Below are 57,038 nucleotides of genomic sequence, written 5' to 3'. Positions count from 1 at the left end.
GGTCTACGCCGCTGCCGGATTTCTCGAACGCAGTTGGCCGGACTGGCGCGCGTATCAATACATGGGGTTGGCCCGACTGGCGTTTGCCAGTGGCCATCCGTACTGGGGCTACCGTTTTCTCGGCTGGGGCCTGCACCACATTCAGGATCTGACCCAGCCTTATCACGCCAAGCCATTGCCCGGCGTCGATCTTGCCAGTCTTTTGCTGTTGGAAGGCAAAGCCATCGCCGGTTTCGCTGAGGATAAGCAGGCCTCCATCGAACGCGTCGCCACCCGGCACATGGAGGTGGAGAAGTACCAATCGACCTGGCTGCGCCGTTTGCTGCGTGCCGGTCAGCCGCATCCGATGCTCGACGCTTACGCCGACGTTGCCCGAGACGAAACGTATCCACCGTACTCCGTCGACTACCTGCGCGAAGTGGTCAGCGCCGAGTCTGTCGATGCTTCCGCCGCCTTCGACGAGGCCATCGGTCAGTGGCTGGAAACGACTCCGGCGACCAGTGATTTCAGCGGCGGTAATCGACTGCATCGTGAAGATTTCGACCACCCGGTACTCAACCAACAGTTGTTCAGATTGCTCGGTCATTTCGGCTCGCACAGCCGGATTTATGTCAGTGCGGGATTGGTCCCTTAACGATCGCGACGCGACACGAAAAACAACAAAAACAAGGAGGATCAGATGATCAGTACTCGATTGCGCCGGTCTGGCGCGGCGCTTCCCGGTGTCGGTTTGGCAGGGTTGCTGCAACTGTGCGCAGTCGATAGCGCGCAGGCTGTGGAGTTCAGCCTGATGGACAAGCAGGTCACCGGTTCCCTCGACACGACCTTATCGTACGGGCGCCTGTGGCGGGTGCAGGGTCGCGACAAGACTAACGATGACGTCAACACCAACGACGGCAATCGCAACTTCGACACCGGGCTGGTTTCCGAGGTGTACAAGATCACGTCCGAGCTTGAGGCCAACTATCAGAACTATGGTTTGTTCATGCGCGGCACCGCGTTTTACGACACCCAGTTGATGGACAAGCGCAACGACTACTACGACAACAACAACCCGTCGCAACCCAGCCAGAGTTACCCGCAGGACAACCACTTCACCAGCCAGACCCGCGACATCGCCGGCAGCCGCATCGAGATGCTCGACGCCTACGTGCATGGCAGTTGGGACGTTGCGCAGATGCCGGTCACCGCGCGGGTCGGCCGCCAGGTTTTCAACTGGGGCGAGGGGATTTTCTATCGCGGCGGGATCAACACCACCAACCCGGTGGACGCTGCCAAGTACCGCTTGCCCGGCGCCGAGGTCAAGGAAGTGCTGGTGCCGGTGGAGGCGCTGAGCTTCAACATCGGCCTGACCGACAGCCTGACCATGGAGAGTTTCTACCAGACCAACTGGAAGGAAACCCGCATCGATCCGGTCGGCACCTTCTACTCGCAAACTGACCTGTTCGCTGACGGAGGCAACACCGGTTACAACGACTTCAGCGGCACCGCGCTCGATACGCCGGTGCCCGGTTTTGGCAATGTCATCGGCTTGTACAGCGCGTTGGGCAATAACCCGTTGCTGAGCCAGGCCCTGCAAACCACCGGACTGTACGCCAACGGCGTGACCCCGGCGTATGGCAATACCCTCAAAGTGGCCTCGGTCGGCAAGGACTACAACGCGCGCAACGACGGCCAGTTCGGCTTTGCCTTTCGCTATATCGCCGAGCAACTCAACAGCACCGAGTTCGGCTTGTACATGGTCAATTACCACGCCAAGGAGCCGACCATTGCCGCTGACCTTGGCGGGTACAAAGGCATCGACATGGATGCCCTGACCAACCTGTTGTCCGGTGTCGCCGGCAGTCAGGCCGGGGCACTCGCCAACGGTCTGGCCACCGCTGATGTCATGGGAAACATCCAGGCGCATCGACGTTACGCCGAAGACATTCGCATGTACGGTTTCAGCTTCAACACCACGCTGGGTACGGCATCGGTGTTCGGCGAAATCGCTTATCGACCGAACCTGCCGATTGGCGTCGCGGCCACCAACGATTTGATCGGCGACCTGGCCAACGGTGCCGCCGTGGCGGTGACGGGCAAGTCGATCAATGTCGGCGGGCAGATGGTCAACCTCAACAGTGAGATCAACAACGCCGAGCGTGTGGAAGCCTTCAACACTTCGTTGGGCACTATCTACAACTTCGGTCCGACGGCCTCGTTCGACTCGCTGTTCGGCATCTTCGAACTGGCCTCCGAGCACCTGCGCGGCAGCAGCCTGCAATACACCGCTTATGACGGCAGCACCCGTTACTACGCCGGCACCGGTAATTATTCCTATGTGTCGGGCGGTGATCGTGACGATCAGGTCAACCGTGATTCCTACAGCTACACGGCAATGCTCAACGGCACGTGGAACGACGTGTACGCCGGGGTCAACGTCTCGCCTTATGTCGTCTACAAGGACGACTTCAAAGGCAACAGCTATCAGGCCGGCAACACCATCGAGGGTCGCAAGGCTTACACGCTGGGAATCAAGGCCAACTACCAGAACAAGCTCGAAGCCGAACTGCAATACACCGAGTTCTACGGCGGCGGACAGAACAACGGCATCCGCGACCGCGACAACGTCGGGTTCAACCTCAAGTATTTCCTGTGAATTCCAACTCATTCCCCCTGTGGGAGCGAGCCTGCTCGCGAAAAGGCCAGCACATTCAACATTGATGTCGACTGACACACCGCTTTCGCGAGCAGGCTCGCTCCCACAGGTTTTTGTATTTTGGAGAAGATCATGTTTCACACTTCACGACTGACAAGAACATCGTTGGCGCTCGTGCTGGGTCTGGCCGCAGGCACCGCCCTTGCCGCCATCACCCCACAGCAAGCCGAACAACTGAAAACCACCCTGACCCCCATGGGCGCCGAGCGTGCCGGCAACGCGGCGGGCACCATTCCCGCGTGGACTGGCGGCATCACCCAGGCGCCGGCCGGCTACAAACCCGGCCAGCATCACCCCGATCCGTATGCGGCGGACAAACCGCTGTTCACCATCACCAAGGCTAACCTCGATCAGTACAAGGCCCATCTCAGCCCGGGCCAGATCGCGATGTTCAACAGCTACCCCGACACCTTTCAGATGCCGATCTATCCTTCCCGTCGATCAGGTTCGGCACCGCAATGGCTGTACGACAACACTCTGAAAAATGCCACCTCGGCCAAGCTGCTCGAGGGCGGCAGCGGTTTCTCCGATGCCTATGGCGGCGTGCCGTTCCCGGTACCGAAGGACGGCATTGAAGTGTTGTGGAACCACATTACCCGCTATCGCGGTATCTACGTGGTGCGCCGCGCTTCCGAAGCGCCGGTCCAGCGCAACGGCAGCTTTGCCCTGGTGACCTCGCAGCAGGAGGCACTCTTCAACTATTACCGTCCCGGCGGCCAGTTCGCCGACCTGAAAAACATCCTGTTTTACTACCTCGCTTTTGTGAAAAGTCCGGCGCGGCTGGCCGGTGGTGCAGCGTTGGTGCATGAGATGCTCGATCAACTGAAAGACCCGCGCCAGGCTTGGGTCTACGACGCCGGCCAACGCCGCGTGCGCCGCGCACCGAACCTCGCCTATGACACGCCGATTGCATCATCCGATGGCCTGCGCACGGCCGACGACACCGACCTGTTCAACGGCTCGCCGGATCGCTATGAGTGGAAGCTCAAGGGCAAACAGGAAATCTACATTCCGTACAACAACTACAAAGTCGGCAGCCCCGACGTGAAATACGCGCAACTGCTCACGCCGGGCCACCTCAATCCGCAATTCACGCGTTATGAACTGCACCGGGTGTGGGTGGTTGAAGGCAACCTGAAACCGGGCGCGCGACACATCTATTCCAAGCGCGTGCTGTTTCTCGATGAAGACAGCTGGGGCGCGGCGCTGGTCGATCAATACGACGGGCGAGGGGAGTTGTGGCGCGTGTCGATGGCCTACCTGAAAAACTTCTACGACCTGCCAACGACGTGGAGTGCGCTGGACGTTTTCCATGACTTGCAGGCCCGCCGTTACTACGTGCAGAACCTCGATAACGAAGAAGCGGAGACCGTGGATTTTGCGCAACCGGTGCCGGAAGATGCGTATTTTATGCCGTCGGCATTGCGTCAGCGTGGCACGCGATAGAAAGGGGCGGGCAGTTTCGAGGCATGACCAGAATTCAGTGTGCTAGTCATGACGCAATCGCGGGCAAGCCCGCTCCCACAGGTATCGAGTCGGACACAAACTCTGTGAACGACCGAAAACCTGTGGGAGCGGGCTTGCCCGCGATTGGATCCAGGCTATGACTCTGACTGAAGGTCAAACGCGGAAGTGGCTGACCATCTGCTGCAACTGACCACCCAAACGCGCCAGCTCAACGCTGGACGCTGCGGTCTCATCACTGGCCGCCGCTGTCTGCTCGGACACGTCACGCACGTTGATGATGCTGCGGCTGATCTCTTCAGCCACTGCACTTTGCTGTTCAGCCGCCGCAGCGATCTGTTGGTTCATCGACTGGATGTTCGACACCGTGCGGGTGATGCTTTCCAGCGACAGGCCAGCCTTGCGGGTCAGGGCGACGCTGCTGTCAGTCAGCGCGCGGCTGTTGCTCATCACTGCCGAGACTTGCTGGGTGCCATTCTGCAAACCGGCGACCAGACCTTCGATTTCTTCGGTGGACTTCTGTGTGCGCTGGGCCAGGCCACGGACTTCGTCGGCGACCACGGCAAAACCACGGCCGGCTTCACCGGCACGCGCCGCCTCGATTGCAGCGTTGAGCGCGAGCAGGTTGGTCTGTTCAGCCACGGCTTTGATCACGTCCATGACGCTGCCGATCTTGTCGCTTTCCTGTTGCAGCACGCTCATGGCTTCGGTGGAACGCACCACTTCGCTGGCCAGACGTTCGATCTGGGCGATGGCTTCGTTGACCACTTTGTCGCCTTCACGGGCTTCGCCGTCAGCAGCGGCAGCCGCTTGCGAGGCCTCTTCGGCGTTGCGCGCGACTTCCTGCACGGTGGCAGTCATCTCGTGCATCGCGGTGGCGACCTGATCGGTCTCGACTTTCTGGCTGTTCACACCGGCGCTGGTCTGCTCGGTGACGGCCGAGAGTTCTTCAGCGGCGCTGGCGATCTGGGTGACGCCATCGCGGATGCCGCTGATCAAGTCGCGCAGGGTCACGCCCATGCGCGCGATGCCTTGTTGCAGCACACCCAGTTCGTCACGGCGGGTGACGGTGACGTTCTGGGTCAGGTCGCCGCTGGCGATACGCTCGACCACGGCCAGGGTGTCTTGCAGCGGACGGGTGATCTGACGGGTGATGATCACGGCGGCAATCACGCCAACCAGCAGGGCCAGCAGGGTGCTGATCAACTGGAAGGTGCGCGCCTGGGCGCTTTCGATGTCGCGACGGTCGAGCTGAATCTGATACAGCTGCTCGCTCAGGGCGACGATGGTGGTGCCTTGATCAGTCATTTCCTTGCGGGCCTGTACGGCTTCGCTGTTGGCGTTTTTAAACGCCATCAAGGCGCTGCGGTAATTGACCAGCGCGGTTTCCAGCTGACGCAAGGCGTCTTGCTGGCTGTCGGCAAAATGCACCTGCAATTGCTTGAGGCTGGCGATCGCCACGTCCAGTTGGCCGACGGCTTTTTGTTCGGTTTCGGCGTTGCTGGAGGCGGTGTAGCCGCGTACTTCGTAGCGCGCGAGGATGAACGCTTCCTTGGCCGTGGTGATGGCCTGGAACTGTTCGAAACGCTGCTCGCTCATGGCCATTTGCTGGACGCGGTTGCTGATCGATTCGATCAGGTTGTAAGCGGTCTCGGCGTTGGTGCTCATGGTGTCGCGGGCGCTGCTGCCGGTGCGGTAGGCATTGCGCATTTTGTTCAGCGACGTCTGGTATTCAGCGATGGTTGCTGCCTGTTCCTTGAGCAGTTTGACGTTTTCCGGGCTCTTGAAACTGTTGATCAGCTTCTGTTGTTGCGCGGCGAAACCTTCAAGGGTGGTCTGCACGTTCTGCGCGGCGGTTTCATCGCCATTGGTCAGCATGTATTGCAGGCGCACCACACGCAGTTTGGTCAGACCGGCGTTGAGCTGGGTGATGTCGCTCATCCAGTTGCTGCGGTCGATCAGACCGCCGAGGCTGGTCCAGCCAGTCAGGGCCAGCACGCAGGTCAGGGCCAGCACGAGGCCGAAGCCCAGGCCCAGTTTCATGTTCACGCTGATGTTGCCGAACCAGCTATTCATCACAATTCCTCCAGAAACATAGGGTTTCTTGATCGTCAGTTAGGCTGGAAGATTGTTGTTTTTTTCGAGCCAGCAAGGGTGTTAGCAGGTGTTTATCGGCCGCAAATGCTAGAGCTGAAAGGTTTTTGTCGGACAGAATTTGTAACAGACGATCCCAAGACTTTTTTCACATGGGTTTCACCCGCTGCCCACGCGAGCCTCTGTAGTTTCGTCGCATCGAATGACAAGTGATGCTGGCTGGCGAGGCGGTTTTTTGTGGAATTGAGACTGAGTCTGTTCGGCGTCAAACGCTCGATCGATCTGAGCGGTTTGGCGCGTTTTCGCAACACCTGGGTGGTGTTGGCCGCGTCGGTGTTAGTGATTCCGCTGACGTTGTGGCTGCTCGCCCCGGCAGCGGTGCCAGACCTGGCCCACGGCAACGTGGCTGGCGCGCAGGCGTTGGCGGCGGGTTGGGCCAAGGGCGACATGATCGTGCTGGTGCGCCATGTCGAGCGTTGCGACCACTCCAAAGCGGCGTGCCTGAGTGGCAATGACGGCATCACGGATCGCTCACGCAGTGTCGCGGTTGCCGTCGGCGCGCAGTTCGAGCAACTCGGGCTGAGCAACGCCGACATCTATAACAGCCCGATGGTGCGCACCGTGCAGACCGCCGGTTACATGTTCAACCGCGCTGCCAGCGGCGAAGACTGGTTGATCAGTTGCAAGGGCCGCATGTTGCAGGACGCGCTCGCGCACAAGGTGCCGGGCCGCAATCTGATTCTGGTGACCCACAGCGAATGCATGGGGCAAATTGAAAAAGACCTGAAAGTCCCGGCGTCCGATCCCGGTTATGGGTCTTCGCTGTTTGTCTCCGCTGCCAGCCCGGCGGCCCCCAAAATGCTCGGCTTTATTGAAGCCTCCGACTGGCGCACGGTAACGACTCAATGAATTCACGTTTTTACGCTTACAACTTCGGCATCCCGCTGATCTGCGCGGCGCTGGTGTTTTTCATGTTCGACATGACTCACATCGACATCGCTTTCAGTAATCTGCTGTTTGACCCGCTGACCCACACGTTCCCGCTCGACAAGATTCATTTCTTCGAAAAGCTCACCCACAAATGGGCCCGGATCATTCCGAACTGGACGGCGGAAATCGCTCTGATCGGGGCGATGCTGTCGGTGGTCTGGCCGTTGGTCAATCCGCAGAAGCGTCCGCGGCTTGGGGCATTTCTACAGCGCTGCAAAGTCGCTCCGCTGCTGCGCTTTACCGCCGATCACCGTAGGGATTTTCTGTTTGTGGTGGTGGCTTTCGCGGTGTGCACCGGCGTGATCCACTTTCTCAAAGCGCACACCAGCGTTTATTGCCCGATCGAGACCACGTTATACGGCGGCAAAATGGCTCATATCGAGTGGTACAACAATTTCCAGTTGTTCCATGAGGCGGGTGAGGGGCGTTGCTGGCCGGGTGGGCATGCGTCGGGTGGCTTCACCATGCTCGCGTTGTACTTTGTTGCGCGGCGCTATCAGTGGCGGTTTTCCAGTGCCATTTTGTGGGGCTCGTTGTTGCTGGGTTTCGTTTACGGCACGACGCGGGTTCTGCAAGGGTGGCACTACATGTCCCACACATTCTGGGCAGGGATTTTTGTCTGGCTGGCGTGTTTGCTGACGGCGCTGGCGTTTTATGGCCGGGCGCGGCTGCAGAGGCCGGTGTTGCACAAGCATCAACAGCGAGTGCCTGCCAGCATCCTGGCAACTCCCTTGAGCAACGAATAACCCTGTGGCGAGGGGATTTATCCCCGATGGACTGTGCAGCGGTCCTTTCTTTTGAATCAAAAGAGAGGGCCGCTACGCGCCCCATCGGGGATAAATCCCCTCGCCACAGGTAGGTTTCGGACAGGCGTCAGTCGCTGACGAAGTAGTACGCCTGCCGTCCGACCATCATGGTTTTCAGCACTTTCAGTGGCGCGGCGGGTTCAGTGTCCGCCGAGATCACCGCCACGTTCGTTGATGCAGCGCTGAGGAAGTCCTGCAACTGCGCCTCTGTATCCAGTCCCTTCAGCACACTCTGCGTATAGAACACGCTGGCGCCACCGACCCGCTCGTTTGCCTGAAACAGCGCGACTTGATGACCGTCGGCTTGCAGCGATTGGATGTGGTCAGTCAATGGCAGGAACGATAGATGCTTATCGGCGTTTGGCAGTGCCCACTGTGCGGCGCCCAGATAGCCAGCAATCACCACCGTCAGTACGGTTGCCGCCAGCGCCTGACGATGACGAGCGATTCTGCCTGGAAAAGAGTTGGCCGATTCGTACGTTTTCAACTTCTCGAGCAACACCCACGCATATTCAGCGGCGATCACCGCTGCCGCTGGTGTCATCGACATCAGGTACACCGTGCGCTTGCTCGACGCCAGGGTCAGCATGATGAACTGCGCAATTATCCACAGGCTGAAAAACAGTAGATAACGATTGGCCTTCAGTTCTTTACGGAAATGCCACAGCCCCAGGTACACCAGAATGTTCCACGGCAGAAACGCTTCCGGCAGCTTGGCGAGGTAGTAATAGAACGGCTCATAGTGTCCGGCTTCGACGAACGATCCGCTGAAGCGTCCGACGCTGTTGGTCAGTAACACTTCTTTGACCGCTTGCGCGCCGCCATGCTGATAAAGCACGGCAAGCCAGATCAGCAACGGGATCAGCCCGACGGCCGTCAATAAACCAGGGCGCAGCCAGGCGCCGATCTTCAGGCGTTTGTCCAGCAGGTTATCGGCCAGCAGGTAAGCAAAAATCACCACACCCGGCATCGCCAGCCCGAGCACGCCTTTACTCAAGGTTGCGATGGCGATCCCGATGACAAATAGCAGCGAATTGCCGACACTCGATGCTCTTTGCGCCTGAAAAAAAGCCAACAATGCCGCTGTCACGCCGAGCGCCAGCAGCGCATCCTCGCCGACCCCGCGCACGTTGCTCCAGTAACTGGCCATGGTTGCCAGCAGCATCCCCGCCGTCCATGCGACGATTTTTGGCCGCCCGAAACGTCGCAACATGCCGTACAGCAGCATCACGCTCAGTAATCCGGCCACCGCCGAAGCCAATCGCACCGCCCAAGGCGAAACACCGAACACGCGCATGGCGCCGGCGTCGAGCCACAAACTCAGCGGTGGTTTTTCCAGAAACGGTTCGCCGAACAGGCGCGGCGTCACCCAGTCATTGTCCAGGTGCATCTCCATGGCGATCCCGGCGACGCGGGCCTCGGTGGAGCCTTGTAATTGATGGTTACCCAGCGCAAAGAAAAACAGCAGGGCGGCAAGCAGAAACAGCGAAGTGACGGCACGCGACATGGCTTTCAGGCAACCGAAAGGGGCGGGAGGCCTGAGCATACTGCGCCAATGCTTAACAAATTGTGAAACTCACGCCAACCGTCGCGACCAGCGCTTGTCGGGTGTTTCGAACGTTGAGTTGACCAATGCCGTCAGCACATGATCCTGCCAGCGCCCGGCGATGTTCAGATACGCCTTGGCGTAGCCTTCACGCTCGAAACCCAAGCGCTCCAGCAGTCGCGCACTGCGGTCGTTACCGGGAATGTAATTGGCCATGATTCGGTGCAGGTTCTGGCTGTCGAACATGTAATCGATGCCCGCTTTCAGGGCTTCTTGCATCAAGCCTTGGCCCTGATGGCCCTCATCGATGTGATAACCCAGATAACACGCCTGAAATGCCCCGCGAATAATCCCGCTGAAATTACACGCGCCGATCATCTGCTGGCCGTCCGGAGTGAGCAGGGCGAAATGCATCGCCAGTCCGGCCTCGAAGGCGCTGGCCTGGATGTCCAGGCGTCGGCGGATTTGCTCAGTGGAAAAGTAGTCGGTGGTGCGGATTGGTGACCACGGTGCAAGGTGGCGCAGGTTACGCCGGTAGAAATCGCTTTCCAGTTCGGCCTGATCCGGGGCGAGTATGTCGAGCGTCAGGCGCTCGCAGGATAGGGTCAACAGCGACATCGGACGCTCCGGTCAGTGGTATCAAAGGACAGAATTGCCCGCTGCGGCAGAAAATACAAACCGCTCTATAAATTCTGGCCACTCATTGCACATTCAGATAACGATGATGCTTTGTAGGAGTTGCCGAAGGCTGCGATCTTTTGATCCTGCTTTTAATTGAAAGAGCAACGTCAAAGGATCGCAGCCTGCGGCAGCTCCTGCATTGGCGGTGTAATGTCAGGGAGAGGGTGATGGAGTTTGCGTTTACCGTCGGCACTGAGTCGCTGACATTGAGGTCTCCGGATCCGGCATTGTGCAAAGCGTTCCAGCAAGCGCTGAACGTCAGCTATCCACAGCACGCGGAGTTCCTCGCCTGGGCCCGACCGCACACCACCGAGGTGCAGGCGCTGGAATCTTTGCTACAGGCCCGTGACGACTTCAGCAGTGAAACCGCTGAGCGCCGGTTGTTCATCATCAGTGCCGACGGGCAAGCCATCATTGGCTGCATCGGCCTGAAACCGCGCCAGCGTGATCGCTTTGTTGTCGGCTACTGGGCCAACACGGAGCATTCCGGCAATGGCTACATGCGCGCCGCTCTTGCGCGTTTGGTGAGAAGTTTGCCTGACTCAAGGTTTTACCTGACCACTTCGTCGGCCAATACGCGCAGCCAACGCTTGGCTCAATCGGCGGGATTTGCGCTGATCAGAATTCATCCACAGGCCCGCCATTCTTCACGCCACGGCGTGCAGGACACTTATGTGTATCGCTTCGACGGCAAACGGCAGGCAAAAAAAAGCCCGCAGGAGCGCGGGCGAACCGTAGTTTCTTGAATGAGCGAGTGGACTGTACAGGTTTGAATGTGAAGGGGCAGTGAAGAAAAATTCATCTCGTTCACGACCGCTCCCGCCCTGCCTAAGGCGTGTGATCCGCGGCAAAATCAGCCTCTGATCGCGCCTGCAACCGTCCTTTACGGCAGGCCATCTGGAAGCGCTCAAAGTCGCGCTCATTCTGCGCGGTGTAATGTTGCGCGTACTTCAAAACGGCATCGGCCAGCGCATCGCCCTTGCCGATGTAACCGCTGATTTGCGCGGCGAGGCCGGAGGCTTTGGCATGCGCGCGGGCCAGTGCGCGACCGCAAATGCGTCCATAGGCGGCAAACGTTTCAGCATCGAAGGTTTCCAGTTCGGCGGAGATTTTCATATCGCGTAATTGCCGCACGTAAAAGAACCGCCCGCTGGGCCCGGTGGTCCAGCCGAGAAACAGGTCGCTGGCCGCTTGCATCAAACGCTGGCCCTCGACCACACGCTGCCCCTCATGGCGCACCCGCGACTTGGCTTTGACGTAATCCGCCAGCACCGAGCGCCGCGCCTCCTTGAATTGCAGGAACAGCGGAAACGCTTGATCGTCGGTTAGCAGCGCCACCAGGCAACGCGTGCCGACACTGCCGACACCGACCACTTTGAACGCCAGATCCTGAACGTGAAACCGTGACAGCAATTCACGCCGGTCAGGTTGCAGCGTGGCTCGATAGTCACGCATGAACGTGTCATACAGCGGTCGCCAGTCCGACAACCGCAGCCAGTCATCCTCGGCGTCGAGCAGCGTGGTGTTTTTGTGCAGATGGAAAATTTCCGGCAAGTCATCACGAATAATCAGACGTCCATGGGCATCGCGCTCACTGATTTTCGGTAGCAATTGGGCATGGGTGCGCCGCTCGGCCTTGGCGATCGCACGCTCCACATGCTCAAGGGTGCTTTTGCGTGCCTGCTGGAGCAGATCGTTGTAGCTGATGGACTCGTACCAGTTCTCCAGCGAACTTTGCTCGGCACACTCGAGCAAGGTCGTCTGGTAGGCGCCGACCACGTCGCGGCACACGGTCTCCTCAACCGATTCGCCGTGGCGCAAGTCACGCGCGGCCACCACGAAACTCGCGGCAAGGCGTTTCAGATCCCATTCCCACGGCCCGGGATGCGCTTCATCGAAATCGTTGACGCTGAACAGCAGATTGCGTTCGGGCGTGGCAAAACCACCGAAATTCATCAAATGACAATCGCCACAGATCGGCAACGTCAGCCCCATGTTTGGCGTACTCGACAGATCATGAGCATGCAATAACGCATTGCCGCGAAAGAACGTGAACGGCGAAACCAGCATGCGCCCGTACCGCAATTCGACCAGCGAGGCGACGCGGCCCTGGCTGGATGCCTTGATCAGCGGAATCGGGTCGCGGTTCATCTTGCCCGTACTCGCCTGAGAGCTGCGCGAACAATTCTTGCGGGCGTCCTTGCCTTGTTGCATGCGATCTTGAAGGCTGGTCATGGGGGCTCGTTCTGACGGGGGCGGCGCTGTGAGTGTAGAAGCGCTTCTGCGGTTTATCCGTCTGTCTGCAACGAGCGGTTGCCGTTCAATACTCCGTGACCTTGTCCTCACGCAAAATCCACCCGGCCTCGCCAGCCATCAATTTGTACTGAACCTGCCGCATCTTTCCCGTCCGGCCCGCATTGGCACCCGCGCTGTCATACACCGGGAAGCGTCGCACCAGCCTGTTCTCGACTACCGCAAACGCGTCCTCCCCCTGATACCCCTCGGCCGTTTTCGGATTGTCGCTGACCGGGGGCAGATAGATTTCGCTGAGGGATTTTTTGTTGTTGGCCGAATAGGCGACCAACCCTCCCGGCATACCGCGACCTGGCGCGCGCGTAGCGATGTAGATCTCGGGTGAGCCGTCATTGTTGAGGTCGGCAACTTCGGCACGGACGATGTTGCCCGTGAGTGGCTGGGTCAGCAGCGAATTGTCGATTTCCAACCCCTTGGGCTCGATGCGCAAAGTGGGTTTGCCATCGACCCGATCCTCTTTCAGGTGAAAGTTGATGCCCTGCAACGCCAGGTTCTGCTCGAATGGCGAGTTGTTATCCGCTGCGTCGCCGTTGGAGAGGATCAGGGTGATCCCGTAGTTCGCGACTTCATTACGCCGTGCAGCATTGCGCATGAGATAAACCTGCACCGTGTACTCACCGTCGGCGGGCAACGAGCCGATGAAGTGATTGCCCTTGACCGAGCCGTTGAACAGCGCGGAGTCAGAACCCCTGGCGGCGATATTGAAATAGGCGGAGGTGTTGGAGGGCTTGAAGTCCACCGTCAGCACCTGCCCGGCCTTGGCGTTGAGTTTGTACTCTGCGGTTTTATAGCCCTTGATCGACTGTTTGAACTGCACGCTGCCATAACCGCTTTTGTAATTGACCTGCTGAATCCTCGGCGGAATGTCGGCGGTGGCTGCGTGGGCCGAAAGAGAAACGAGGGCAGCCAGTATGGCGCCGAGCCAGATGTTCATGAGCGTCCTTCGGGTAAATGGTGGCGGGGAGAATGATCACCAGAGTTGGGTGCATGGGCTTTGCAGCTTTTCCCACGGATCACAAAGTTCGGTTGTTGGATCACACGCCGTAGCGTTTGTTACCTCCAGAAGTGATGCAATACCGACCACCACGCGGGCCGATACACACGTTTCCTGACGAGCATGAACAAGATGAACCGTAACTGGGTGATGCCTGCCGATACTGTTTGGGCGGGGAGGCGAGCGGTGCAGATGGTGCTTTGGAGACCGTAAAACAGGTGGCCCCCGTGCATAACTTGCTGGACGACAACCACCTTGCGGGCTGTCCGTCAGCGCTTACGCGAACCCATTCATTTTGCCGTTCATATATTTGAACCTGAGTTCCCCGTTTCAGGCTGGAGACGACTTTACCAGCGGGTCGGTCGCGTTGATTGAGCTTGTCTGCGTTTACGTATTGATCGCTAACGGGCTGGGGTGCCGGCGCCTCGGGATTACTCACGAGCGGAGCCGGTGTCGATATCAGATTCTGAGAGGGCGTCACGACGGCAGCAGGCTTGGTCGCTGTAGGCGTTTTCTCGCCGAACAGCCAGAAAATGCCCACCAGTATGATGAGGGGAACCAGCCACGGCTGAGATTTCTTGCGCATATCCATTGCTCTCCAGTGATGGCACCACAGCCATTGCCTGTCTTCAAGGTAGGCGATTCTCGCCCACCTCGCCTGATGCTTATTCATTGGACAGCGCTATGCATCATCGTCCTGGGCACAGAGGTTTTGGCTTGCGTGATGTTCATTGGGTCGGCCGCCGGAAGCGGTTAGCAGAGCTGGGCGCCTGACGGCGAGAGGGTGTAACCGGCATTTTTTGCCGAATTTCAGGTACAAAAAAAGACGTCCTTGGACGTCTTTTTTTGTTGAGTTGGTGGAGCCGGGGGGATTTGAACCCCCGTCCGCCAGTACTCCGCTGTCGGTACTACATGCGTAGCCGTTTCTATTAAGTTAACCCTCAGCGACCCGAAGGGCAGGGTGCTTTGGGCGAGTTGTGTAAGTTTTAGCCGATTCGTCCACAACGTACTGCACGGCGATTCTGTTCTATATGACAATCACTTTGGGTTTACAGACATCCCCTGGTGATTGCTGGACCCGAAGGTACCAGAAGCTCAGGGCTAAGGCTGCTTACGCAGCGAGAGCGAATTCCTGGCCGTAGTTTTCGTCATTGGCAACTATAAGTAGTTGCAACAGTGGATTTACGACTTCTGTTACCAAGTCGGCATGCACCTAAAGTTTCGCAACCGGCGTCGAATCCTAAACGGCCCCGAACTCATTGCTCAGTACATCTGTTTGAGCAACAAGCCTGCGCAGTGTACGTCAAACCGTGGTGGAAGGCCAACCCGAAGGTTGGCTTCCTGGTGTGTCAGTTGCGTGTTGGATTGCGGATCTGCATTTTTGTGATCAGGCCATTGGTGACTTCAACGCATTCCTTGTCGTTCCCGGAAGCCTGTGCCGACTGTGCTTTTTCCTGAGCCTCTTTGACGTTGTTCATCGAGGTTTCCGGAATGGAAGGCTGGCTGGTCACAAAGTCTTTAATGGTTTGAAGATTCCCGGCACACAGGTCTTTGTCTGCCGCAAACACCGGCGACGCCAGAAGTGCACCAGCGATGAACAATCCAGCAATTGCAGAATGCTTCATGGGTATCTCCTTGAACGATGGGGGCTCGGTGCTGCCGGACGGTCTGGCGGCGATGCCGAGGTCATGACAGGCCACGTTAGTGTAGTGCCTGTTTAATCGACCGCCACGGCACGCAGGAATTCGGTTTTTTTTACATTTGGTAAGAAAAGGCCATCGCACCAAATCCCAGGCCGATGACGCTGAACCCAAGGTTGGTCAGCCCATGCATCATTTTTTGGTGTCACCAGTGGTTTTCTGGATTTCCAGAATGGTTTGCTGGGTTTCCGCCAGGCAGTCGTCGATCTTGCCTTGAGCTTTGAGGGCCTGGGCTTTACTCACGCTGGCCGAGACGCGTGCATTCAGTTCAGGCGACGATTGGTATTGCGCCTTGGCGTTGTTGATCGTCTGCAAATTCGCTTCGCAGAGGCTGGTTGGCTTGTCAGCGGCAAACGAAGTGGAAGCCATCATCGAGGCAGTGACGAACAGGCCTAACAGTACAGAACGCTTCATGAGTATCTCCTTGCACTGAGGAATCCACACTTCGCTGACCATGAGGGCCGGTCACCGAAAGAAGGAACGGCCCCGAGTGTTCGGGGCCTGTTCTGTGGACTGCGGCCTTGCTCAAGGGTTCTACTTTTCTTCAGCGGGCCTTTACTTGAGTGACCCGGTCGACCAGATAAACCAGGCCGTGATAGTCGATCCCGCCATGTTGCGTCAGACCGATTTCGCAAGTGCGGCTGGTGGAAATCCCCTCGCTGCAATGCTGTACCGCGTCCTTGAGTGTGCGCAGTGAATGGCTGTTCAGCTCCGGCGTGGTGAAACCTTTGTCACCGGCAAATCCACAGCAGTGAATACCTTCCGGGATCACCACGGTTTTGCTGCACTTGCGCGCCAGATCGATCAGCGCCTGAGCTTCGCCCAGATGCTGAGTGCTGCACGTCACATGCACGGCAATCGGTGCGTCCTGCGGGGTAAAGTCCAGTCGATCGAGAAGATGCGTACGAATGAATCGCACCGGGTCGTACAGATCCAGGCGAACATCTCCGACATCCTGCACCAACCGCAACGTGCATGGGCTGGTGTCGCAATAGATCGGATCGAGCCCGCCGCGACTGGCGTGGAGCAGAGCGCTGATCAGTTCCTGACGCTTGTGTTCCGCTTGCTCTGCATACCCCTTGGACGCGAACGGCTGACCGCAGCAGAGGTTGTCCTGATTGTCCGGGAACACCACTTGGTAACCTGCCTTTTCCAGCAGCCCACGGGTTTTGTCGTACAACGACATCTGCTCTTTGTCGCCCGCCGCCGGGCCCATAACCCGCGATACGCAAGCCGCCAGATACACCACGCGGGGGCGCTCGTCCGACACGCTCGGGCTGAAGCGAATGGCCTTCTCCGGTTGCGGCATCGCATTGGTCCACAGCGGCACCTGGCCTTTGGACAGGCGCGTCAGCGTTGCCGAAAGCTTCGCCAGACGCGGCGCGCCGAGCATCATCCGCGCACCGTTGGCCACGTGTAGGGTGAAGCGTGCACCTTGCAGCGTTTTGGCGAAGTTTCCTTCAATCCAGTCAGCGGTTTTCTGATGCGTGGCGTGTCGGCCTCGAAGCTTTTTCACCAGCTCGCCGGTGTTGATGCCTACAGGGCAACGTTGCGCGCACAAGCCTGTTGCGGCGCAGGTCTCGATGCCTTGGTATTCGTAAGCTTTTTCCAGTTCAGTGGTGTCGACCCCAGCGCGTTTTTTCGCCTGAATATCCCGCCAGATCACGATGCGCTGACGCGGACTCAGGGTCAGCCCTTTCGACGGGCAAACCGGTTCGCAGAAGCCGCACTCGATGCACTTGTCGACAATCTCGTCGGCCGCTGGCAACGGTTTCAGGTGCTTGAGATGGATCTGTGGATCTTCGCTGAGCACTACGTCCGGATTGAGGATGCCGTTCGGGTCGAGCAGGCGTTTGAGCTGCCACATCAGTTGGTAGGCGTCGCTGCCCCATTCCAGCTCCACGAACGGCGCCATGTTGCGCCCGGTGCCGTGTTCGGCTTTCAGTGAACCGCCGAACTCCACCGCTACCAATTGCGCGACGTCGTCCATGAACGCCTGATAGCGTGCGACTTCTTCCGGGCTGTTGAAGCCTTGGGTGAAGACGAAGTGCAGATTGCCTTCCAGCGCGTGTCCGAAAAGGATCGCTTCGTCGTAGGAGTGTTTGTCGAACAGCTCGATCAAGCGGTTCACCCCGATGGCCAACTGTTCGACCGGGAAGGTCACATCTTCGATGATCACCGTGGTGCCGGTTTTGCGCACCGCGCCGACGGCGGGGAAGGTGTCCTTGCGGATTGCCCAGAGCTTGGCGTTCTCGGTTGGGTCTTCGGTGAAATCGACCTGTTTTTCAACCGGGAATCCACTGAGCGACGCCATGATCTGCGCCAGTTGCTCCTGCAGCAAAGTGGAAGAAGCCGCGCGGGATTCGATCAGCAGCGCGCAGGAATTATCCGACAGCTGTTGTACGAAAGCGGGCATGCCCGGTTTGTCCTGTACCGAACGCAGGCTGCGTCGATCAAGCAGCTCCAGCGCGGATACCGGTTGGCTTTTCAGCACGGTCACCGCGTTGCAGCAGGTTTCCACATCCGGGAACACGATCAGCGCCGAGGCCTTGTTCGGGTGATCGATGACGGTGTCGTAAGTCACTGCACTGATGAAACCGAGAGTGCCTTCTGAACCGACCAGCAAGTGGCTCAAGATATCCACAGGCTCATCAAAATCCACCAAGGCGTTGAGCGACAGGCCGGTGGTATTTTTCAGACGATATTTGTGGCGGATTCGAGCAGCGAGTTCGGCATTGGCGCGGGTCTCGCGACCCAATGTCGCCAAGCGCTCGAGCAGTTCGCCGTGGCTTGCGTGGAATGCCGCAACACTGTCAGCGTCTTCAGTGTCCAGTCGCGTGCCGTCAGCCAGTACCAAGCGAATCCCGGCGAGTGTGTGATAGGTATTTTGCGCAGTGCCGCAGCACATGCCACTGGCGTTATTGGCGACGATGCCGCCGATTTTGCAGGCGTTGATCGACGCCGGGTCCGGGCCGATCTTGCGCCCGAACGGCGCCAGCCATGCGTTGGCCTGTGCGCCGATCACGCCCGGTTGCAAACGGATTTGCATGCCTTGGCCGCGGATTTCGCGAGCGTTCCAGTTATCCCCAAGCACGATCAACACAGAATCGCTGATTGCCTGCCCGGAAAGACTGGTGCCGGCGGCGCGGAAGGTCACCGGAACGTGATCGCGCTGGGCCAGTTTCAGCAGCGCCACGACTTCATCTTCCGATTCAACGCGGATCACCAGTTTGGGGATCAGCCGATAAAAACTGGCGTCGGTGCCGAAGGCCAGAGTCGACAGCGCATCATCGAAGCGGCGATCCGCTGGAATCAGTTGCTGCGCGTCACGCAGGAAATTAACCGGAAGCGTCATTGGTCCTCCAGGATCAAGACCACGAGATCTTTCGGGCCGTGTGCGCCGTAAGCCAGCACTTGTTCAATGTCAGCAGTTTTCGACGGGCCGGACACCAGCAACGCGTTGGTCGGCATGCCCTGAGCCCAGTTGAATTCCTGTTGCACCTGATAAAAGTTGTCGCGTATTTCGCTGGCCTTGAGCAGGGCGAAATGCACCGGCGGCACCAGGCTCATCAAGCGCGGTTCTTCGCGTGTTGGCCAGAGAATCAGGCTGCCGGTGGCGGCGATGGCGCCAAGCGTGCCGGTGAGGCTGGCCGGGGTGTCGTCGAACAACTCGGCTTTCCATTCTTCCATCGGGCGGTCGTAGGATTTCAGCGTCGGCAGATCAGGATTGTTCGCCCAGTGCTGAGTGATTTTTTCACCATGTGGCGTAGTGGGTGCGATCAGCAGGCTTGGCAACTGACGGTCGTGCAGCAATTGGACAAGCAGCGCCGGCCACTCAGTACCCGAGGTCATATGGATTTCGGTGTGCACCGCTTCCATCAGTTTGCGCAATTGCGGGATGCGTTGTTCGGCGCTGTAGGTGTAAGGCTGGGTCACCAGATCGACATCGAAGTTGTCAGCGATCGGTGTGGCGCCCGTCAGACTTTTGCGCAGTTTGCCGAGGATATTTTGCTTGGCACTCATCAGCGATCTCCCTGTTTGGCCAGATGCTCGCGGGCCATGTCGTGCAGTGAGCGGGCGGCGGGTTTCGGCGCGCTGTGGTTTTGCGTCCAAGGACCGATTTTGCTCGGGGTCAAGGCACGCAAGCGTGTAGCGAAGAAGCCGAACAATCGATACAGCGTCGGTGAGCTGTTGAGTGTCGCCCAGGCGTTCCAGATCAAACGTTCCTTGCGCGAATATTTGCTGCCCTGGCCGCGCATCACTTGATGGGGGCTGTCCGGTGCTTTGACGTTTTCTTCGCGCAGGCGTCGCAGGATGGCCGGTATAGGAATTTTTACCGGGCACACTTCACCGCAGGCGCCGCACAATGACGAGGCACTCGGATGGTCGGGGACTTTCGCCAGGCCGACCATGTGCGGTGTGATGATTTTGCCGATCGGCCCCGGATACACCTCGCCATAGGCGTGGCCTCCGACGCGGGTATACACCGGGCAATGATTCATGCACGCGCCGCAGCGGATGCAGTTCAGGGTCTGGCGCAATTCACTGTCGGCAAACGCCTGGCTGCGGCCGTTGTCGAGCAGCACCAGATGCACTTCCTGCGGGCCGTCGAGCTCGTGTTCCTTGCGCGGGCCGGAGATCATGTTGACGTAGGTAGTGATCGGCTGACCGAGCGCCGAACGGGTCAGCAGCGACAATAACGGCACCACGTCACGCAGGTTTTCCACAACCTTTTCGATACCGGTGACGGCAATGTGCACCGGCGGGACGGTGGTGGTCATGCGGCCGTTGCCTTCGTTTTCCACCAGCAGCAGCGTGCCGGTTTCGGCCACGGCGAAGTTGACGCCGGAGACGCCGATGTCCGCTTCAAAGAATTTCTGCCGCAAAACCTTGCGACCGATTTGAATGAGTTGGTCAACGTCCTTGGTGTATTCCACGCCAAGTTTGTCGTGGAACAAGGACGCGACCTGACCGGCATTCTTGTGGATCGCCGGCATAATGATGTGTGAAGGCTTCTCGTGGTCGAGCTGGACGATGTATTCCCCCATGTCGGACTCAAGACATTCAATGTCCCGAGCCTCGAGGAAATGGTTCATCTCCATCTCTTCGCTGACCATCGATTTGCCCTTGATCACTTGCCGCGCCTCGTGAGCGCGGATGATCGATAAGACGATGCCATTGGCCTCGTCCACCGTTTCCGCCCAGTGCACTGTCACACCGTTGCGGGTCAGGTTCTGTTCAAGTTGCTCGAGCAGGTCGGGCAACCTGGAAAGCGCACGGGCCCTGACCGAGTTGCCCAGGGCACGCAAATGTTCTCTTTCGTGGGCATCGCTGAACGACGCTGCCCGCTTGGTCATCAGTGAATCCATGGCAGTGCGGAAGTTATTCCGTAGCTGCTGATCACCCAGAGCGTTGTGGGCCCGAGTGTGGAAATCTTCTTCTACGGCGACCGTAGGAATAATCGTCGAGGTGCTCATTTCGCACCTCCGGTTCGCTGCCACAAGAAGCTGGCGAGATGTTGCCCGCGTAGCGCTTCTTTTTGTTTCTCCAATGCGCCGTTGATGTTCATCAAACAGCCGCAGTCGGCACTCAGTACCTTGTGTGCGCCGGATTCCTTCAGCGCCAGGGTCTTGTCAGCCACCATCGCGCCGGAAATGTCTGGCATACGGACGCTGAATGTCCCACCAAAGCCACAGCATTCGCTTTCGTGGTCGTGATTAACCCGCTCAACGTTGCTCAACTGGGCCAACAACTCGCGGCCGTGCAGGTGGGTATTCATTTCGCGGCGCGCTGAGCACGAAGTATGCAGCGCGACTTTGACCGGTTCGCCACTGTCCTTGAGCTGCACCTTGCAGACGAACAGCAGAAATTCGGCCAATTCGTAGGTACGGGCCGCGAGGGCCTGAACCTCTTTCAACGTCTGCGGCTCGTCCTTGAACAAGTCGGCGTAATGTTCGCGCAGCATGCCCGCGCAGGAACCCGACGGCACCACCACCGGATAATCCCCGGCAAACAGCGCCAGTTGCGAGCGCGCTACCGTCCGCGCCTGCTCGGTGTAACCCGAGGTGTAGGCCGGTTGCCCGCAGCAGCTTTGCCCTTGCGGGTATTCGACCTGAATCCCTTCGCGCTCCAGCAGGTGGATCGCGTCCATCCCTGCTTCGGGGTAGAACAGGTCGACCACACACGTCCCGAACAGGTAGACCCGCGACGGTTTCTCGCTGGGGTATTGCCGAGGTTCGGGCAGTGGCGGTGCAACGCGGGTCGCGTTCGGCACAGCGTTGTAAAAAAGCTCGCTCATCAGGCGTGTCTCCGGGTGGGCCCGGTTATCCGTCCGTTGAGGCTGCTGAATATAGAGAACGTTGCTTTCAGCAGCCTTACAGACCGGGTTGTGAATTGCTGACGCCGGAATCACGAACCAGCGTCGGTTTTATCCGTGTTGCGTGAAGGTTTAGTGCACCAGCATGCCGGTGAACCAGTAGGCCTGAGCCAAGGTGATCAGGCCGACAATCGTTGCAAAGAATAGGCTGTGCTTGAGGGTGAAGCGGAACAGATCGGATTCCTTGCCGACCAGACCGGTTGCTGCGCAGGCCACAGCGATCGATTGTGGCGAAATCATTTTGCCGGTCACGCCGCCACTGGTATTCGCCGCCACCAGCAGAGTGTCGTTGACGCCAATCTGGTGCGCAGTGGTCGCTTGCAGCGAACTGAACAGGGCGTTGGACGAGGTATCGGAACCGGTGAGGAACACGCCGAGCCAGCCGAGGAATGGCGAGAAGAACGGGAACGCTGCGCCGGTTCCGGCCAGCACCAGTGCCAGGGTTGATGACATGCCGGAATAGTTGGTGACGAAGGCGAAGGCCAACACCATGCCGATCGACAGAATAGGCCAGCGCAGTTCGTAGAAGGTTTCTTTCAAAGTGGTAAGACCAATTTTGAAATTGATCTTCAGCACCAGCATCGAGATCAGCGCGGAGAAGAAAATCGCTGTACCGGTCGCGGAAATCGGGTCGAGCTTGAACACGGCTGGAATCGCAGTCGGAGCGGCGACGATCGGTGCCGTCTTGATGACCAATTGATCAAGGTGCGGGATCGCGAAGTTGAACACCCAGCTGTACATCGAGCCGCCAGCGGCGAACATTGCCTTGAATGGCTTCAGGGTCCAGATGGTGACTAGCACGGTGAGGATCAGGAACGGCGACCAGGCTTTGAAAATTTCCCCGAGGCTGTAAGGCGAAGCCACGGTGCTGCGCTTCTGGCCGAAACCACCGACGCTGGCGGTGATCGCTGCGCTCGACGTGGCACCTGCGATTTGCGCGCCTGCGGTGCGTTTCGGCTGCCAGATTTTCAGGAACAAGGTCAGCGAAATCAGGCTGGCCAGTGCCGAGGTGATGTCCGGCAGTTCCGGGCCGATGAAGTTCGAGGTGAAGTATTGAGTGATGGCGAAGCTCAGGCCTGCGACCAGTGCGGCCGGCCAGGTTTCACGAACGCCGCGCAGGCCGTCCATCATGAATATCAGCCAGAACGGCACGAACAGCGACAGCAGTGGCAGTTGGCGACCGGTCATGGCGCCGATCTTGAACGCGTCGATGCCGGTGACTTGGCCGGCGACGATAATCGGAATCCCCAAAGCGCCGAACGCCACCGGTGCGGTGTTGGCAATCAGGCACAGGCCGGCGGCGTATAGCGGGTTGAAGCCCAGTCCGACGAGGAGAGCAGCAGTAATTGCCACTGGCGCGCCGAACCCGGCAGCACCTTCCAGGAACGCACCGAAGCAGAAACCGATCAGCAGCACTTGCAGGCGCTGGTCGTCAGTAATCGATAACACCGAACTGCGGATGACCTCGAATTGACCACTTTTGACCGTCAGTTTGTAGAGGAATACCGCTGCGACAATGATCCATGCAATCGGCCACAGACCGTAGGCGAAGCCGTAACCGGCCGCGGCGAAGGCCATGTCTACCGGCATATGGAACGCGAAGATCGCCACGGCAATCGACAGGGCGAGGGTGATGCTGCCGGCCACATGGCCTTTGAGGCGGAACACCGCCAGCGCGAGAAAAAAGAACACGATGGGAATGACGGCCGCGAGTGCGGAGACGCCGAGACTGCCGAGCGGGCTGTAGAGCTGTTGCCAGGTTTGCATATGGGGTGGCCCCTAATTGTTGTTGGTCAGGCACTGTCAGCGTTCTTGGATAATTGGTAATACCAATTTACAATCGCTGTTGGCTAGGGTAAAAGCCTTGATGTCGGTGTGTCAATTTGTCGCTCTGAAACTTTTGTCGAATCAGCGGTGCAGAAGGCAACTGATCCGGTTTTGCGAAGTGGTGTCTGATAGGTGTCGGCAGGGCGCCGATAGGCCAGAATAGAGAGCCCGGCGAGCGGTCGGGCTCGTGGAGAAATGAGTTATGGGGTTTGATCAGATACGTCAGCGCCGTTTGTCTGACGATATTGTCGAGCGACTCGAGGGGATGATCCTTGAGGGCACGCTGAAGTCCGGTGAGCGGCTTCCGGCGGAGCGCGCGCTGGCCGAGCAGTTCGGCGTATCACGCCCGTCGTTGCGCGAGGCAATTCAGAAACTGGCAGCCAAAGGCTTGCTGGTCAGTCGTCAGGGCGGTGGCAACTACGTGGTGGAAAGCCTGGGCTCGACGTTCAGCGATCCATTGCTGCAATTGCTTGAAAGCAACCCTGAGGCGCAACGGGACTTGTTGGAGTTTCGGCACACTTTGGAGGCATCGTGCGCCTATTACGCGGCATTACGCGCAACAGACGTAGATCGCGAGCGGCTCACCGCCGCGTTCGAAGAGCTGCAGGATTGCTATTCGCGGCATGATGAAGTGAGTCGAGTGGAGGAGGGCGCGGCGGACGCGAAATTCCATCTGGCGATTGCCGAGGCCAGTCATAACGCGGTGTTGCTGCACACCATTCGCGGGCTGTTCGATCTGCTCAAGCGCAATGTCGTGACCAACATCGGTGGCATGTACAAACAGCGCACGGAAACCCGCGACATGCTGATCACACAGCACCGGGAATTGTACCTGGCGATTATCGAGGGGCGCACTGAGCAGGCAAGGGAAGTCTCCAGCAGACACATTCTGTATGTGCAGGAAGTGCTGGAAGAAGTGCGGCAGGAAGTTCAGCGCATGGCTCGGGCGGAGCGGCGCAAGGGGATGTGATCAGTTGTTTCTGTGCTGATGCTGCAATAGCTTTCGCGAGCAGAGTCGCTCCCACATTTGAAATGCATTCCAGAATGTGGGAACGAGCCTGCTCGCGAATACGGCCTAAAGGCAGAAGAAATTAATCTTCCTTGCCCTTGTTGCGCACAGCGCGTTGCAGCTCACGTCCGGCATCGCGTTCACGCTCGGTGTCACGCTTGTCGTATTCCTTCTTGCCCTTGCCCAGAGCGATCTCGCACTTGACCATGTGCTTGCTCCAGTACCAGGACAAGCAGACGCAGGCGTAACCCTTTTGCTGCACCATCGCTGCAAGCTTTTCCAGCTCGCGGCGGTTGAGCAGCAATTTACGGGTACGCACCGGGTCGGCAATGACGTGGGTGCTTGCGGTCATCAGAGGCGTGATATGGCTACCCAGTAGCCATGCTTCGCCATCCTTGAGCAGTACGTAGCTGTCAACCAGCTGTAGCTTGCTTGCCCGCAGACTTTTTACTTCCCAGCCGGCCAGGACCAGACCAGCCTCGAACTTATGCTCGATGAAGTAATCGTGTCGCGCCTTTTTATTCTGCGCGATGGTCCCTGTTGGGTGTTTCTTCTGTTTAGCCATAGGGGCGGCATTATATGGAGTTGTTCCGCTGTCGGCTACGGTGATGCTGCGTGCTTGAGCAGGTTGAGTGAATCCCGGACAATGCGGCCTCTTTTTCTAACGCTTGGGCGTGATAAACGATGTCGACAGACAAGGTTTCTGTCCACGGCAGTTGGGCTAGCCGCTGGGTTTTCATATTCGCCGCGACCGGTTCGGCCGTGGGGCTGGGTAGTATCTGGAAGTTCCCCTACATGGTCGGGGTCTACGGCGGCGGTGCGTTTGTACTGATGTTTCTGGCATGTATCGCACTGATCGGCATTCCGGTCATGCTGGCTGAAACCCTGATAGGCCGGCGCGCCCGGCAGAGTCCGGCCAACGCTTTGAAGGTGCTGGCGATCGAGGCGGGGCACTCGGCCAAGTGGTCGTGGGGTGCGTTTGCCGGGATGATCACGGCATTGCTGATTCTGTCTTTCTATAGTGTGGTCGGCGGTTGGTCGCTGGATTACATCATTGATATGGGGCGTGGTGATTTTCAGGGCGTCACGGCCGATCAGGTCGGTGCCTATTTCGGTAATGTCATCTCCAATCCGTGGCGTCTGACACTTTGGCACACGATTTTTATGCTGTTGTCGGCGTTTGTGATCGCCAAAGGCGTGGTTGCCGGCCTTGAACGCAGCCTGCGCATCATGATGCCGTTGCTGTTCGTGATGATTCTGGTGCTGCTGGGTTACAGCATGACCACCGGGCATTTCATGGAAGGCGTGCATTTCATGTTCGACTTCCATCCGGAAAAGGTGCTCGATGGTTTGCTGCCCGCCATGGGTCACGCGTTCTTCTCGCTCAGCGTGGGTGTGGGCTCGATCATGATCTACGGCGCTTACATGCCGAAGAACGCGTCGCTGTCCGGCACGGTTGTCGGTGTGGCGCTGCTGGATACGTTTGTTTCACTGGTCGCCGGTCTGGCCTTGTTTCCGATTGTTTTCGCTGCCGGCCTGAACCCGAGTGAGGGCCCGGGCCTGATGTTCGTCAGCCTGCCATTTGCCTTTGGTAACGTGGCGTTTGGTCAATTGATGGGCGTTGTATTCTTCGTGCTGGTTGCCGTTGCGGCATGGAGTTCGGCAATTTCCCTGCTTGAGCCGATGGTCGCTTACCTGGTTGAACGCACCAAAGTCAGTCGCGCCTGGGTGACGTTCTGGTTGGCGTTCACTTGCTGGTTCGTCGGTTTGGGGACCGTGTTTTCCTTCAATATCTGGAAGGAAGCCAAATTTTTCGTGAACGAAGGCGGGATGTTCCACCTCTACCAATGGGGAGCGAAGAGCGGTCTGGACTTCTTTGGCGTGATCGATTTCTTCACTTCGCGGATCATGTTGCCGCTCGGTGGCCTGTGTTTCGTGCTGTTTGCCGGATGGGTGATGGGGCGTGAAGCGGTGCGTGACGAGTTGTCGATTCGTAATCCGGCACTGTTTGCCTTGTCTTTGTTCTTGATGCGCTATGTGGCGCCCATCGGCATTCTTGTAGTGTTTGCCACCCAGCTCTGGAAGTGACGCTTACATGACGACACATATTCAACGATCAGCGCTGCTGCCTTATCCGGCGCAATTCCTTTACGACCTGGTCAACGACGTGGCGCGGTACCCGGAGTTTTTGCCGTGGTGCTCCGCCGCTGAGGTTCTGGAGAGCTCACCAGAGCACATGCGCGCCAGTGTTGGCGTGGCCAAGGGTGGTCTGAGTCAGCATTTTGTCACGCGGAATACGCTGGTGCCGGGGCAGTCGATTGAAATGAACCTTGAAGAAGGTCCGTTCAATCAGTTGCACGGCGTATGGGTGTTCAAGGTGTTGAATGAGAAGGCCTGCAAAATCAGCCTAGATCTGTCGTTCGATTACGCCGGCCCGCTGGTGCGCGCCACGCTGGGGCCGTTGTTCAATCAGGCGGCGAATACGCTGGTGGATGCGTTCTGTCAGCGTGCCAAGCAGATGCATGGTTGAGTCGATGATCGAGATAGAGGTCGTGTACGCGGCCGTTGATCGTCAGGTCTTGCGTTCTGCCAGTGTGGCGCAGGGAATGACGGTTCGAGCTGCAGTGCTCGCATCGGGTATCGGTGCCGAGTTTCCCGAACTGAATCTGTCTGAGTGCCCGCTGGGTATCTTCGGCAAAGTAGTTGCCGACCCGGACGCTCGAGTCATTCAGCCGGGGGATCGCATTGAGATTTACCGACCATTGCTTGCCGATCCGAAAGAGGTGCGACGCTTGCGTGCGGCCAAGGCTGCCGAGGCTAAAGCAAAAAATCTTTGAGAAGGCCAAACGGCAGGCAATAAAAAACCCGGTATTTCCGGGTTTTTTATTGCGTCGCAAATTATTGCGGCGAGGTATCCAGCGGCTCTGGCGTTGGAACCGGAACGGTTTCCACACCATCGACATCCTTCTGGATCTGATCCAGCAAGGAACCTGGCTTGACCGGTTTTTCCGGTTTTGGCTTCTCGGCGTTTTCAGCAGGAGCGGTCACGCTAGTGCCACTGTCCTTACCGAGAATGGCTTCGTCACGGCTTACGCCCGGCATGAAGTCACCGGACAGGCTGACAAGCTGGTCGTTTGAGTTGAAATTAACGCTGACGCGTTCCTGTTGGCGTTCACCGCCACCCGGTTGCAGGCTGTACAGATAATCCCAGCGATCGGCATGGAACGTGTCGACAAGCAGAGGGTTGCCCATGATAAACCGTACTTGCGGCCGGGTCATTCCCGGGCGTAACTGGTCTATCATGTCCTGCGTGACGACATTGCCCTGCTGGATGTCGATTTTGTAAACCCCGGGGAATGAACAACCGGCGAGTGCGAGCAGTCCCACAAAGGTGAAACTGGTTAGCAAGAGCTTGGTGTTTTGCATCGGTGGGCGACTTCCACTATCTTGGCTGGGACAACGTAAACGCCGATCATACCCGCATTAAGAGAAGCTGCGAAGCAGCATCGCGAGAAAGCTAACCATGGTTGAAAATAGCGAACTACGCAAAGCCGGCCTCAAAGTGACCCTGCCACGGGTCAAGATCCTGCAAATGCTCGACTCTACCGAGCAGCGTCACATGAGTGCCGAGGACGTCTACAAGGCGTTGATGGAAGCTGGTGAGGACGTCGGTCTGGCCACGGTCTACCGTGTTCTGACCCAGTTCGAAGCGGCTGGCCTGGTGGTCCGTCACAACTTCGACGGCGGCCACGCGGTATTCGAACTGGCCGACGGTGGCCACCACGACCATATGGTCAACGTGGAAACCGGTGAAGTCGTCGAATTCGTCAGCATCGAAATCGAAAAACTCCAGAAGGCAATTGCCGAGGAGCACGGTGTCGAGTTGGTAGATCACAACCTGGTGCTGTACGTACGCAAGAAAAAGTAAGCATGTCGCGCGAATTTCAGGTTCGCGAAACGAACGAAGGCGACCCAAGGGTCGCCTTCGTGCTTTCTGTCGCATGTGAATCTTAAACTTTGGCGGTAACGACCATTTTTTTCGCGTGAGCCAAGGATTCCTTGGTCAGATCGATGCCGCCGAGCATCCGCGCCACTTCTTCTATGCGATCGTTCTTGCTCAGTTTGGACACGGCGGTGTGCGTTGCTTGCTCGCCACGTACCTTGTGTACGAACAAATGCTGGTGACCCTGTGCCGCCACTTGCGGCAAGTGAGTCACGGTCAGTACCTGGCCGCGTTCGCCGAGCCGGCGCAACAATTGACCGACAATTTCGGCTGTCGGGCCACCAATGCCGACGTCCACTTCGTCGAATACCAGAGTCGGTACGCGGGATGTTTGGGCGGTGATGACCTGAATCGCGAGGCTGATCCGTGACAGTTCACCACCCGATGCCACTTTCGCCAGCGCTTTGAGTGGTTGGCCGGGGTTGGCGCTGACCAGCAACTCGACCTGCTCAAGACCGTTGGGCAGCAGTTCGTCACTGCTGTTGGCGCGCAGCTCAATGGTGAAACGACCACCGGGCATGCCCAGGCGCTGGATCTCCTGTTCCACCGCGCTGGCAAGGCTGCCCGCCGCCTGATGGCGCAGATCACTCAGTTCCCGAGCCTTTTCCTGATAGTGACGGGCAAAGGATGCCAGCTCTTCACCCAGCCGCTCGATGGATTCATCATTGGCATTGAGGGTTTCGATTTCATCCAGCAGTTTCTGCTGCATTTCCCCGACCTCGGTCGGTTGGATCCGGTGTTTGCGCGCCAGCGTATATATGGCGTCGAGGCGCTCCTCCAGATATTGCAGGCGCGCCGGATCGGCATCGAAGTTGTCGAGGAAACGATTGAGTTCACCGACGGCTTCCTCTACCTGAATCTGTGCGCTGGTCAGCAAGCTGCTGGCTTCGCCCAGGGCGCCGACGGAGTTGTTTACGCTCGACAGGCGATTAAGACTGGCGGTCAGGGCGTTCAGCACATTGCCTGAGTCGCTTTCGCTGCACTGCTCAACCACTTGCCGGCAGATACCCAGCAAGGTTTCGGCGTTGGTCAGGTTTTTGTGTTCCTGCTCCAGCTGTTCGAGCTCGTTATCGCCGAGGCCGAGATTTTCCAGTTCTTCGAGTTGGTAGCTGAGCAATTGATGACGAGCACGTTGCTCATCGCCCGAATTGGAGAGGCGTTCCAGTTCCTGGCGAGTCTGGCGCCAGCGCTGGGCAGCCAGGTGAACCTGGCGGGCCAGATCCGTGGCGCCCGCGTATTCGTCCAGCAAGCGGCGATGGGTATCGGTTTTAAGTAGCGATTGGTGTTCGTGCTGGCTGTGGATATCGATCAGCAATTCGCCGAGGGACTTGAGATCGCCAAGCGGGCAGGGCGTGCCATTGATATAGCCGCGCGAGCGTCCTTCCGAAGTGATGACCCGGCGCAGGATGCAGGGGCCGTCGATGTCCAGATCGCGCTCGGCTAGCCAGGCGTGGGCTTCGGGAATGTCGACCAGGTCGAAGGTCGCCAGAATATCGGCCTTGTCGGCCCCAGGGCGAACCACGCCGCTGTCGGCGCGATCGCCGAGGGCCAGGCCCAGTGCGTCAAGCATGATCGACTTGCCGGCGCCGGTTTCCCCTGTGATCACGCTCATCCCGCGATCGAGTTCAAGATCGAGATGTTCAACGATGGCGTAGTTGTGTACGGACAGGTGCACCAGCATAAAGGCCGCTCCCAAGCTTTAGGTCTGGTTATTTATACAGTGTTTTGTTTCGAGCTGACAATGCCCTCGCTTAGCTCGATTTGCTTGATTGATCTGAATGCTTAGCGCATCGAGGAATGAAAAATCAGCACTTTTTTGTAGGGTTAAATGCGTGAAGGCCCTTGAAGCCTGATTTTGCGGCCCCATATATCGGGGCAGAAGCGTGAGTCGAACTCGCGGACGATATTGAAAGGAGAATTCTATGGCTGACGAACAGACAGTAGATAAGCAAAACCCAGAAGCCAATCAGGCGCCCGAGGGTTCGGGTGACGACCTGGCGACCCGTGTACAAGTGCTCGAAGAGCAATTGGCCGCAGCGCAGGATCAGTCTCTGCGTGTAGCTGCCGATCTGCAGAACGTCCGCCGCCGTGCCGAACAGGACGTCGAAAAGGCGCACAAATTTGCGCTGGAGAAATTCGCCAGCGATCTGTTGCCGATCGTCGACAGCCTGGAGCGCGGCCTCGAGCTGTCGAACCCGGACGACGAAAGCATCCGTCCGATGCGTGAAGGCATCGAGCTGACGCTGAAAATGTTCCACGACACCCTCAAGCGTTATCAGCTTGAAGCCATCGATCCGCATGGCGAACCGTTCAACGCCGTTCACCATCAGGCGATGGCCATGCAGGAAAGCGCCGACGTGGAACCGAACAGCGTTCTGAAGGTGTTTCAGAAGGGCTACCAGCTCAACGGTCGCCTGTTGCGCCCGGCCATGGTTGTGGTCAGTAAGGCGCCAGCGCCAATTTCGCCTTCGATTGACGAGAAGGCTTGAAATTAGTCGCAAGGCCCCCATTTAGAAGTCAAGCGTTTAAGTGCTACCGCAGTCAGCCACCACTGCTGCGGCATCCAAATCCAAAGTTTCGGGAGAGTTAACATGGGCAAAATTATCGGTATCGACCTGGGGACTACCAACTCCTGCGTCTCCGTGCTGGAAAACGGCAAAGCAAAAGTTATTGAAAACGCTGAAGGCGCGCGTACCACGCCGTCGATCATCGCTTACGCCAACGACGGCGAAATCCTGGTAGGTCAGTCGGCCAAGCGTCAGGCTGTAACCAACCCGCACAACACTCTGTACGCAGTAAAGCGTCTGATCGGTCGTCGTTTCGACGAAGAAGTTGTGCAAAAAGACATTCAGATGGTGCCTTACAAGATCGCCAAGGCCGACAACGGCGACGCTTGGGTTGAAGTGAACGGCCAGAAGATGGCACCGCCACAAATCTCGGCCGAAATTCTGAAGAAAATGAAGAAGACCGCCGAAGACTACCTTGGCGAGCCAGTGACCGAAGCGGTGATCACCGTTCCGGCCTACTTCAACGACAGCCAGCGTCAGGCGACCAAAGATGCCGGTCGCATCGCCGGTCTGGACGTAAAACGTATCATCAACGAACCAACCGCAGCCGCTCTGGCTTACGGTATGGACAAGGCCAAGGGCGATCACACCGTGATCGTTTATGACTTGGGTGGCGGTACTTTCGACGTCTCCGTGATCGAGATCGCTGAAGTTGACGGCGAGCACCAGTTCGAAGTGTTGGCCACCAACGGTGACACGTTCCTGGGCGGTGAAGACTTTGACATTCGTCTGATCGACTACCTCGTCGACGAATTCAAGAAAGAAAGCGGCATGAACCTTAAAGGTGACCCGCTGGCCATGCAGCGCCTGAAAGAAGCCGCTGAGAAAGCCAAGATCGAGCTGTCGTCCGCTCAGTCGACCGACGTCAACCTGCCGTACATCACTGCAGATGCGACCGGTCCTAAGCACCTGAACGTGAAGATTTCGCGTGCCAAGCTCGAAGCACTGGTTGAAGACCTGGTTCAGCGCACCATCGAACCTTGCCGCATCGCCATGAAAGACGCGGGTCTGGACGTTGGCGCGATCAACGACGTAATCCTGGTCGGTGGTCAGACGCGTATGCCGCTGGTGCAGAAGCTGGTGACCGATTTCTTCGGTAAAGAAGCGCGTAAGGACGTTAACCCGGACGAAGCTGTTGCCATGGGTGCTGCGATTCAGGGCGCTGTTCTGGCCGGTGACGTGAAAGACGTGCTGCTGCTCGACGTCAGCCCGCTGACCCTGGGTATCGAAACCATGGGTGGCGTGATGACCGCGCTGATCGAGAAAAACACCACGATTCCTACCAAGAAATCGCAAGTGTTCTCGACTGCCGATGACAACCAGGGCGCTGTGACCATTCACGTTCTGCAGGGCGAGCGTAAGCAAGCCACACAGAACAAGTCCCTGGGCAAGTTCGACCTGGCCGACATTCCACCTGCTCCACGTGGTGTGCCACAGATCGAAGTGACTTTCGACATCGACGCCAACGGCATCCTGCACGTTGGTGCGAAGGACAAGGCTACCGGCAAGACTCAGTCGATCGTGATCAAGGCCAACTCCGGTCTGTCCGACGAAGAAATTCAGCAAATGGTTCGTGATGCTGAAGTGAACGCTGAAGAAGACCGCAAGTTCGAAGAACTGGCCGGCGCTCGCAATCAGGGTGACGCACTGGTTCACTCGACTCGCAAGATGATCGCTGATGCTGGCGACAAAGTGACCGCTGAAGAGAAGGTCGCAATCGAAGCTGCCGTGGTTGCCCTGGAAGCCGCTGTCAAAGGCGACGACAAGGCTGCCATCGAAGCCAAGGTTGAAGAGCTGTCGAAAGTCTCTGCTCCGGTTGCTCAGAAGATGTACGCCGAACAGGCTCAGCCTGCTGAAGGCGCGGCACCGCACGACGAGAAAGCTGAAAAGGCTGACGATGTTGTCGATGCCGAGTTCGAAGAAGTTAAAGACCACAAGTAAGTTGTTGGTCGGCCGGTTGACTGCCTTTGGGCGGTGACTGGTAGGATGTCGCCGCGCGGGAGCTAGCTCCCGCGTTGGCGTATCTGGAATACGCGAATTTTTACAGCATGCGACAACGCTCGGATGCTGGTGGTATGGCCGAAAATGCTCCTGCTTTTCGCGCCGCAAGTACCGCATGAATCAAAGACCAGGATCGTTGAATTGACGTGAGTTGGGTCCGGGCCTGTATTGGGGCTCAGCGAGTTTGGCGATCCTCAGGAGGGGTTTGCCCGACGTCCTCAAGAGTGCAGAAGACTTATGGCAAAGCGTGACTATTACGAAGTGTTGGGTGTTGAGCGTGGCTCAAGCGATGCGGACCTGAAAAAGGCCTATCGCCGTCTGGCGATGAAGCACCACCCGGACCGTAATCCCGATGACAAAGCGTCGGAAGAGCTGTTCAAAGAGGCCAACGAGGCCTACGAAGTACTGTCCGATTCCAGCAAGCGTGCGGCCTACGATCAGTACGGTCATGCCGGTGTCGATCCAAGCATGGGTGGCGGCGGTGCCGGTTTCGGCGGTCAGAACTTCTCTGACATCTTTGGCGATGTCTTCAGTGATTTCTTCGGTGGTGGTCGCGGCGGTTCCCGTGGCGGCGCTCAGCGTGGCAGCGATTTGCGCTACACCCTGGAGCTGAACCTGGAAGAAGCGGTGCGCGGTACGTCGGTGAATATCCGCGTTCCGACGCTGGTCAATTGCAAGCCGTGCGATGGTTCTGGCGCGAAGAAAGGCTCGTCGCCATCGACCTGCCCGACTTGCGGCGGTATCGGTCAAGTGCGCATGCAGCAGGGCTTTTTCTCGGTGCAGCAGACCTGCCCGCGTTGCCATGGCCAGGGCAAGATCATTTCCGATCCGTGTGATTCCTGTCACGGTGACGGTCGTGTGGAAGAGTACAAAACCCTGTCGGTTAAAGTGCCGGCCGGCGTCGATACCGGCGACCGCATTCGTCTGTCCGGTGAAGGCGAAGCGGGCACGCAGGGCGGACCAACGGGTGACCTGTACGTGGTCATCAACGTTCGTGAGCACGATATTTTCCAGCGCGATGGCAAGCACTTGTTCTGCGAAGTGCCGATCAGCTTCGTCGATGCGGCACTTGGCGGCGAGCTGGAAATTCCGACCCTCGACGGTCGCGTCAAACTGAAAATCCCCGAAGGCACTCAGACCGGTAAGCAATTCCGTGTCCGTGGCAAAGGCGTTGCGCCAGTACGTGGTGGCGGTGCGGGCGATTTGATGTGCCGCGTAGCGGTCGAGACGCCGGTCAATCTGAATCGTCGTCAGCGTGAATTGCTGGAAGAGTTCCGCGGCTCGCTGGCGGATGACAACAGCCACTCGCCGAAAACCACCGGTTGGTTCGACGGTGTGAAGCGTTTCTTCGGCGATCTGTAAGGAGTCGGCATGCGACGTATAGCTGTGATGGGCGCCGCCGGGCGCATGGGCAAAATTCTGGTCGAGGCCGTGCAGCAGCGCGCGCCACTGACCGGTCTGACTGCTGCGATCGTTCGCCCCGGCAGCACGCTGATTGGCGTCGATGCCGGTGAGCTGGCTTCGCTGGGGCGTATCGGCGTGCCGCTGTGCGGTCATGTTGAAGCGGTAGCGGAAGAGTTCGACGTACTGATCGATTTCACCCTTCCGGAAGTGATGCTGAAAAATCTGGCGTTCTGCCGCAAGGCGGGCAAGGCCATGGTCATCGGCACCACTGGGCTGGACGCGGCGCAAAAGCAGTTGCTGGTCGAGGCGGGCAAGGACATTCCTATCGTGTTCGCGGCCAACTTCAGTGTCGGCGTCAACCTTTCGCTGAAGCTGCTGGACATGGCCGCGCGGGTGCTGGGTGACGACGCGGACATCGAAATCATCGAAGCTCATCACCGCCACAAGATCGATGCACCGTCGGGTACGGCGTTGCGCATGGGTGAAGTGATCGCCAATGCGCTGGATCGTGATTTGCAGAAGGTTGCGGTCTACGGCCGTGAAGGTCACACCGGCGCCCGCGAGCGTGAAACCATCGGTTTTGCCACCGTGCGTGGTGGTGATGTAGTGGGTGATCACACCGTGCTGTTTGCCTGCGAGGGCGAGCGCCTGGAGATCACTCACAAGGCTTCGAGTCGCATGACCTTCGCCAAGGGTGCGGTGCGTGCCGCGCTGTGGCTGGACGGTCGCGAGCCGGGTCTTTACGACATGCAGGACGTCCTCGACCTGCGTTAAGCTGTCGCTTGATCCAGCGCAAACGCCCTGTTTGCGCTGGTTTTTCACCACCGAGCGACGTCCTGTCGCATTCTCCGGCCTTTTAGGCTCATTAGCGGTGGACCAAAAAAGCCTTTTTCTGTAAGCTACAGCTTTAGTGTGTCCACTAAAAGCGCGCAGAATAATTCAGTGAAGAAGCGGGGTGACGTGTCCATACGTCACTCCGCTTTTTTACAACCTGCGATCGCCCTTTCATGCGTTATTTACGGGAGGTCTTCTTGACTAAGCCAGCCATACTTGCCCTTGCTGATGGCAGCATTTTTCGCGGCGAAGCCATTGGTGCCGACGGTCAAACCGTTGGTGAGGTGGTGTTCAACACCGCAATGACCGGCTATCAGGAAATCCTTACCGATCCTTCCTACGCCCAACAGATCGTTACCCTGACTTACCCCCACATCGGCAACACCGGTACCACGCCGGAAGACGCCGAGTCCAACCGCGTATGGTCCGCTGGCCTGGTTATTCGTGACCTGCCGCTGGTAGCGAGCAACTGGCGTAACACGATGTCCCTGTCCGATTACCTGAAAGCCAACAACGTTGTGGCCATCGCCGGTATCGACACCCGTCGCCTGACCCGAATCCTGCGTGAAAAAGGCGCACAGAACGGCTGCATCATGGCCGGCGACAACATTTCCGAAGAAGCCGCGATTGCCGCTGCGCAAGGCTTCCCTGGCCTGAAGGGCATGGATCTGGCGAAAGTCGTCAGCACCAAGACTCAATACGAATGGCGCTCGACTGTCTGGGATCTGAAGACTGACAGCCACGCGACCATCGATGCTTCCGAGCTGCCATACCACGTGGTTGCCTACGACTACGGCGTCAAGGTCAATATCCTGCGCATGCTGGTCGAGCGCGGCTGCCGCGTTACCGTGGTGCCGGCGCAAACCCCGGCTGCCGACGTACTGGCACTGAAGCCGGACGGTGTGTTCCTGTCCAACGGCCCTGGTGATCCGGAGCCATGCGACTACGCGATCAAGGCGATCAAGGAAGTTCTGGATACCGACATCCCGGTATTCGGCATCTGCCTCGGCCACCAGTTGCTGGCTCTGGCCTCCGGCGCCAAGACCCTGAAAATGGGCCACGGCCACCACGGTGCCAACCACCCGGTACAGGATCTGGACACTGGCGTCGTGATGATCACCAGCCAGAACCACGGTTTTGCGGTAGACGAAGAAACTCTGCCTGCCAACGTTCGCGCGATCCACAAATCGCTGTTCGACGGCACCCTGCAAGGCATTGAGCGCACCGACAAGAGCGCGTTCAGCTTCCAGGGTCACCCTGAAGCGAGCCCGGGCCCGAACGATGTTGCGCCACTGTTCGACCGCTTCATCAACGAGATGGCCAAGCAACGCTAAGCGTTCGCCTTGAGACTGTAGAGAGAAGCCCCTCGAGGGTGGCCCCGGCACCGGCGGCCCCTTCGAGGCTTCAGAAATCGATCAAGACGGCTTGCCGACTGACCTGCGGATTTGAGTGACAAACCCATGCCAAAACGTACAGACATTAAAAGCATCCTGATTCTCGGCGCTGGCCCGATCGTTATCGGCCAGGCCTGCGAATTCGATTACTCCGGCGCCCAGGCTTGTAAAGCCCTGCGCGAAGAGGGTTACCGCGTCATTCTGGTGAATTCCAACCCGGCCACCATCATGACCGACCCGTCCATGGCCGACGCAACTTACATCGAGCCGATCAAATGGCAGACCGTTGCCAAGATCATCGAGAAAGAGCGTCCAGATGCGCTGCTGCCAACCATGGGTGGTCAGACTGCTCTGAACTGCGCCCTGGACCTGGAGCGCGAAGGCGTTCTGGAGAAGTTCGGCGTAGAAATGATCGGCGCCAACGCCGATACCATCGACAAGGCTGAAGACCGTTCGCGTTTCGACAAGGCGATGAAATCCATCGGCCTGGCGTGCCCGCGTTCCGGTATCGCCCACAGCATGGAAGAAGCCAACGCCGTCCTCGAGACCCTTGGCTTCCCTTGCATCATCCGTCCGTCCTTCACCATGGGCGGCACTGGTGGCGGTATCGCCTACAACCGTGAAGAGTTCGAAGAAATCTGCGCCCGCGGTCTCGACCTGTCGCCGACCAAAGAGCTGCTGATCGACGAATCGCTGATTGGCTGGAAAGAATATGAAATGGAAGTTGTCCGCGACAAAAAGGACAACTGCATCATCGTCTGCTCGATCGAGAACTTCGATCCGATGGGCGTGCACACCGGTGACTCGATCACTGTTGCCCCGGCTCAGACCCTGACCGACAAGGAATACCAGATCCTGCGTAACGCCTCTCTGGCGGTACTGCGCGAGATCGGCGTGGAGACTGGCGGTTCCAACGTTCAGTTCGGTATCTGCCCGGACACTGGCCGTATGGTCGTGATCGAAATGAACCCGCGTGTATCGCGTTCCTCGGCGCTGGCTTCGAAAGCCACCGGTTTCCCGATCGCCAAAGTCGCCGCCAAACTGGCAGTGGGCTACACCCTCGACGAACTGTCGAACGACATCACCGGCGGCAAGACCCCGGCGTCCTTCGAGCCGTCCATCGACTACGTCGTGACCAAGCTGCCACGTTTCGCCTTCGAAAAATTCGCCAAGGCTGACGCGCGTCTGACCACGCAAATGAAATCCGTCGGTGAAGTCATGGCCATCGGCCGTACCTTCCAGGAATCCCTGCAGAAAGCTCTGCGCGGTCTGGAAGTAGGCGTTTGCGGTCTGGACGAGAAAGTAGACCTGAGCAACCCGGAAAGCATGAGCGTGCTCAAGCGCGAACTGACCGTGCCGGGCGCTGAGCGTATCTGGTACGTGGCGGACGCAATGCGCGCCGGCATGAGCGTTGACGACATCTTCAGCATGACCATGATCGATCGTTGGTTCCTGGTGCAGATGGAAGATCTGATCAAGGACGAAGAGAAGGTCAAGACCCTGGGTCTGACCAGCATCGATCGCGACCTGATGTTCAAGCTCAAGCGCAAAGGCTTCTCCGATCAGCGTCTGGCCAAGCTGCTGGGTGTGACCGAGAAGAGCCTGCGTACGCATCGTCACAAGCTGGAAATTTTCCCGGTCTACAAGCGCGTTGACACCTGCGCGGCCGAGTTCGCCACTGATACCGCTTATCTGTACTCGACGTACGAAGAAGAGTGCGAAGCGGCACCATCGGGTCGCGACAAGATCATGATCCTCGGCGGCGGTCCAAACCGTATCGGCCAGGGCATCGAGTTCGACTACTGCTGCGTACACGCGGCACTGGCGCTGCGCGAAGACGGTTACGAGACCATCATGGTCAACTGCAACCCGGAAACCGTGTCCACCGACTACGACACTTCCGATCGTCTGTACTTCGAACCAGTAACCCTGGAAGACGTGCTGGAAATCGTTCGCGTCGAGAAGCCGAAAGGCGTGATCGTCCAGTACGGCGGCCAAACCCCGCTGAAACTGGCTCGTGCTCTGGAAGCCGCTGGCGTGCCGATCATCGGCACCAGCCCTGACGCCATCGACCGTGCCGAAGACCGTGAGCGTTTCCAGCAAATGGTTCAACGCCTGAACCTGCGTCAGCCGCCAAACGCGACCGTGCGCAGCGAAGACGAAGCCATTCGTGCCGCTGCCAAGATCGGTTACCCGCTGGTGGTGCGTCCGTCCTACGTACTGGGCGGTCGTGCGATGGAAATCGTTTACGAAGAAGAAGAGCTCAAGCGCTACCTGCGTGAAGCGGTTCAAGTGTCCAACGACAGCCCGGTGCTGCTGGATCACTTCCTCAACTGCGCCATCGAAATGGACGTGGATGCGGTCTGCGACGGCAAAGACGTGGTGATCGGCGCGATCATGCAGCACATCGAACAGGCTGGCGTTCACTCCGGTGACTCCGCGTGCTCGCTGCCGCCGTACTCGCTGCCGGCACACATCCAGGACGAAATGCGTGAGCAGGTCAAGAAAATGGCCCTGGAACTGGGTGTAATCGGCCTGATGAACGTGCAGTTGGCGCTGCAAGGTGACGATATCTACGTCATCGAAGTCAACCCGCGTGCTTCGCGCACCGTACCGTTCGTGTCGAAGTGCATCGGTGTTTCCCTGGCCATGATCGCGGCTCGCGTAATGGCGGGTAAAACCCTGAAAGAAATCGGCTTCACCAAAGAAATCATTCCGAACTTCTACAGCGTGAAAGAGGCGGTGTTCCCATTCGCCAAATTCCCTGGTGTTGACCCGATCCTCGGCCCAGAGATGAAGTCGACCGGTGAAGTGATGGGCGTTGGCGACACCTTCGGTGAAGCGTTCGCCAAAGCCCAGATGGGCGCGAGCGAAGTGCTGCCGACTGGCGGTACTGCGTTCATCAGCGTGCGTGACGACGACAAGCCACTGGTTGCGGGCGTGGCCCGTGATCTGATCAACTTGGGCTTCGAAGTGGTTGCCACTGCCGGTACTGCCAAGCTGATCGAAGCCGCAGGCCTGAAAGTGCGCCGTGTGAACAAGGTGACCGAGGGTCGTCCGCACGTGGTCGACATGATCAAGAATGACGAAGTCACGCTGATCATCAACACCACCGAAGGTCGTCAGTCGATCGCTGACTCTTACTCCATTCGTCGTAATGCCTTGCAGCACAAGATCTACTGCACCACCACCATTGCTGCTGGCGAAGCTATCTGTGAAGCGCTGAAGTTCGGTCCTGAAAAAACCGTGCGTCGCTTGCAGGATCTACACGCAGGATTGAAGGCATGATCAAATACCCAATGACCGTCCAGGGCGCTAAAGCCCTGGAAGAAGAACACACTCACCTGACCAAGGTCGTTCGTCCGAAGCTCAGCCAGGACATCGGTACGGCCCGCGAGTTGGGTGACTTGAAAGAAAACGCTGAATACCATGCCGCGCGCGAACAGCAAGGCATGGTCGAGGCGCGGATTCGTGACATTGAAGGCCGGATTCAGAATCAGGTCATTATCGACGTCACGACGATTCCTCATACCGGCAAGGTGATTTTCGGTACTACGGTCGAAATCGCCAACGTCGAGACTGATGAAAGCGTCACTTACCACATCGTGGGTGAGGATGAGGCTGACTTCAAACTCGGCAAGATTTCGGTCGGCTCGCCTCTGGCTCGCGCTTTGATCGGCAAGGAAGAGGGCGATGTGGTCGCCGTGAAAACGCCAAGCGGCGTTATCGAGTACGAGATTGTCGAAGTCCGTCACATCTGAAAGAAGGCGCCCGCTGCATGCGGGCGCCATGCTTTGGCAGCTGACCCAGATGCTATGGGTCGGCGGTCTCTGGCTGATTCATCTCGGTTTGCAGCCGGTGCTGGTTCAAATTGAACTGGCTCCACTGCTGATCGATGAAATTTCAAGCATGTTTGAAGTGCCTGTGGTGGGATTCGCCGCCGCGTGTGTGATTTTTCAGGCTTTGGTGCTGATTCAGACCGAGGGCCTTGCCAGTCTATGGCGGGATTTTCGTGGGCAAGTGCTGCTGATGGCGTTGTATGCGTGTGCGATGTTCGTCGCAGTGCGTGTCGGCTGGCCGGATGCGCAGCGCTGGCAGGTGTTCAGTTATCTGTTGCTGGGCTTTTCCGGGCTGGTACTGGTGATGCAACCGGTGCCTGGATGGAGTGGCAGGGTGCGCGAAGCACACCCTTGACCCTTGTCATCACTTGAAGCGATGAACGTTCGACAGCTGCTTGTTGACGCTGAAGTTCTTGCGGTAAACCAGTGCCATCTTGCCGATGACCTGTACCAGGTCCGCTTTGCCGACCTTGCACAGTTCTGCAATGTGCGCCAGGCGCGATTCGCGATCGAGGATGTTGAGCTTGATTTTGATCAGCTCGTGATCCGCCAATGCGCGTTCAAGTTCGGCTAACACACCTTCAGTCAAACCGTTGTCAGCCACAGTCAAAACTGGTTTCAGATGGTGGCCAATGGATTTGTACTGTTTCTTCTGCTCTTGAGTGAGCGGCATAATCTGACCCTTTCGTCTGGATTCTGTAAAATGGCGGCCATTTTACCCGAGGGTTCGTGGATCCGCCCAATTAATCACGACCCTTATCATCGAGGTGCCCAATGGCGCGTTCCAAGACAAGCCTTGGTTGGCTGAAAAGACATGTCAACGATCCCTATGTGAAGCAGGCGCAGAAGGATGGCTACCGTTCGCGTGCGAGTTACAAGCTTCTGGAAGTCCAGGAGAAATACAAGCTGATCCGTCCCGGCATGAGCGTTGTCGACCTCGGCGCGGCGCCCGGTGGCTGGTCGCAGGTCACCAGTCGTCTGATTGGCGGTCAGGGGCGTTTGATCGCTTCGGACATCCTGGAAATGGACAGCATCCCTGACGTGACCTTCATCCAGGGTGACTTCACCGAGGACGCAGTGCTCGCACAGATCCTTGAAGCCGTGGGTAATTCGCAGGTGGACCTTGTGATTTCCGATATGGCCCCCAATATGAGTGGTACGCCTGAAGTGGACATGCCAAAAGCCATGTTCCTTTGTGAGCTGGCTCTTGATCTGGCAGAGCGGATACTCAAGCCGGGTGGTAATTTTGTGATCAAGATTTTTCAGGGCGAAGGGTTTGATGTTTACCTGAAGGATGCTCGCAAGAAGTTCGACAAGATCCAGATGATCAAGCCGGACTCCTCACGTGGCACCTCCCGCGAGCAATACATGCTGGCTTGGGGCTACCGCGGTCGTAGTGAGTAAAACGAGTTTTTTTGGCGGGGTGATAGGTTTTTAGTATTTCGCCCGGCCAGCATTAACGAATATTGTGTAGAAAGTGTTTCACAAAGGGTTACAGACGGCGCCTGCCAGAGCTGTAGGTAATGTAGTAAGTTAGGCCGGTGAATATCATGCGAAGCGCGCGCCAGTAGCGGAGCTTGCTTCAGAGGGTAGTTAATTGAACGATATGGCAAAGAATCTTATCCTGTGGTTGATCATCGCGGCTGTCCTGGTGACAGTGATGAACAACTTCTCCAGCCCTAACGAGCCGCAGACCCTCAACTATTCCGACTTCATCCAGCAGGTCAAGGATGGCAAGGTCGAGCGCGTAGCCGTTGATGGCTATGTGATTACCGGTAAGCGCAACGACGGCGACAGCTTCAAGACCATTCGTCCGGCGATCCAGGACAATGGCCTGATCGGCGATCTGGTCGACAACCACGTTGTGGTTGAAGGCAAGCAGCCTGAGCAGCAAAGCATCTGGACCCAGCTTCTGGTGGCCAGCTTCCCGATCCTCGTGATCATCGCGGTGTTCATGTTCTTCATGCGCCAGATGCAGGGTGGTGCCGGCGGCAAGGGCGGGCCGATGAGCTTTGGCAAGAGCAAGGCGCGCCTGCTGTCTGAAGATCAGGTAAAAACCACCCTGGCCGACGTTGCTGGTTGCGACGAAGCCAAGGAAGAAGTCGGTGAGCTGGTTGAGTTCCTTCGTGATCCGGGCAAGTTCCAGCGCCTGGGCGGTCGTATTCCTCGCGGCGTGCTGATGGTGGGTCCTCCGGGTACCGGTAAAACCTTGCTGGCCAAGGCGATTGCCGGCGAAGCCAAGGTGCCGTTCTTCACCATTTCCGGTTCTGACTTCGTCGAAATGTTCGTTGGTGTAGGCGCCAGCCGCGTTCGTGACATGTTCGAGCAGGCGAAAAAACATGCGCCTTGCATCATCTTCATCGACGAAATCGACGCCGTCGGTCGCCACCGTGGCGCCGGCATGGGTGGCGGTCACGACGAGCGTGAGCAGACCCTCAACCAGTTGCTGGTTGAGATGGACGGCTTCGAGATGAATGACGGCATCATTGTTATCGCTGCAACCAACCGTCCAGACGTACTTGACCCGGCGCTGCTGCGTCCAGGCCGTTTCGACCGTCAGGTGGTTGTTGGTCTGCCGGATATCCGTGGTCGCGAGCAGATTCTCAAGGTTCACATGCGTAAAGTGCCAATGGGTGACGACGTTGCTCCAGCCGTTATCGCTCGTGGTACCCCGGGTTTCTCTGGTGCAGACCTGGCTAACCTGGTCAACGAAGCCTCGCTGTTTGCGGCTCGCGCCGGCAAACGCATCGTCGAGATGAAAGAGTTCGAGCTGGCCAAAGACAAGATCATGATGGGCGCTGAGCGCAAATCGATGGTCATGTCCGAAAAAGAGAAGCAGAACACCGCTTATCACGAAGCAGGTCACGCGATTGTTGGTCGTGTCGTGCCTGAACATGACCCGGTCTACAAGGTGTCCATCATTCCGCGCGGTCGAGCGTTGGGTGTAACCATGTTCCTGCCGGAAGAAGATCGCTACAGCTTGTCCAAGCGTGCACTGATCAGTCAGATCTGCTCGTTGTACGGCGGCCGTATCGCTGAAGAAATGACTTTGGGCTTCGACGGTGTTACCACCGGTGCTTCCAACGACATCATGCGTGCCAGCCAGATCGCGCGGAACATGGTGACCAAATGGGGTCTGTCGGAAAAACTGGGTCCGCTGATGTACGCCGAAGAGGAAGGTGAAGTATTCCTCGGTCGCGGCGGCGGTGGTCAAGCTGCCAGCTTCTCTGGTGAGACAGCCAAGCTGATCGACTCCGAAGTACGCAGCATCATTGATCAGTGCTACGGCACCGCCAAGCAGATTCTCACGGATAACCGTGACAAGCTTGATGCCATGGCTGACGCGCTGATGAAGTACGAAACGATTGATGCTGAACAAATCGACGACATCATGGCTGGCCGCACACCTCGTGAGCCGCGCGATTGGACGGGCGGCACTGGTACGCCTCCGCCTCCAGTTGCTCAGGATGAGCGTCCGCAAACACCGATTGGTGGTCCGGCTGCTGACGTTTAAGGCTTGAAATGACTTCTGTACAGTCCCTGACCCGGTTGCCTTGCGGCAACCGGGTTCTTGATTTGGCCCAGACGCATGTCATGGGTATTCTCAATGTCACTCCCGATTCTTTCTCTGATGGTGGCCGATATAGCCAGCTTGACGCGGCCTTGCGCCACGCCGAAGCCATGGTCGCGGCCGGTGCCACGCTGATTGATGTCGGCGGTGAATCGACTCGGCCTGGCGCGCGCGCTGTATCGCCGTTGGAAGAGCTTGAGCGCGTAGCGCCGATCGTCGAGCTGATCAATCGCGAGCTCGATGTCATTATTTCGGTCGACACCTCGACGCCTGCGGTGATGCGCGAGACCGCGCGGCTAGGTGCTGGCTTGATTAACGATGTACGCTCGCTGCGGCGTGATGGGGCGCTGGATGCGGCCGCGGCAACGGGCTTGCCGGTTTGCCTCATGCACATGCTGGGTGAGCCGGGCGACATGCAGGATGATCCGCAATATCAGGACGTGACCCGGGAAGTGGGCGAGTTTCTGGCTGAGCGGATGTCGGCATGCGCATTGGCAGGTATCCCCGCCGAGCGGGTCATTCTTGACCCCGGCTTCGGTTTCGCCAAAACCCTGCAGCACAATCTAAGCTTGTTCAAGCATATGCAATCTCTGCATGCATTGGGTCGGCCGTTGCTGGTCGGCGTCTCGCGAAAAAGTATGATCGGCCATGCCTTGAACCGTCCTGTAGGCGAGCGTCTTTTCGGAGGGCTCGCGCTGGCGGCGCTGGCATCCGTCAAGGGTGCGCGTATATTGCGCGTCCATGATGTGGCAGAGACGGTAGATGTGGTGCGAATGATCGCGGCCGTGGAATCAGCCGAATAAGAATGATGGAGCACTTATGAGCAAAAAATACTTTGGTACCGACGGCATTCGTGGTTGTGTTGGTGTCTATCCGATCACTCCCGACTTCATGCTCAAGCTTGGCTGGGCTGCTGGTATGGCCTTTCGCAAGATGGGAGCCTGCAAAGTATTGGTTGGCAAGGACACGCGGATTTCCGGCTATATGTTTGAGTCGGCGCTTGAGGCCGGTCTGACATCGGCGGGTGCCGATGTGATGTTGCTTGGTCCGATGCCAACGCCGGCAATCGCCTATCTGTCGCGCACGTTCCAGGCTGAAGCCGGAATTGTGATCAGCGCATCGCACAACCCTCATGACGATAACGGTATCAAGTTCTTCTCTGGCAAAGGCACCAAGCTGCCGGATGAGCTGGAGCTAATGATCGAAGAATTGCTTGATGCGCCGATGACGGTGGTCGAGTCGAGCAAAATCGGTAAGGTGTCGCGAATCAACGATGCGTCCGGTCGCTACATCGAGTTCTGTAAGAGCAGTGTACCGACGGGCACGAGTTTTTCTGGTCTCAAGGTTGTCATCGATTGCGCTCATGGCGCGACCTACAAAGTCGCTCCGAGCGTGTTCCGTGAGTTGGGCGCAGACGTTGTCGTGCTGTCAGCGCAGCCGAATGGGCTGAACATCAATGATAATTGCGGTTCAACTCATATGGGGCAGCTGCAGGCGGCCGTGCTGGCTGAGCACGCGGATCTGGGTATCGCTTTTGATGGTGATGGCGACCGGGTCTTGATGGTCGATCACACGGGCGCAATCGTTGATGGTGACGAGTTGTTGTACATCATTGCTCGCGATCTGCATGAGCGTGGAAAGCTGCAGGGTGGCGTGGTTGGTACCTTGATGAGCAACCTTGGTCTGGAGTTGGCCCTCGCAGAGCTTTCGATTCCGTTCATTCGTGCAAATGTCGGTGACCGTTATGTTATCGCCGAGTTGCTGGAGCGCAATTGGCTGGTCGGGGGTGAGAATTCGGGGCATATCGTTTGCTTCAACCACACCACGACCGGTGATGCGATCATTGCGGCGTTGCAAGTGCTGATGGCGCTGAAGGCTCGCAATGAAGGTTTGGCGCAAACGCGTCAGGCTCTGCGTAAATGTCCTCAAGTGTTGATCAACGTGCGTTTTGGTGGTGGCGAAAACCCGCTGGAGCATCCGGCTGTCAAGGAAGCCAGTGCGCGTGTTACCCAGGCAATGGCGGGTCGTGGTCGTGTGCTTTTGCGCAAGTCCGGGACAGAGCCTCTGGTGCGCGTAATGGTCGAAGGCGAGGACGAAGCTCAGGTTCGCAGCTATGCCGAAGAACTGGCAAAACTGGTAACTGAAGTTTCTGCCTGATACGGCTTGCAAGCCATGATTGTGTTGGGTAACATCTGCGCCCACTTTGACCGACGAGGTACAGCATGCGTCGCCCTATGGTAGCTGGTAACTGGAAGATGCACGGTACCCGCGCCAGCGTCGCTGAGCTGATCAACGGCCTTCGTCATCTGGCCTTGCCAAGCGGTGTTGATGTCGCGGTATTCCCGCCTTGCTTGCATATCAATCAAGTGATTGATGGTTTGAAAGGTAAATCGATTTCGGTCGGTGCGCAGAATTCTGCAGTGGAATCCATGCAAGGTGCATTGACCGGTGAAATTGCACCGAGTCAGTTGGTGGATGCAGGTTGTTCCCTGGTGCTTGTCGGGCACTCCGAGCGCCGTCAGATTATGGGCGAGCGAGACGGAATGCTGAATCGCAAGTTCGCAGCGGCACAGGCATGTGGCTTGATTCCGGTGCTGTGTGTAGGGGAAACCCTGGAGCAGCGCGAAGCCGGGAAAACTCTTGAGGTTGTCGGGCGTCAGCTGGGCAGCATCATCGAGGAGCTGGGTGTAGGTGCTTTTGCCAATGCAGTCATTGCTTACGAGCCTGTCTGGGCCATTGGTACCGGACTGACTGCAACGCCGCAACAGGCTCAGGATGTGCATAAAGCCATTCGCGAGCAGTTGGCGGCAGAGAATTCTGAAGTCGCACGAGGTGTGCGGCTTCTATACGGCGGCAGCGTGAAGGCGGCCAATGCGGTCGAACTGTTCGGCATGCCGGATATCGATGGGGGGCTCATTGGTGGAGCTTCCCTGAATGCAGATGAGTTCGGTGCGATCTGTCGCGCCGCGGGAAACTGAAAAAATGCTGGAAACAGTCGTAGTCGTTTTTCATCTGCTGGGTGCATTGGGCGTAGTTGCTCTGGTTTTGCTGCAGCAGGGTAAGGGTGCGGACGCTGGCGCGTCTTTCGGAGCAGGTGCTTCAAATACTGTGTTCGGAAGCCAAGGTTCCTCTACCTTTCTTAGTAAGTTTACTGCTATACTTGCCGCTGGTTTCTTCATAACCAGCTTAGGGTTAGGTTACTTTGCTAAAGAGAAGGCTCATCAGCTGACTCAAGTAGGTTTGCCAAACCCAGCAGTGTTGGAAGTACCTAAGCAACAACAACCGGCTTCTGATGATGTCCCGGTGCTTCAAGAGCAAAAGTCGGCTACTCCAGCGACTGACGTACCTCCAGCTCAAGAGCAGAAGTAAGAAGAGTTTCAAATGTAGTTTTGCCGAGGTGGTGGAATTGGTAGACACGCAACCTTGAGGTGGTTGTGCCCATAGGGTGTAGGGGTTCGAGTCCCCTTCTCGGTACCAATTAGTCAGGAGAGCCCGCTGTTGCGGGCTTTCTTGCAGGTGGAAGGTTACATTGACCCTATAAGGGATCGGTCGTATACTTCCGCCCCAGCTTTGTCGCGGGGTGGAGCAGTCTGGTAGCTCGTCGGGCTCATAACCCGAAGGTCGTCGGTTCAAATCCGGCCCCCGCAACCAGTTTAAGGAGCCCCTTTTAAGGGGCTTTTTGTTAGCTGGACACTTTCAACGCCGCTGTTCGACGGCGTTTCAAGGATGGGCGTTATGCCCATTTTTTTATTTTGCATAGCATGCACATATCATGCACTAGGGGGTTCAGGTGTCGAGCAAGCTAGAAGAGTTGCAGGCCTTGCTGGCCCCGGTGGTCGTGGCCCTAGGCTATGAATGCTGGGGTATCGAGTTTTCGGCTCAAGGTCGTCACTCGATGTTGCGCGTTTATATCGATAAAGAGGGTGGCGTGCTGGTGGACGATTGCGCCATTGTCAGCCGTCAGATCAGCGGTGTACTGGATGTTGAAGATCCAATCACTGTTGAGTACACCCTCGAAGTTTCCTCGCCTGGCATGGAGCGCCCACTGTTCACTCTTGAGCAGTTCGCCCAATTTGTCGGTGAACAAGTGAAGATCAAGCTGCGCTCGCCTTTTGAAGGTCGGCGCAACTTTCAGGGCCTTCTGCGCGGTGTAGAAGAACAGGATGTCGTGGTGCAGGTAGATGACCATGAGTTCCTGTTGCCGATCGATATGGTCGACAAGGCCAACATTATTCCCAGTTTTGACTGAGACGCGGATCCCGCGGATCCAATGGCTTGCGAAAGGCGAGGCGTACGATGAGCAAAGAAGTACTGCTGGTTGTTGAGTCGGTATCCAATGAAAAGGGCGTACCGGCAAGCGTAATTTTTGAAGCGCTGGAGCTGGCTTTGGCCACTGCTACCAAAAAGCGTTTTGAAGACGAAGTTGACCTGCGTGTGGAAATTAACCGCCACACCGGGGCATACGAAACTTTCCGTCGCTGGACGGTCGTCGAAGAGAATGATCTCGACGATCCGGCCATTGAAACCTGGCCGAGCAAGGTTGCTGAAACGCATCCTGGCGCCAAGGTCGGCGACGTCGTCGAAGAAAAAATCGAATCCATCGAGTTCGGCCGCATTGCTGCACAGACTGCCAAGCAAGTCATCGTGCAGAAAGTGCGTGAAGCCGAGCGTGCTCAAGTGGTCGATGCTTATCGCGAGCGCCTGGGAGAAATCATCTCCGGCACCGTGAAAAAAGTCACCCGCGACAACGTGATTGTGGATCTGGGGAACAACGCTGAAGCGTTGCTGGCCCGTGAAGACATCATCTCTCGCGAAACTTTCCGGGTTGGCGTGCGTTTGCGTGCGCTGCTCAAGGAAATCCGCACCGAGAACCGCGGCCCGCAGCTGATCCTGTCGCGTACCGCGCCGGAAATGCTGATCGAGCTGTTCCGCATCGAAGTGCCGGAAATTGCCGAAGGCCTGATCGAAGTAATGGCTGCGTCCCGCGATCCGGGTTCGCGCGCCAAGATCGCCGTCCGCTCCAAGGACAAACGCATCGACCCGCAGGGCGCTTGCATTGGTATGCGCGGTTCGCGCGTCCAGGCAGTGTCGGGCGAGTTGGGCGGTGAGCGTGTTGACATCGTTCTGTGGGACGACAACCCGGCTCAGTTCGTGATCAACGCCATGTCCCCGGCTGAGGTTGCGGCAATTATCGTTGACGAAGATGCCCACGCAATGGACATCGCCGTTGGCGCAGACAATCTGGCTCAGGCCATCGGTCGCGGTGGTCAGAACGTACGTTTGGCTAGCCAGTTGACTGGCTGGACCCTGAACGTGATGACCGAATCGGACATCCAGGCTAAGCAGCAAGCAGAAACCGGCGACATCCTGCGCAACTTCATCGACGAGCTGGAAGTCGACGAAGATCTGGCACAGGTGCTGGTAGATGAAGGCTTCACCAGCCTGGAAGAGATTGCCTACGTACCGTTGGAAGAAATGCTCAACATCGACGGCTTTGACGAAGATACCGTCAACGAGCTTCGCGCTCGTGCCAAGGATCGTTTGTTGACCAAAGCCATCGCTACTGAGGAAAAGCTGGCAGACGCCCATCCGGCCGAAGACCTGCTCTCGCTTGAGGGTATGGACAAGGATTTGGCGATGGAACTGGCGGTGCGCGGCGTAATTACCCGCGAAGACCTGGCCGAGCAGTCTATTGACGACCTGCTCGACATCGACGGCATTGACGATGATCGTGCCGGCAAGTTGATCATGGCCGCCCGAGCCCACTGGTTCGAGTAATTAGGCGCGGCCTGAGGAGAGAAGTGCATGACGCAAGTCACGGTGAAACAACTGGCCGATGAGGTCAAAACACCGGTAGAGCGCCTGTTGCAGCAGATGCGTGAGGCAGGTCTGCCGCACACCGCCGCCGAAGAAAATGTGACTGACAGTGAGAAGCAGTCTCTGCTGACTCACTTGAAAAGCAGCCACAAGGCGAAAGTGGAAGAACCACGCAAGATCACGCTGCAGCGTAAAACCACCAGCACCCTGCGTGTGGCTGGTAGCAAAAGCATCAGCGTAGAAGTTCGCAAGAAGAAAGTTTTCGTACAGCGTAGCCCGGAAGAAATCGAAGCCGAACGCAAGCGTGAACTGGATGAGCGTCGCGCAGTAGAAAATGCTGCTCGCCAGAAGGCTGAAGAAGAATCCAAGCAGCGCGCCGAAGAAGAAGCGCGTCGCCAGCCTGCTGCTGCGCAAACCGCTTCCAGCGACGCCGTTGCGGCGCCGGCTGCTGCCGAACCTGTTCGCGAAAGCGCACCGGTGGTTGCCGCTGCGCCAGCACCGTCTGCTGACGTTCGCAACAAGCAGAACGAACAGCGCCGTCCGGACAAGCCACGTGCCGACGATAACAATCGTCGCAGCGGTGGCGGTGATGGCGAGCGCAAAAACGCTCCGCATCGCGCTTCGGTTAAAGAAAAAGCGCCAGCTCCACGTGTGGCGCCACGCACTACCGACGAAGAAAGCGATGGCTTCCGTCGTGGTGGTCGCGGCAAGGCCAAGCTGAAGAAACGCAACGCTCACGGTTTCCAGAGCCCAACCGGCCCTGTCGTGCGTGATGTGCAGATCGGCGAGACCATCACTGTTGGCGATCTCGCCAATCAGATGTCGGTCAAGGCTGCTGAAATCATCAAGTTCATGTTCAAACTGGGTACTCCAGCGACCATCAACCAGGTGCTTGATCAGGAAACTGCTCAACTGGTAGCCGAAGAACTGGGCCACAAAGTGACCCTGGTCAGCGACACCGCCCTGGAAGATTCCCTGGCCGAGTCCCTGAAGTTTGAAGGTGAGTCGTTCTCCCGTGCTCCAGTCGTGACCGTAATGGGCCACGTTGACCACGGTAAAACTTCCCTGCTCGACTATATCCGTCGTGCCAAGGTTGCTGCTGGCGAAGCCGGTGGTATCACCCAGCACATCGGTGCATACCACGTTGAAACCGAACGCGGCATGGTCACCTTCCTCGACACCCCGGGTCACGCCGCGTTTACCGCAATGCGTGCTCGTGGTGCCAAGGCGACCGACATCGTTATTCTGGTAGTTGCAGCGGACGACGGCGTGATGCCGCAGACCATTGAAGCTGTTCAGCATGCGGTAGCGGCTGGCGTGCCACTGGTTGTTGCAGTGAACAAAATCGACAAGCCGGGCGCTGATCTCGATCGCATCCGTAGCGAACTGTCGGTTCACGGCGTGACTTCCGAAGAGTGGGGCGGTGATACGCCGTTCGTACCGGTGTCGGCGAAAGTCGGTACTGGCGTCGACGAGCTGCTTGAAGCCGTTCTGCTGCAAGCTGAAGTTCTCGAACTGAAAGCGACTCCATCGGCTCCTGGCCGTGGTGTTGTGGTTGAATCGCGTCTCGACAAAGGTCGTGGCCCGGTGGCAACCGTTCTGGTTCAAGACGGTACCCTGCGCCAAGGCGACATGGTCCTGGTCGGTTCGAACTATGGTCGCGTTCGCGCCATGCTCGACGAGAACGGCAAGCCAATCAAGGAAGCCGGTCCTTCCATCCCTGTCGAGATTCTCGGCCTGGACGGTACCCCGGACGCTGGCGACGAGATGAGCGTGGTTGCTGACGAGAAGAAAGCCCGTGAAGTGGCTCTGTTCCGTCAAGGCAAGTTCCGCGAAGTCAAACTGGCTCGTGCTCATGCTGGCAAGCTGGAAAACATCTTCGAAAACATGGGTCAGGCCGAGAAGAAGACGCTCAACATCGTCCTCAAATCCGACGTCCGTGGTTCGCTGGAAGCGTTGAACGGTGCCTTGAATGGCCTGGGCAACGACGAAGTTCAAGTGCGTGTAGTGGGTGGCGGTGTCGGTGGTATCACCGAGTCCGACGCTAACCTGGCACTGGCTTCCAACGCTGTACTGTTCGGCTTCAACGTGCGTGCCGATGCTGGCGCTCGCAAGATCGTCGAGCAGGAAGGTCTGGATATGCGTTACTACAACGTGATCTACGACATCATCGAAGACGTCAAGAAAGCCCTGACCGGTATGCTCGGCAGCGATGTTCGCGAGAACATCCTGGGTATCGCCGAAGTGCGTGACGTGTTCCGTTCGCCGAAGTTTGGCGCGATCGCAGGCTGCATGGTGATCGAAGGTGTTGTGCACCGTAACCGTCCGATCCGTGTACTGCGTGAAGACATCGTTATCTTCGAAGGCGAGCTGGAATCCCTGCGCCGCTTCAAGGATGACGCTTCCGAAGTACGTGCCGGCATGGAATGCGGTATCGGCGTGAAGAGCTACAACGACGTCAAAGTCGGCGACAAGATCGAAGTCTTCGAGAAGGTTCAGGTTGCTCGCAGCCTCTAACTCGCGCACTTCAGGAGCCGTGATGGTCGGCCGCACTCAACAGTGCGGCGCATCACCCGGACTCTAAACGCAACGCCCGGTCTGGCTTTTGTCAGGCCGGGCGTTTGCCGCTTTCAGACCTTGCGGGTTTCACCGTGGGGCAGTAACAGGTAACAAAATCATGGCAAAAGAATACAGCCGTACCCAACGTATCGGCGATCAGATGCAGCGCGAGCTGGCTCAATTGATCCGTCGCGAAGTCAAAGATCCGCGCGTAGGCCTGGTCACCATTACCGCTGTGGAAGTCAGCCGTGACGTCGGTCACGCGAAGATTTTCATCACCGTGATGGGCCAGGACAACGCTGAAGACATCGCGCAAAGCATCAAGGTGCTGAATGCCGCCGCAGGTTTCCTGCGTATGCAATTGGCTCGCGAGATGAAGCTGCGCAGCGTCCCGCAATTGCACTTCCACTACGACGAATCCGTCGTGCGTGGTGCGCACCTGTCGGCCCTGATCGAGCGCGCCGTGGCTGAAGACAATCAGCACCCGGCGGCTGAACCTGAAGACACCAAGGAGTAATTCGGTGGCTCAGGTCAAACGTATCCGTCGTAACGTCAGTGGCATCATCCTGCTCGACAAGCCGTTGGGTTTCACCTCCAACGCCGCGTTGCAGAAGGTTCGCTGGCTGCTCAATGCCGAAAAAGCCGGGCACACCGGTAGCCTCGACCCATTGGCCACCGGCGTTCTGCCGTTGTGCTTCGGCGAAGCAACCAAGTTCTCGCAATACCTGCTCGATTCCGACAAAGGTTATGAAACCCTGGCGCAACTGGGCAAGACCACCACCACGGCAGACGCCGAAGGTGAGGTTTTGCAGGAGCGTCCGGTGACCGTTGGTCGCGCCGATGTCGAAGCCGCTCTGCCAGGTTTTCGTGGGCAAATCAGTCAGATACCGCCGATGTACTCGGCGCTCAAGCGTGATGGCCAGCCGCTGTACAAGCTGGCCCGTGCAGGCGAAGTAGTGGAGCGTGAACCGCGTTCTGTTACTATTGCGCGCTTGGAATTACTGGCCTTCGAAGGCGATACTGCGCGACTTGCGGTGGATTGCAGCAAGGGCACCTATATTCGCACCCTGGTGGAGGATATCGGTGAGCAACTCGGTTGTGGTGCGTACGTCGCAGAATTGCGCCGTACCCAGGCCGGGCCTTTCACCTTGGCGCAGACGGTTACCCTCGAAGAGCTTGAAGCGGTACATGCCGAAGGCGGCAACGAAGCGGTCGACCGTTTCCTGATGCCATCGGACAGCGGCCTGCTGGATTGGCCGCTGCTGCACTTCTCCGAAGCTAGCGCGTTCTACTGGCTCAACGGCCAGCCGGTACGTGCTCCGGATGCTCCGAAGTTCGGCATGGTACGGGTACAGGATCACAATGGTCGCTTCATCGGTATCGGTGAAGTGAGCGAAGACGGGCGCATCGCGCCACGTCGCTTGATTCGGTCAGAATGACCGGAACCGGCCTGCGTAACAGCAGGTCGGCGAGTGTGGCTGTTAACAGGCACGGTCACGACTCATTTATAGATACAGGGATTTGTCCCTGGCCTGTTGAAGCTGTTTCCCTGAAACAGTTTCCTGATAAAAGGATTGCCTCATGGCTCTCGACGTTCAAGAAAAAGCTCAAATCGTTGCTGACTACCAGCAAGCTGTTGGTGACACTGGTTCGCCAGAAGTGCAAGTTGCACTGCTGACCCACAACATCAACAAACTGCAAGGTCACTTCAAGGCCAACGGTAAAGATCACCACTCCCGTCGTGGTCTGATCCGCATGGTAAACCAGCGCCGCAAGCTGCTGGACTACCTGAAAGGCAAGGATCTGGGTCGTTATCAGACTCTGATCGGTCGCCTGGGTCTGCGTCGCTAATCAGCGATTGCGCTATGAGGTTGGTGGTCTGTCAGGCGTCAGCGGTTTACCGCTGGCGCCTTGCAGGCTCCCAGCCTCAAGTTTTATCTGGATACACGTTTTACCCTGGACAGGCGTTGGGCCGATTCCCGACATTGCCCAAGAATTCGCAAGAAACCAGTTCCCCCAAGAGCCACAAAGAAGGTAGGACACCGTGAACCCGGTAATCAAAAAATTCCAGTTCGGTCAATCGACCGTTACCCTCGAGACTGGCCGTATCGCCCGTCAGGCCTCCGGCGCAGTATTGGTCACCGTTGACGACGACGTCAGCGTATTGGTGACTGTAGTCGGTGCAAAACAAGCCGATCCAGGCAAGGGCTTCTTCCCTCTGTCCGTTCACTACCAGGAAAAGACTTACGCTGCCGGTAAGATCCCTGGCGGTTTCTTCAAGCGTGAAGGCCGTCCTTCCGAGAAAGAAACCCTGACTTCCCGACTGATCGACCGTCCGATCCGTCCGCTGTTCCCAGAAGGCTTCATGAACGAAGTGCAGGTTGTCTGCACCGTCGTTTCCACCAGCAAGAAGACCGATCCGGACATCGCTGCGATGATCGGTACCTCGGCTGCCCTGGCCATCTCGGGTATTCCTTTCGACGGCCCGATCGGCGCCGCTCGTGTAGCTTTCCACGAAAGCACCGGCTACCTGCTGAACCCGACTTACGAGCAGCAAGCTGCTTCGAGCCTGGACATGGTCGTTGCCGGTACTTCGGACGCTGTGCTGATGGTTGAATCGGAAGCCAAAGAGCTGACCGAAGACCAGATGCTGGGCGCGGTACTGTTTGCTCACGACGAATTCCAGGTTGTGATCAACGCGGTTAAAGAACTGGCCGCTGAAGCTGCCAAGCCAACCTGGAACTGGGCTCCGGCTCCAGAAGCCACCGAACTGCTGGGCGCTATCCGTGCCGAGTTCGGCGAAGCGATCTCCCAGGCTTACACCATCACCATCAAGGCCGACCGTTACGCTCGCCTGGGTGAGCTGAAGGATCAGGTTGTTGCCAAGCTGTCCGGTGAAGAAGGTCAGCCTTCGTCCAGCGAAGTCAAAGCTGCTTTCGGCGAAATCGAATACCGCACCGTTCGCGAAAACATCGTAAACGGCAAGCCACGTATCGACGGCCGCGACACCAAGACCGTACGTCCGCTGAACATCGAAGTCGGCGTTCTGCCGAAGACTCACGGTTCGGCGCTGTTCACCCGTGGTGAAACTCAGGCTCTGGTAGTCGCGACTCTGGGTACTGCCCGTGACGCACAACTGCTGGACACCCTGGAAGGCGAGAAAAAAGACCCGTTCATGCTGCACTACAACTTCCCTCCGTTCTCGGTGGGCGAGTGTGGTCGCATGGGTGGTGCTGGTCGTCGTGAAATCGGTCACGGCCGTCTGGCCCGTCGTTCGGTTTCGGCCATGCTGCCAGCCGCTGACGTGTTCCCGTACACCATCCGTGTGGTTTCGGAAATCACCGAATCCAACGGTTCGAGCTCGATGGCTTCCGTTTGCGGCGCTTCCCTGGCCCTGATGGACGCTGGTGTGCCGATGAAGGCACCGGTTGCCGGTATCGCCATGGGTCTGGTTAAGGAAGGCGAGAAATTCGCAGTCCTGACCGACATCCTCGGCGACGAAGACCACCTGGGCGACATGGACTTCAAAGTAGCCGGTACCGCCAAAGGTGTGACCGCGCTGCAGATGGACATCAAGATCAAGGGCATCACCGAAGAGATCATGGAAATCGCTCTGGGCCAAGCCCTGGAAGCGCGCCTGAACATCCTCGGTCAGATGAACCAGATCATCGGCCAGTCGCGTACCGAACTGTCGGCCAACGCTCCGACCATGATCGCGATGAAGATCGACACCGACAAGATCCGTGACGTTATCGGTAAAGGTGGCGCGACCATCCGTGCGATCTGCGAAGAAACCAAAGCTTCGATCGACATCGAAGACGACGGTTCGATCAAGATCTTCGGCGAAACCAAGGAAGCTGCTGAAGCTGCGCGTCAGCGCGTTCTGGGTATCACCGCTGAAGCCGAGATCGGCAAGATCTACGTCGGCAAGGTTGAGCGCATCGTCGATTTCGGCGCATTCGTCAACATCCTGCCGGGCAAGGACGGTCTGGTGCACATCTCGATGCTGAGCGACGCTCGCGTAGAGAAAGTGACCGACATCCTGAAAGAAGGTCAGGAAGTGGAAGTGCTGGTACTGGACGTGGACAACCGCGGCCGTATCAAGCTGTCCATCAAAGACGTGGCAGCCGCCAAGGCTTCGGGCGTTTAATCACCCCATCGCTTTAGCGCAATAAAAATGCCCTGCCGTTTAAACGGCGGGGCATTTTTTTGTCTGGCAAAAAGCAATTGAGTTTCAAGAGATAACCATCAGGCAACCCACAAATTTGCCGCAGCACACGACCAGTGCTAGGTTTAGCCCACCGCCCGTGTAGCTCAGCCGGTAGAGCAGCGCACTCGTAACGCGAAGGTCGCAGGTTCGATTCCTGTCTCGGGCACCATCCCCTTTATTTCACTTTGCGGCTCAGATCCTCGACGGTACGTTTGAGCTGATCCATCGCCCGATCCTGATCATTGATCTTCTGTTTCAGATTGGAAATCTCGCTACTGCTCGAGCTTGAGCTCGAACCGCTGTTGCGCTTGAGGTCTTCGACCTGACGACCGAGGGTGTCC

At 57.8% G+C, this 57,038-nt stretch carries 50 protein-coding genes, 3 tRNA genes and 1 other RNA gene (2 of these 54 running past the window's edge); 35 read left to right on the top strand and 19 right to left on the bottom strand.

Going from position 1 to position 57,038, the window contains the following annotated elements:
* The 3 genes from JFT81_RS16090 to JFT81_RS16080 all read left to right on the top strand — a co-directional run.
* A protein-coding gene (locus JFT81_RS16090) for a phospholipase (RefSeq protein ID WP_201228052.1) crosses the window boundary here: on the top strand, positions 1–634 show its 3' end. 656 nt of this gene lie to the left of the window's left edge; the window shows 634 of its 1,290 coding nt (coding positions 657–1,290); its start codon lies off the left edge, out of view; the stop codon is at positions 632–634.
* A gap of 45 nt (positions 635–679) precedes the next feature.
* Positions 680–2,638, top strand: a complete 1,959-nt coding sequence (locus tag JFT81_RS16085; RefSeq protein WP_201228051.1) for a DUF1302 domain-containing protein — start codon at positions 680–682, stop codon at positions 2,636–2,638.
* A gap of 132 nt (positions 2,639–2,770) precedes the next feature.
* On the top strand, positions 2,771–4,144 hold the full coding sequence (locus tag JFT81_RS16080) for a DUF1329 domain-containing protein (protein WP_201228050.1): 1,374 nt from the start codon (positions 2,771–2,773) through the stop codon (positions 4,142–4,144).
* Between the two features lie 174 nt (positions 4,145–4,318).
* Here JFT81_RS16080 and JFT81_RS16075 read toward each other — a convergent pair whose 3' ends face one another.
* Positions 4,319–6,238: a methyl-accepting chemotaxis protein gene (locus JFT81_RS16075; RefSeq protein ID WP_201228049.1), complete on the bottom strand. Its 1,920-nt coding sequence runs from the start codon at positions 6,236–6,238 to the stop codon at positions 4,319–4,321.
* Positions 6,239–6,493: 255 nt separating this feature from the next.
* On the opposite strand from JFT81_RS16075, the gene JFT81_RS16070 reads away from it, so the two are divergent.
* Positions 6,494–7,165 (top strand): histidine phosphatase family protein, encoded by a 672-nt coding sequence (locus JFT81_RS16070; RefSeq protein WP_201228048.1) that lies wholly within the window; start codon positions 6,494–6,496, stop codon positions 7,163–7,165.
* On the top strand, positions 7,162–7,992 hold the full coding sequence (locus JFT81_RS16065) for a phosphatase PAP2 family protein (protein ID WP_201228047.1): 831 nt from the start codon (positions 7,162–7,164) through the stop codon (positions 7,990–7,992). Before JFT81_RS16070 ends, JFT81_RS16065 begins: the two co-directional genes overlap by 4 nt.
* Positions 7,993–8,119: 127 nt before the next feature.
* Here JFT81_RS16065 and JFT81_RS16060 read toward each other — a convergent pair whose 3' ends face one another.
* Together JFT81_RS16060 and rimJ are read right to left on the bottom strand one after the other, a co-directional pair.
* A complete protein-coding gene (locus JFT81_RS16060) occupies positions 8,120–9,559 on the bottom strand; it encodes a glycosyltransferase family 39 protein (protein WP_242485609.1) in 1,440 nt (479 codons plus the stop codon).
* A gap of 69 nt (positions 9,560–9,628) precedes the next feature.
* A complete protein-coding gene (rimJ, locus tag JFT81_RS16055) occupies positions 9,629–10,216 on the bottom strand; it encodes a ribosomal protein S5-alanine N-acetyltransferase (protein WP_201228045.1) in 588 nt (195 codons plus the stop codon).
* Positions 10,217–10,446: 230 nt separating this feature from the next.
* Here rimJ and JFT81_RS16050 point away from each other — a divergent pair, with 230 nt between their 5' ends.
* Entirely contained in the window at positions 10,447–11,025 is a 579-nt protein-coding gene (locus JFT81_RS16050; protein ID WP_201228044.1) for a GNAT family N-acetyltransferase, read from the top strand.
* An 82-nt stretch (positions 11,026–11,107) separates the two neighbouring features.
* Here JFT81_RS16050 and JFT81_RS16045 read toward each other — a convergent pair whose 3' ends face one another.
* The 11 genes from JFT81_RS16045 to JFT81_RS15995 form a co-directional block, all read right to left on the bottom strand.
* Positions 11,108–12,514: a DUF2252 domain-containing protein gene (locus tag JFT81_RS16045; protein WP_201228043.1), complete on the bottom strand. Its 1,407-nt coding sequence runs from the start codon at positions 12,512–12,514 to the stop codon at positions 11,108–11,110.
* A gap of 85 nt (positions 12,515–12,599) precedes the next feature.
* Positions 12,600–13,526, bottom strand: a complete 927-nt coding sequence (locus JFT81_RS16040) for a hypothetical protein (protein WP_201228042.1) — start codon at positions 13,524–13,526, stop codon at positions 12,600–12,602.
* A gap of 100 nt (positions 13,527–13,626) precedes the next feature.
* A complete protein-coding gene (locus JFT81_RS16035; RefSeq protein ID WP_242485627.1) occupies positions 13,627–14,172 on the bottom strand; it encodes an SH3 domain-containing protein in 546 nt (181 codons plus the stop codon).
* A gap of 269 nt (positions 14,173–14,441) precedes the next feature.
* Positions 14,442–14,838, bottom strand: a transfer-messenger RNA (tmRNA) gene (ssrA, locus tag JFT81_RS16030).
* Positions 14,839–14,935: 97 nt separating this feature from the next.
* Positions 14,936–15,211, bottom strand: a complete 276-nt coding sequence (locus tag JFT81_RS16025) for a hypothetical protein (RefSeq protein WP_201200441.1) — start codon at positions 15,209–15,211, stop codon at positions 14,936–14,938.
* A 207-nt stretch (positions 15,212–15,418) separates the two neighbouring features.
* Positions 15,419–15,700, bottom strand: coding sequence for a hypothetical protein (locus JFT81_RS16020; RefSeq protein ID WP_201228040.1), 282 nt, complete (start codon positions 15,698–15,700; stop codon positions 15,419–15,421).
* Between the two features lie 130 nt (positions 15,701–15,830).
* Positions 15,831–18,641 carry an FAD-binding and (Fe-S)-binding domain-containing protein gene (locus JFT81_RS16015; RefSeq protein ID WP_201228039.1) on the bottom strand — a complete coding sequence of 937 codons (2,811 nt, stop codon included), beginning with the start codon at positions 18,639–18,641 and terminating at the stop codon, positions 15,831–15,833.
* A complete protein-coding gene (locus tag JFT81_RS16010; RefSeq protein WP_201228038.1) occupies positions 18,638–19,309 on the bottom strand; it encodes a lactate utilization protein C in 672 nt (223 codons plus the stop codon). The genes JFT81_RS16015 and JFT81_RS16010 overlap by 4 nt, the downstream gene beginning before the upstream one ends.
* Positions 19,309–20,763 (bottom strand): LutB/LldF family L-lactate oxidation iron-sulfur protein, encoded by a 1,455-nt coding sequence (locus JFT81_RS16005; RefSeq protein WP_201228037.1) that lies wholly within the window; start codon positions 20,761–20,763, stop codon positions 19,309–19,311. Before JFT81_RS16005 ends, JFT81_RS16010 begins: the two co-directional genes overlap by 1 nt.
* The gene (locus JFT81_RS16000) at positions 20,760–21,584 is read right to left on the bottom strand and encodes a (Fe-S)-binding protein (protein WP_201228036.1); all 825 of its coding nucleotides are present in this window, start codon (positions 21,582–21,584) and stop codon (positions 20,760–20,762) included. Before JFT81_RS16000 ends, JFT81_RS16005 begins: the two co-directional genes overlap by 4 nt.
* Positions 21,585–21,734: 150 nt before the next feature.
* Positions 21,735–23,429: a lactate permease LctP family transporter gene (locus tag JFT81_RS15995; RefSeq protein WP_201228035.1), complete on the bottom strand. Its 1,695-nt coding sequence runs from the start codon at positions 23,427–23,429 to the stop codon at positions 21,735–21,737.
* 262 nt (positions 23,430–23,691) lie between these two features.
* On the opposite strand from JFT81_RS15995, the gene JFT81_RS15990 reads away from it, so the two are divergent.
* Positions 23,692–24,459 carry an FCD domain-containing protein gene (locus JFT81_RS15990; protein WP_201228034.1) on the top strand — a complete coding sequence of 256 codons (768 nt, stop codon included), beginning with the start codon at positions 23,692–23,694 and terminating at the stop codon, positions 24,457–24,459.
* Between the two features lie 121 nt (positions 24,460–24,580).
* Here the strand turns inward: JFT81_RS15990 and smpB are convergent, their stop codons facing one another.
* Positions 24,581–25,063: an SsrA-binding protein SmpB gene (smpB, locus tag JFT81_RS15985; protein ID WP_008088297.1), complete on the bottom strand. Its 483-nt coding sequence runs from the start codon at positions 25,061–25,063 to the stop codon at positions 24,581–24,583.
* 119 nt (positions 25,064–25,182) lie between these two features.
* Between smpB and JFT81_RS15980 the strand changes: the two genes are divergently transcribed.
* The 3 genes from JFT81_RS15980 to JFT81_RS15970 are packed head-to-tail and all read left to right on the top strand — an operon-like array spanning position 25,183 to position 27,335.
* Positions 25,183–26,586: a sodium-dependent transporter gene (locus JFT81_RS15980; protein WP_201228033.1), complete on the top strand. Its 1,404-nt coding sequence runs from the start codon at positions 25,183–25,185 to the stop codon at positions 26,584–26,586.
* A 7-nt stretch (positions 26,587–26,593) separates the two neighbouring features.
* Positions 26,594–27,028, top strand: a complete 435-nt coding sequence (locus tag JFT81_RS15975) for a type II toxin-antitoxin system RatA family toxin (protein WP_008088301.1) — start codon at positions 26,594–26,596, stop codon at positions 27,026–27,028.
* Positions 27,021–27,335: an RnfH family protein gene (locus JFT81_RS15970; RefSeq protein WP_201228032.1), complete on the top strand. Its 315-nt coding sequence runs from the start codon at positions 27,021–27,023 to the stop codon at positions 27,333–27,335. Before JFT81_RS15975 ends, JFT81_RS15970 begins: the two co-directional genes overlap by 8 nt.
* A 61-nt stretch (positions 27,336–27,396) precedes the next feature.
* On the opposite strand, the gene JFT81_RS15965 is transcribed toward JFT81_RS15970, so the two are convergent.
* Positions 27,397–27,924 carry an outer membrane protein assembly factor BamE gene (locus tag JFT81_RS15965; protein WP_201147933.1) on the bottom strand — a complete coding sequence of 176 codons (528 nt, stop codon included), beginning with the start codon at positions 27,922–27,924 and terminating at the stop codon, positions 27,397–27,399.
* 97 nt (positions 27,925–28,021) lie between these two features.
* Here JFT81_RS15965 and fur point away from each other — a divergent pair, with 97 nt between their 5' ends.
* Positions 28,022–28,426 carry a ferric iron uptake transcriptional regulator gene (gene fur, locus JFT81_RS15960; RefSeq protein WP_064119476.1) on the top strand — a complete coding sequence of 135 codons (405 nt, stop codon included), beginning with the start codon at positions 28,022–28,024 and terminating at the stop codon, positions 28,424–28,426.
* Between the two features lie 82 nt (positions 28,427–28,508).
* Here fur and recN read toward each other — a convergent pair whose 3' ends face one another.
* Entirely contained in the window at positions 28,509–30,182 is a 1,674-nt protein-coding gene (gene recN, locus JFT81_RS15955; protein ID WP_201228031.1) for a DNA repair protein RecN, read from the bottom strand.
* Between the two features lie 241 nt (positions 30,183–30,423).
* Between recN and grpE the strand changes: the two genes are divergently transcribed.
* The 8 genes from grpE to JFT81_RS15915 all read left to right on the top strand — a co-directional run bounded on the left by grpE (position 30,424) and on the right by JFT81_RS15915 (position 40,895).
* Positions 30,424–30,990 carry a nucleotide exchange factor GrpE gene (grpE, locus tag JFT81_RS15950; RefSeq protein WP_201228030.1) on the top strand — a complete coding sequence of 189 codons (567 nt, stop codon included), beginning with the start codon at positions 30,424–30,426 and terminating at the stop codon, positions 30,988–30,990.
* A 102-nt stretch (positions 30,991–31,092) separates the two neighbouring features.
* Positions 31,093–33,009 carry a molecular chaperone DnaK gene (gene dnaK, locus JFT81_RS15945; protein ID WP_201147930.1) on the top strand — a complete coding sequence of 639 codons (1,917 nt, stop codon included), beginning with the start codon at positions 31,093–31,095 and terminating at the stop codon, positions 33,007–33,009.
* 297 nt (positions 33,010–33,306) lie between these two features.
* Complete coding sequence (gene dnaJ, locus JFT81_RS15940) at positions 33,307–34,431, top strand: molecular chaperone DnaJ (protein WP_201228029.1); 1,125 nt, start codon at positions 33,307–33,309, stop codon at positions 34,429–34,431.
* Between the two features lie 9 nt (positions 34,432–34,440).
* Entirely contained in the window at positions 34,441–35,247 is an 807-nt protein-coding gene (dapB, locus tag JFT81_RS15935) for a 4-hydroxy-tetrahydrodipicolinate reductase (RefSeq protein WP_201228028.1), read from the top strand.
* A 257-nt stretch (positions 35,248–35,504) separates the two neighbouring features.
* The gene (gene carA / locus JFT81_RS15930; protein WP_201228027.1) at positions 35,505–36,641 is read left to right on the top strand and encodes a glutamine-hydrolyzing carbamoyl-phosphate synthase small subunit; all 1,137 of its coding nucleotides are present in this window, start codon (positions 35,505–35,507) and stop codon (positions 36,639–36,641) included.
* 126 nt (positions 36,642–36,767) lie between these two features.
* On the top strand, positions 36,768–39,989 hold the full coding sequence (gene carB / locus JFT81_RS15925) for a carbamoyl-phosphate synthase large subunit (RefSeq protein ID WP_201228026.1): 3,222 nt from the start codon (positions 36,768–36,770) through the stop codon (positions 39,987–39,989).
* Positions 39,986–40,462 carry a transcription elongation factor GreA gene (greA, locus tag JFT81_RS15920; protein ID WP_008088322.1) on the top strand — a complete coding sequence of 159 codons (477 nt, stop codon included), beginning with the start codon at positions 39,986–39,988 and terminating at the stop codon, positions 40,460–40,462. The genes carB and greA overlap by 4 nt, the downstream gene beginning before the upstream one ends.
* 28 nt (positions 40,463–40,490) lie before the next feature.
* Positions 40,491–40,895, top strand: a complete 405-nt coding sequence (locus JFT81_RS15915; protein WP_201228025.1) for an MFS transporter — start codon at positions 40,491–40,493, stop codon at positions 40,893–40,895.
* Between the two features lie 9 nt (positions 40,896–40,904).
* Here the strand turns inward: JFT81_RS15915 and JFT81_RS15910 are convergent, their stop codons facing one another.
* The gene (locus JFT81_RS15910) at positions 40,905–41,213 is read right to left on the bottom strand and encodes a YhbY family RNA-binding protein (protein WP_201228024.1); all 309 of its coding nucleotides are present in this window, start codon (positions 41,211–41,213) and stop codon (positions 40,905–40,907) included.
* 101 nt (positions 41,214–41,314) lie between these two features.
* Between JFT81_RS15910 and rlmE the strand changes: the two genes are divergently transcribed.
* From rlmE to JFT81_RS15830, 16 genes are all read left to right on the top strand, one after another.
* Positions 41,315–41,944, top strand: coding sequence for a 23S rRNA (uridine(2552)-2'-O)-methyltransferase RlmE (rlmE, locus tag JFT81_RS15905; protein ID WP_201228023.1), 630 nt, complete (start codon positions 41,315–41,317; stop codon positions 41,942–41,944).
* A gap of 202 nt (positions 41,945–42,146) precedes the next feature.
* On the top strand, positions 42,147–44,054 hold the full coding sequence (gene ftsH, locus JFT81_RS15900; protein WP_201228022.1) for an ATP-dependent zinc metalloprotease FtsH: 1,908 nt from the start codon (positions 42,147–42,149) through the stop codon (positions 44,052–44,054).
* A gap of 8 nt (positions 44,055–44,062) precedes the next feature.
* Positions 44,063–44,914 (top strand): dihydropteroate synthase, encoded by an 852-nt coding sequence (gene folP / locus JFT81_RS15895; RefSeq protein ID WP_201228021.1) that lies wholly within the window; start codon positions 44,063–44,065, stop codon positions 44,912–44,914.
* A 16-nt stretch (positions 44,915–44,930) separates the two neighbouring features.
* Positions 44,931–46,268 carry a phosphoglucosamine mutase gene (glmM, locus tag JFT81_RS15890; RefSeq protein ID WP_201228020.1) on the top strand — a complete coding sequence of 446 codons (1,338 nt, stop codon included), beginning with the start codon at positions 44,931–44,933 and terminating at the stop codon, positions 46,266–46,268.
* A gap of 65 nt (positions 46,269–46,333) precedes the next feature.
* Positions 46,334–47,089, top strand: a complete 756-nt coding sequence (gene tpiA / locus JFT81_RS15885) for a triose-phosphate isomerase (RefSeq protein WP_003221542.1) — start codon at positions 46,334–46,336, stop codon at positions 47,087–47,089.
* A gap of 4 nt (positions 47,090–47,093) precedes the next feature.
* Positions 47,094–47,480 carry a preprotein translocase subunit SecG gene (gene secG / locus JFT81_RS15880; RefSeq protein ID WP_090175639.1) on the top strand — a complete coding sequence of 129 codons (387 nt, stop codon included), beginning with the start codon at positions 47,094–47,096 and terminating at the stop codon, positions 47,478–47,480.
* A 22-nt stretch (positions 47,481–47,502) separates the two neighbouring features.
* A tRNA-Leu gene (locus tag JFT81_RS15875) sits at positions 47,503–47,588 on the top strand.
* 97 nt (positions 47,589–47,685) lie between these two features.
* Positions 47,686–47,762, top strand: a tRNA-Met gene (locus tag JFT81_RS15870).
* A 139-nt stretch (positions 47,763–47,901) separates the two neighbouring features.
* Positions 47,902–48,360: a ribosome maturation factor RimP gene (rimP, locus tag JFT81_RS15865; protein WP_201147473.1), complete on the top strand. Its 459-nt coding sequence runs from the start codon at positions 47,902–47,904 to the stop codon at positions 48,358–48,360.
* A gap of 47 nt (positions 48,361–48,407) precedes the next feature.
* Entirely contained in the window at positions 48,408–49,889 is a 1,482-nt protein-coding gene (gene nusA, locus JFT81_RS15860) for a transcription termination factor NusA (RefSeq protein ID WP_077571038.1), read from the top strand.
* A gap of 27 nt (positions 49,890–49,916) precedes the next feature.
* Positions 49,917–52,445, top strand: a complete 2,529-nt coding sequence (infB, locus tag JFT81_RS15855) for a translation initiation factor IF-2 (protein WP_201228019.1) — start codon at positions 49,917–49,919, stop codon at positions 52,443–52,445.
* 160 nt (positions 52,446–52,605) lie between these two features.
* Positions 52,606–53,004 carry a 30S ribosome-binding factor RbfA gene (gene rbfA / locus JFT81_RS15850; protein WP_201147475.1) on the top strand — a complete coding sequence of 133 codons (399 nt, stop codon included), beginning with the start codon at positions 52,606–52,608 and terminating at the stop codon, positions 53,002–53,004.
* Between the two features lie 4 nt (positions 53,005–53,008).
* Positions 53,009–53,926 carry a tRNA pseudouridine(55) synthase TruB gene (gene truB / locus JFT81_RS15845; protein ID WP_201228018.1) on the top strand — a complete coding sequence of 306 codons (918 nt, stop codon included), beginning with the start codon at positions 53,009–53,011 and terminating at the stop codon, positions 53,924–53,926.
* A 142-nt stretch (positions 53,927–54,068) separates the two neighbouring features.
* The gene (rpsO, locus tag JFT81_RS15840) at positions 54,069–54,338 is read left to right on the top strand and encodes a 30S ribosomal protein S15 (RefSeq protein ID WP_003177875.1); all 270 of its coding nucleotides are present in this window, start codon (positions 54,069–54,071) and stop codon (positions 54,336–54,338) included.
* Positions 54,339–54,531: 193 nt separating this feature from the next.
* Entirely contained in the window at positions 54,532–56,637 is a 2,106-nt protein-coding gene (gene pnp, locus JFT81_RS15835; RefSeq protein ID WP_053117036.1) for a polyribonucleotide nucleotidyltransferase, read from the top strand.
* A 153-nt stretch (positions 56,638–56,790) separates the two neighbouring features.
* A tRNA-Thr gene (locus JFT81_RS15830) sits at positions 56,791–56,866 on the top strand.
* 6 nt (positions 56,867–56,872) lie between these two features.
* Here the strand turns inward: JFT81_RS15830 and JFT81_RS15825 are convergent.
* On the bottom strand, positions 56,873–57,038 hold the final stretch of the coding sequence (locus tag JFT81_RS15825) for a hypothetical protein (protein WP_201228017.1). Its footprint extends 329 nt past the window's final position; the window shows 166 of its 495 coding nt (coding positions 330–495); the start codon falls outside the window, past its right edge; the stop codon is at positions 56,873–56,875.

Source organism: Pseudomonas sp. TH43, from assembly GCF_016650635.1.
GTDB lineage: Bacteria > Pseudomonadota > Gammaproteobacteria > Pseudomonadales > Pseudomonadaceae > Aquipseudomonas.
The sequence above is the reverse complement of the archived record's forward strand: the minus strand, read 5'-3'. Positions and strand labels throughout refer to the sequence as shown.

What these genes read in the sequence shown, in the direction of transcription:
- JFT81_RS16085 (WP_201228051.1), top strand. Translation starts at nt 680, where the DNA reads ATGATCAGTACTCGATTGCGCCGGTCTGGCGCGGCGCTTCCCGGTGTC.
- JFT81_RS16080 (WP_201228050.1), top strand. Translation starts at nt 2,771, where the DNA reads ATGTTTCACACTTCACGACTGACAAGAACATCGTTGGCGCTCGTGCTG.
- JFT81_RS16075 (WP_201228049.1), bottom strand. Translation starts at nt 6,238, where the DNA reads ATGAATAGCTGGTTCGGCAACATCAGCGTGAACATGAAACTGGGCCTG.
- JFT81_RS16065 (WP_201228047.1), top strand. Translation starts at nt 7,162, where the DNA reads ATGAATTCACGTTTTTACGCTTACAACTTCGGCATCCCGCTGATCTGC.
- JFT81_RS16060 (WP_242485609.1), bottom strand. Translation starts at nt 9,559, where the DNA reads ATGTCGCGTGCCGTCACTTCGCTGTTTCTGCTTGCCGCCCTGCTGTTT.
- rimJ (WP_201228045.1), bottom strand. Translation starts at nt 10,216, where the DNA reads ATGTCGCTGTTGACCCTATCCTGCGAGCGCCTGACGCTCGACATACTC.
- JFT81_RS16050 (WP_201228044.1), top strand. Translation starts at nt 10,447, where the DNA reads ATGGAGTTTGCGTTTACCGTCGGCACTGAGTCGCTGACATTGAGGTCT.
- JFT81_RS16045 (WP_201228043.1), bottom strand. Translation starts at nt 12,514, where the DNA reads ATGACCAGCCTTCAAGATCGCATGCAACAAGGCAAGGACGCCCGCAAG.
- JFT81_RS16040 (WP_201228042.1), bottom strand. Translation starts at nt 13,526, where the DNA reads ATGAACATCTGGCTCGGCGCCATACTGGCTGCCCTCGTTTCTCTTTCG.
- JFT81_RS16035 (WP_242485627.1), bottom strand. Translation starts at nt 14,172, where the DNA reads ATGCGCAAGAAATCTCAGCCGTGGCTGGTTCCCCTCATCATACTGGTG.
- JFT81_RS16025 (WP_201200441.1), bottom strand. Translation starts at nt 15,211, where the DNA reads ATGAAGCATTCTGCAATTGCTGGATTGTTCATCGCTGGTGCACTTCTG.
- JFT81_RS16020 (WP_201228040.1), bottom strand. Translation starts at nt 15,700, where the DNA reads ATGAAGCGTTCTGTACTGTTAGGCCTGTTCGTCACTGCCTCGATGATG.
- JFT81_RS16015 (WP_201228039.1), bottom strand. Translation starts at nt 18,641, where the DNA reads ATGACGCTTCCGGTTAATTTCCTGCGTGACGCGCAGCAACTGATTCCA.
- JFT81_RS16010 (WP_201228038.1), bottom strand. Translation starts at nt 19,309, where the DNA reads ATGAGTGCCAAGCAAAATATCCTCGGCAAACTGCGCAAAAGTCTGACG.
- JFT81_RS16005 (WP_201228037.1), bottom strand. Translation starts at nt 20,763, where the DNA reads ATGAGCACCTCGACGATTATTCCTACGGTCGCCGTAGAAGAAGATTTC.
- JFT81_RS16000 (WP_201228036.1), bottom strand. Translation starts at nt 21,584, where the DNA reads ATGAGCGAGCTTTTTTACAACGCTGTGCCGAACGCGACCCGCGTTGCA.
- JFT81_RS15995 (WP_201228035.1), bottom strand. Translation starts at nt 23,429, where the DNA reads ATGCAAACCTGGCAACAGCTCTACAGCCCGCTCGGCAGTCTCGGCGTC.
- JFT81_RS15990 (WP_201228034.1), top strand. Translation starts at nt 23,692, where the DNA reads ATGGGGTTTGATCAGATACGTCAGCGCCGTTTGTCTGACGATATTGTC.
- smpB (WP_008088297.1), bottom strand. Translation starts at nt 25,063, where the DNA reads ATGGCTAAACAGAAGAAACACCCAACAGGGACCATCGCGCAGAATAAA.
- JFT81_RS15980 (WP_201228033.1), top strand. Translation starts at nt 25,183, where the DNA reads ATGTCGACAGACAAGGTTTCTGTCCACGGCAGTTGGGCTAGCCGCTGG.
- JFT81_RS15975 (WP_008088301.1), top strand. Translation starts at nt 26,594, where the DNA reads ATGACGACACATATTCAACGATCAGCGCTGCTGCCTTATCCGGCGCAA.
- JFT81_RS15970 (WP_201228032.1), top strand. Translation starts at nt 27,021, where the DNA reads ATGGTTGAGTCGATGATCGAGATAGAGGTCGTGTACGCGGCCGTTGAT.
- JFT81_RS15965 (WP_201147933.1), bottom strand. Translation starts at nt 27,924, where the DNA reads ATGCAAAACACCAAGCTCTTGCTAACCAGTTTCACCTTTGTGGGACTG.
- fur (WP_064119476.1), top strand. Translation starts at nt 28,022, where the DNA reads ATGGTTGAAAATAGCGAACTACGCAAAGCCGGCCTCAAAGTGACCCTG.
- recN (WP_201228031.1), bottom strand. Translation starts at nt 30,182, where the DNA reads ATGCTGGTGCACCTGTCCGTACACAACTACGCCATCGTTGAACATCTC.
- grpE (WP_201228030.1), top strand. Translation starts at nt 30,424, where the DNA reads ATGGCTGACGAACAGACAGTAGATAAGCAAAACCCAGAAGCCAATCAG.
- dnaK (WP_201147930.1), top strand. Translation starts at nt 31,093, where the DNA reads ATGGGCAAAATTATCGGTATCGACCTGGGGACTACCAACTCCTGCGTC.
- dnaJ (WP_201228029.1), top strand. Translation starts at nt 33,307, where the DNA reads ATGGCAAAGCGTGACTATTACGAAGTGTTGGGTGTTGAGCGTGGCTCA.
- dapB (WP_201228028.1), top strand. Translation starts at nt 34,441, where the DNA reads ATGCGACGTATAGCTGTGATGGGCGCCGCCGGGCGCATGGGCAAAATT.
- carB (WP_201228026.1), top strand. Translation starts at nt 36,768, where the DNA reads ATGCCAAAACGTACAGACATTAAAAGCATCCTGATTCTCGGCGCTGGC.
- greA (WP_008088322.1), top strand. Translation starts at nt 39,986, where the DNA reads ATGATCAAATACCCAATGACCGTCCAGGGCGCTAAAGCCCTGGAAGAA.
- JFT81_RS15915 (WP_201228025.1), top strand. Translation starts at nt 40,491, where the DNA reads ATGCTTTGGCAGCTGACCCAGATGCTATGGGTCGGCGGTCTCTGGCTG.
- JFT81_RS15910 (WP_201228024.1), bottom strand. Translation starts at nt 41,213, where the DNA reads ATGCCGCTCACTCAAGAGCAGAAGAAACAGTACAAATCCATTGGCCAC.
- rlmE (WP_201228023.1), top strand. Translation starts at nt 41,315, where the DNA reads ATGGCGCGTTCCAAGACAAGCCTTGGTTGGCTGAAAAGACATGTCAAC.
- ftsH (WP_201228022.1), top strand. Translation starts at nt 42,147, where the DNA reads ATGGCAAAGAATCTTATCCTGTGGTTGATCATCGCGGCTGTCCTGGTG.
- folP (WP_201228021.1), top strand. Translation starts at nt 44,063, where the DNA reads ATGACTTCTGTACAGTCCCTGACCCGGTTGCCTTGCGGCAACCGGGTT.
- glmM (WP_201228020.1), top strand. Translation starts at nt 44,931, where the DNA reads ATGAGCAAAAAATACTTTGGTACCGACGGCATTCGTGGTTGTGTTGGT.
- tpiA (WP_003221542.1), top strand. Translation starts at nt 46,334, where the DNA reads ATGCGTCGCCCTATGGTAGCTGGTAACTGGAAGATGCACGGTACCCGC.
- secG (WP_090175639.1), top strand. Translation starts at nt 47,094, where the DNA reads ATGCTGGAAACAGTCGTAGTCGTTTTTCATCTGCTGGGTGCATTGGGC.
- nusA (WP_077571038.1), top strand. Translation starts at nt 48,408, where the DNA reads ATGAGCAAAGAAGTACTGCTGGTTGTTGAGTCGGTATCCAATGAAAAG.
- infB (WP_201228019.1), top strand. Translation starts at nt 49,917, where the DNA reads ATGACGCAAGTCACGGTGAAACAACTGGCCGATGAGGTCAAAACACCG.
- rbfA (WP_201147475.1), top strand. Translation starts at nt 52,606, where the DNA reads ATGGCAAAAGAATACAGCCGTACCCAACGTATCGGCGATCAGATGCAG.
- rpsO (WP_003177875.1), top strand. Translation starts at nt 54,069, where the DNA reads ATGGCTCTCGACGTTCAAGAAAAAGCTCAAATCGTTGCTGACTACCAG.